The 44,676-nt window shown below is 59.4% G+C and carries 37 protein-coding genes and 3 pseudogenes; 10 read left to right on the forward strand and 30 right to left on the reverse strand.

What is annotated here, in order from left to right:
* From IVB32_RS02815 to IVB32_RS02845, 7 genes are all read right to left on the reverse strand, one after another.
* Positions 1 to 423: IS110 family transposase (locus IVB32_RS02815; protein WP_247409715.1), on the reverse strand; the 423-nt coding region annotated here is incomplete at its 3' end.
* 134 nt (positions 424 to 557) lie between these two features.
* Positions 558 to 1,874: a serine hydrolase gene (locus tag IVB32_RS02820; RefSeq protein WP_247368643.1), complete on the reverse strand. Its 1,317-nt coding sequence runs from the start codon at positions 1,872 to 1,874 to the stop codon at positions 558 to 560.
* An 864-nt stretch (positions 1,875 to 2,738) separates the two neighbouring features.
* Positions 2,739 to 3,422 (reverse strand): SGNH/GDSL hydrolase family protein, encoded by a 684-nt coding sequence (locus tag IVB32_RS02825; RefSeq protein WP_247368641.1) that lies wholly within the window; start codon positions 3,420 to 3,422, stop codon positions 2,739 to 2,741.
* Positions 3,423 to 3,433: 11 nt separating this feature from the next.
* The gene (locus IVB32_RS02830) at positions 3,434 to 4,345 is read right to left on the reverse strand and encodes an ABC transporter permease (protein ID WP_247409716.1); all 912 of its coding nucleotides are present in this window, start codon (positions 4,343 to 4,345) and stop codon (positions 3,434 to 3,436) included.
* Positions 4,346 to 4,382: 37 nt separating this feature from the next.
* Positions 4,383 to 5,333 (reverse strand): ABC transporter permease, encoded by a 951-nt coding sequence (locus tag IVB32_RS02835; RefSeq protein ID WP_247531126.1) that lies wholly within the window; start codon positions 5,331 to 5,333, stop codon positions 4,383 to 4,385.
* Between the two features lie 6 nt (positions 5,334 to 5,339).
* A complete protein-coding gene (locus tag IVB32_RS02840) occupies positions 5,340 to 6,842 on the reverse strand; it encodes a sugar ABC transporter ATP-binding protein (RefSeq protein WP_247368634.1) in 1,503 nt (500 codons plus the stop codon).
* 79 nt (positions 6,843 to 6,921) lie between these two features.
* Complete coding sequence (locus IVB32_RS02845) at positions 6,922 to 7,908, reverse strand: substrate-binding domain-containing protein (RefSeq protein WP_247368632.1); 987 nt, start codon at positions 7,906 to 7,908, stop codon at positions 6,922 to 6,924.
* A gap of 428 nt (positions 7,909 to 8,336) precedes the next feature.
* Between IVB32_RS02845 and IVB32_RS02850 the strand changes: the two genes are divergently transcribed.
* Together IVB32_RS02850 and IVB32_RS02855 are read left to right on the forward strand one after the other, a co-directional pair.
* Entirely contained in the window at positions 8,337 to 9,002 is a 666-nt protein-coding gene (locus IVB32_RS02850) for an SGNH/GDSL hydrolase family protein (RefSeq protein ID WP_247368630.1), read from the forward strand.
* 54 nt (positions 9,003 to 9,056) lie between these two features.
* The gene (locus tag IVB32_RS02855) at positions 9,057 to 10,142 is read left to right on the forward strand and encodes an ROK family transcriptional regulator (protein ID WP_247368649.1); all 1,086 of its coding nucleotides are present in this window, start codon (positions 9,057 to 9,059) and stop codon (positions 10,140 to 10,142) included.
* A gap of 416 nt (positions 10,143 to 10,558) precedes the next feature.
* Here IVB32_RS02855 and IVB32_RS02860 read toward each other — a convergent pair whose 3' ends face one another.
* The 7 genes from IVB32_RS02860 to IVB32_RS02890 form a co-directional block, all read right to left on the reverse strand.
* On the reverse strand, positions 10,559 to 12,115 hold the full coding sequence (locus IVB32_RS02860; RefSeq protein WP_247368628.1) for a class I adenylate-forming enzyme family protein: 1,557 nt from the start codon (positions 12,113 to 12,115) through the stop codon (positions 10,559 to 10,561).
* 10 nt (positions 12,116 to 12,125) lie between these two features.
* A complete protein-coding gene (locus IVB32_RS02865; RefSeq protein ID WP_247368627.1) occupies positions 12,126 to 12,542 on the reverse strand; it encodes a Zn-ribbon domain-containing OB-fold protein in 417 nt (138 codons plus the stop codon).
* Position 12,543: 1 nt separating this feature from the next.
* Positions 12,544 to 13,617 (reverse strand): thiolase family protein, encoded by a 1,074-nt coding sequence (locus IVB32_RS02870; protein WP_247368625.1) that lies wholly within the window; start codon positions 13,615 to 13,617, stop codon positions 12,544 to 12,546.
* Between the two features lie 101 nt (positions 13,618 to 13,718).
* On the reverse strand, positions 13,719 to 14,513 hold the full coding sequence (locus IVB32_RS02875) for an enoyl-CoA hydratase-related protein (RefSeq protein WP_247368623.1): 795 nt from the start codon (positions 14,511 to 14,513) through the stop codon (positions 13,719 to 13,721).
* A 21-nt stretch (positions 14,514 to 14,534) separates the two neighbouring features.
* The gene (locus IVB32_RS02880) at positions 14,535 to 15,296 is read right to left on the reverse strand and encodes an ATP-binding cassette domain-containing protein (RefSeq protein ID WP_247368621.1); all 762 of its coding nucleotides are present in this window, start codon (positions 15,294 to 15,296) and stop codon (positions 14,535 to 14,537) included.
* On the reverse strand, positions 15,293 to 16,150 hold the full coding sequence (locus IVB32_RS02885; RefSeq protein ID WP_247368619.1) for an ABC transporter permease: 858 nt from the start codon (positions 16,148 to 16,150) through the stop codon (positions 15,293 to 15,295). The genes IVB32_RS02880 and IVB32_RS02885 overlap by 4 nt, the downstream gene beginning before the upstream one ends.
* Positions 16,151 to 16,171: 21 nt before the next feature.
* Positions 16,172 to 17,233: an ABC transporter substrate-binding protein gene (locus tag IVB32_RS02890; protein WP_247368617.1), complete on the reverse strand. Its 1,062-nt coding sequence runs from the start codon at positions 17,231 to 17,233 to the stop codon at positions 16,172 to 16,174.
* A 119-nt stretch (positions 17,234 to 17,352) separates the two neighbouring features.
* Here IVB32_RS02890 and IVB32_RS02895 point away from each other — a divergent pair, with 119 nt between their 5' ends.
* The gene (locus IVB32_RS02895) at positions 17,353 to 18,303 is read left to right on the forward strand and encodes a LysR family transcriptional regulator (RefSeq protein ID WP_247368615.1); all 951 of its coding nucleotides are present in this window, start codon (positions 17,353 to 17,355) and stop codon (positions 18,301 to 18,303) included.
* Between the two features lie 31 nt (positions 18,304 to 18,334).
* Here the strand turns inward: IVB32_RS02895 and IVB32_RS02900 are convergent, their stop codons facing one another.
* From IVB32_RS02900 to IVB32_RS02940, 9 genes are all read right to left on the reverse strand, one after another.
* The gene (locus IVB32_RS02900) at positions 18,335 to 19,789 is read right to left on the reverse strand and encodes an aldehyde dehydrogenase family protein (RefSeq protein WP_247409717.1); all 1,455 of its coding nucleotides are present in this window, start codon (positions 19,787 to 19,789) and stop codon (positions 18,335 to 18,337) included.
* A gap of 94 nt (positions 19,790 to 19,883) precedes the next feature.
* Positions 19,884 to 20,690 (reverse strand): enoyl-CoA hydratase-related protein, encoded by an 807-nt coding sequence (locus IVB32_RS02905; RefSeq protein WP_247368611.1) that lies wholly within the window; start codon positions 20,688 to 20,690, stop codon positions 19,884 to 19,886.
* A 29-nt stretch (positions 20,691 to 20,719) separates the two neighbouring features.
* Complete coding sequence (locus tag IVB32_RS02910; RefSeq protein ID WP_247368610.1) at positions 20,720 to 22,273, reverse strand: AMP-binding protein; 1,554 nt, start codon at positions 22,271 to 22,273, stop codon at positions 20,720 to 20,722.
* Entirely contained in the window at positions 22,266 to 22,790 is a 525-nt protein-coding gene (locus IVB32_RS02915) for a (2Fe-2S)-binding protein (RefSeq protein WP_247368608.1), read from the reverse strand. Before IVB32_RS02915 ends, IVB32_RS02910 begins: the two co-directional genes overlap by 8 nt.
* The gene (locus tag IVB32_RS02920; protein WP_247368606.1) at positions 22,787 to 23,602 is read right to left on the reverse strand and encodes an FAD binding domain-containing protein; all 816 of its coding nucleotides are present in this window, start codon (positions 23,600 to 23,602) and stop codon (positions 22,787 to 22,789) included. The genes IVB32_RS02915 and IVB32_RS02920 overlap by 4 nt, the downstream gene beginning before the upstream one ends.
* Positions 23,599 to 26,604, reverse strand: coding sequence for a molybdopterin cofactor-binding domain-containing protein (locus IVB32_RS02925; protein WP_247368604.1), 3,006 nt, complete (start codon positions 26,602 to 26,604; stop codon positions 23,599 to 23,601). Before IVB32_RS02925 ends, IVB32_RS02920 begins: the two co-directional genes overlap by 4 nt.
* A gap of 129 nt (positions 26,605 to 26,733) precedes the next feature.
* Complete coding sequence (locus IVB32_RS02930) at positions 26,734 to 27,573, reverse strand: helix-turn-helix transcriptional regulator (RefSeq protein ID WP_247368602.1); 840 nt, start codon at positions 27,571 to 27,573, stop codon at positions 26,734 to 26,736.
* A 130-nt stretch (positions 27,574 to 27,703) separates the two neighbouring features.
* On the reverse strand, positions 27,704 to 29,125 hold the full coding sequence (locus IVB32_RS02935; protein ID WP_247368600.1) for a UbiD family decarboxylase: 1,422 nt from the start codon (positions 29,123 to 29,125) through the stop codon (positions 27,704 to 27,706).
* Positions 29,126 to 29,157: 32 nt separating this feature from the next.
* Positions 29,158 to 29,775, reverse strand: a complete 618-nt coding sequence (locus tag IVB32_RS02940; RefSeq protein ID WP_247368647.1) for a UbiX family flavin prenyltransferase — start codon at positions 29,773 to 29,775, stop codon at positions 29,158 to 29,160.
* Positions 29,776 to 29,952: 177 nt separating this feature from the next.
* On the opposite strand from IVB32_RS02940, the gene IVB32_RS02945 reads away from it, so the two are divergent.
* From IVB32_RS02945 to IVB32_RS02955, 3 genes are all read left to right on the forward strand, one after another.
* Complete coding sequence (locus IVB32_RS02945; RefSeq protein ID WP_247368645.1) at positions 29,953 to 30,903, forward strand: LysR family transcriptional regulator; 951 nt, start codon at positions 29,953 to 29,955, stop codon at positions 30,901 to 30,903.
* 84 nt (positions 30,904 to 30,987) lie between these two features.
* Positions 30,988 to 31,305, forward strand: a complete 318-nt coding sequence (locus IVB32_RS02950; protein ID WP_247368597.1) for a hypothetical protein — start codon at positions 30,988 to 30,990, stop codon at positions 31,303 to 31,305.
* A complete protein-coding gene (locus tag IVB32_RS02955) occupies positions 31,271 to 32,218 on the forward strand; it encodes a tripartite tricarboxylate transporter substrate binding protein (protein ID WP_346348217.1) in 948 nt (315 codons plus the stop codon). The genes IVB32_RS02950 and IVB32_RS02955 overlap by 35 nt, the downstream gene beginning before the upstream one ends.
* Positions 32,219 to 32,567: 349 nt before the next feature.
* Here IVB32_RS02955 and IVB32_RS02960 read toward each other — a convergent pair whose 3' ends face one another.
* From IVB32_RS02960 to IVB32_RS02985, 6 genes and pseudogenes are all read right to left on the reverse strand, one after another.
* Positions 32,568 to 33,272 (reverse strand): TetR family transcriptional regulator, encoded by a 705-nt coding sequence (locus tag IVB32_RS02960; RefSeq protein WP_247409719.1) that lies wholly within the window; start codon positions 33,270 to 33,272, stop codon positions 32,568 to 32,570.
* 229 nt (positions 33,273 to 33,501) lie between these two features.
* Positions 33,502 to 35,196, reverse strand: a complete 1,695-nt coding sequence (locus IVB32_RS02965) for a long-chain fatty acid--CoA ligase (protein ID WP_247368587.1) — start codon at positions 35,194 to 35,196, stop codon at positions 33,502 to 33,504.
* Between the two features lie 145 nt (positions 35,197 to 35,341).
* Positions 35,342 to 36,556, reverse strand: coding sequence for an ABC transporter substrate-binding protein (locus IVB32_RS02970; protein WP_247409720.1), 1,215 nt, complete (start codon positions 36,554 to 36,556; stop codon positions 35,342 to 35,344).
* 80 nt (positions 36,557 to 36,636) lie between these two features.
* The gene (locus IVB32_RS02975) at positions 36,637 to 38,772 is read right to left on the reverse strand and encodes an alpha/beta hydrolase fold domain-containing protein (RefSeq protein WP_247368583.1); all 2,136 of its coding nucleotides are present in this window, start codon (positions 38,770 to 38,772) and stop codon (positions 36,637 to 36,639) included.
* 1,749 nt (positions 38,773 to 40,521) lie between these two features.
* A pseudogene (locus IVB32_RS02980) lies at positions 40,522 to 40,656 on the reverse strand (daunorubicin C-13 ketoreductase); the annotation flags it as partial.
* 92 nt (positions 40,657 to 40,748) lie between these two features.
* A pseudogene (locus tag IVB32_RS02985) lies at positions 40,749 to 41,671 on the reverse strand (Ku protein).
* A 141-nt stretch (positions 41,672 to 41,812) separates the two neighbouring features.
* Here IVB32_RS02985 and IVB32_RS02990 point away from each other — a divergent pair.
* The 4 genes and pseudogenes from IVB32_RS02990 to IVB32_RS03005 all read left to right on the forward strand — a co-directional run bounded on the left by IVB32_RS02990 (position 41,813) and on the right by IVB32_RS03005 (position 43,802).
* Positions 41,813 to 42,223, forward strand: a complete 411-nt coding sequence (locus IVB32_RS02990; protein WP_247368581.1) for a hypothetical protein — start codon at positions 41,813 to 41,815, stop codon at positions 42,221 to 42,223.
* A gap of 11 nt (positions 42,224 to 42,234) precedes the next feature.
* Complete coding sequence (locus IVB32_RS02995; protein ID WP_247368579.1) at positions 42,235 to 42,684, forward strand: hypothetical protein; 450 nt, start codon at positions 42,235 to 42,237, stop codon at positions 42,682 to 42,684.
* A 1-nt stretch (position 42,685) separates the two neighbouring features.
* On the forward strand, positions 42,686 to 43,408 hold the full coding sequence (locus tag IVB32_RS03000) for an SOS response-associated peptidase family protein (RefSeq protein WP_247368577.1): 723 nt from the start codon (positions 42,686 to 42,688) through the stop codon (positions 43,406 to 43,408).
* Positions 43,409 to 43,533: 125 nt separating this feature from the next.
* Positions 43,534 to 43,802, forward strand: a pseudogene (locus IVB32_RS03005) (hypothetical protein).
* A 92-nt stretch (positions 43,803 to 43,894) separates the two neighbouring features.
* Here IVB32_RS03005 and IVB32_RS03010 read toward each other — a convergent pair.
* Positions 43,895 to 44,200: a hypothetical protein gene (locus tag IVB32_RS03010; RefSeq protein WP_247368575.1), complete on the reverse strand. Its 306-nt coding sequence runs from the start codon at positions 44,198 to 44,200 to the stop codon at positions 43,895 to 43,897.
* Positions 44,201 to 44,676 lie beyond the last annotated feature (476 nt).

Genomic DNA, 44,676 nt, shown 5'->3' on the forward strand with positions numbered 1-44,676 from the left:
GCGGATCGAGTTGATGACGGCAGTCTGCTGGCGAATGAAGAGATGGCGCACGCGATGAAGCATCAGACAGCTCTGTTGTTCGATCGTCTTGGTCGGCACGAACCGCATGTTGGGCCTTGTGACCGCCTCGCAAATAGCCTCCGCGTCAGTGCTGTCGTTCTTCTGCCGTTTAACGTAGGGCTTCACATAGGCGGGAGGCATCAATCGCACCGTATGCCCCAACGCCTGCAGCTCGCGCGACCAATAATGCGAGGACGCGCAAGCCTCGATCCCCACGAGGCACGGCGGCAACTTCTCAAAGAAGGACAGCACGAAACGGCGCTTGAGCTGACGGCGTATGATCACCTGGCCGGCTGCATCGACCCCATGCACTTGAAAGACCGACTTCGCGATATCCAGACCAATCGTTGAAATTGACTGCATAGGCTGCTCCTCCGAATCGTGGGAGCCTTAAACGGCGCCCATTGTTTGGCACTCTCGTGCCCGTGGAGGAGCCGTCCACAGCATCAACAGCGGAAGTAACCGGCCTCTCTGGCGGAACATGCTCCAGCCGGATATTACTCAATCCGTTCGGCAATCTGATCCATGCTATTTTGATGCAAGATCAAGCGGGCGGCTCGTCCGTCTTCTCCGGGTTCGAACGTCACCTGTGCACCCACGCACTTGTAGAAAAAGTGCCATTCCGAAACCGGAAAAACCCGTAGCGCCTGCTGGTCGGCGAGCCGAATGTAGAGCCGGTCGGCGGCTGATGTAACTTCGAAATCCCAATTCGGGCGTAATCTATAGCGTCCTAAGAGACGCGCGAAACACGCTGACTCGACTGCTACCTCGTTGCGGTACCAGTTCAAGCCGCACCGCCCATCCAACAAGTGAACACCTAGGTCGACGACTGCATCAATGCACGTATTGCTGAGCACAGCCACCCCGCGCTTCCACTCTGGAATGCATCTAACGAAGGAGCGGAATCCACCGGTACCGCCTGAGTGTGAAATGGCGATGCCCCCGTCCGGATGAGGAGGCCCCAATTCCAGTCCACCTTGGCTCCGTGGAGTGATCAGCGGTCCCATTATGGACGAAATCGGCGAATCCCGATCGCAAAGCGCGTCCATAAATCGCAATAGATCGGGAACGTTCGAACGGAACGCGCCCGCCGCTGCCAATACGTCAAAATCCCAATTGGACACCGGATCGAAGCTGTCGTCGTGTCCCGATGCAATATTGTCCGCCAATCGGGAAGGGATAGCGATCACTGTGTCGTCCATTCGCAATGGATCAAGAATGCGAGATCGGATCAGGGTCTCATAGTCGCGAGCATTTGCGCGGAGGACCAACGCGTGTCCGAGCAATCCCACTGCAAGATTGGAGTACTCGAAGCTGTCGCCAGGCGTTCGGGCCAATTCGTGGGTTGCTAAAAACTGATAAAGATTCTCCGCCGTGTACCTAGCGTAGGGATTATTCGGACGATCTTCGCGTCCCAGATTCGTCGGTATTCGAGGGAGGCCGGAATAATGCGAGGCAAGATCGCGCAGGGTGATGGCCTTGCCATTGCGGACCGGGACACGTGTTCCAAAGGGCAGAAGTTCAGCGACCGGCTGGTCGAGACACACCTCGCCCTGGTTGGCCATGTCAGCTAATAACAGAGCGGTGAAAAGCTTTGTTATCGACCCAATTTCAAAAACGGTGTCTTCATTCATGGGGGTCTTGCTTTGCGCATCTTGGTAGCCGCGGCTCACCACCCGATGGCTTTGGTTTTCCGTCGTTCCTATCACCATCCCAACGCTCAATCGGCGTTCATCAATACGCTCGACCAACATCCGTCGAATCGAATCGCCCGTAGCAAAGGGAGGTGGCACAAAAATACCATTCTTGCTCATGGAAGTTGACTCTGGCGAGGTTAACGCCAGGTAGTTGAGCAACTTCCGTTCTTTCGGACAACCTCTTTTGGGAAATATCTTAGCGGAATCCAGCAAACAAGAGGGCTACACCGACCAGCTTCGCTGAAGTCTGCTTAGGGTCGAAGGCGGCGATCTGCTCCGGAGGCGCTGAGTTCTGCTCTATCCCCGACTCCAGACCTGCCGATGTACTGCGCCAATCCACCCAATACGCCCCAAGGCGACATACCCACTTCCGAGCATGCTCGCTCCCCATTCGCCGACCGCTGAGCCAACGCCCGGGAAGCAGATCGTGCGTCCTGGACGCGGCCACCTCAATCAACGCCCACCACATAGATTTCATTGCGTGACGAGCGCCTCAAGCATTGTGCTACAACGCGTCAGCCGCCAGGGGGATCAACTTCCAAATATTCGTCAATACCGCGGCCCTGTTGTCGAAGCCCTGAGGGGAGGAATTGGCCGCTGTTCAGAGCTTGTCACGATGCCTGGTACAGGATTGCGGGCGAAGAGCGGGACAATAGCCGTGAGGCTTCGTTGCTGGTCATAGGCGGCTATCGCAGCAGCCCGGTTCTGAATGGAATAGCGTTGAAGCTCGTGGACCTTCAAAGGTACGCGCCGAATAACCGTGCCGATTTGGCGAAGTTCGAACCGGGCGACCGCGTTGTCGTGCATTCGCTTCTGATCGGTATTGGCGGGTGATCCGCCGAGAAGATCCGATGCGTGCAGGTATTGTCCCCGCGCGAAAAACCCGCACCTCAGGAGAAGTGCGGGTTTGGGTCATGGAAGTCCCTGACCAATTCGGGAGGAACGTCCCTTGCAGGCCATCTTGTCTGGTGTAAATTCAGATTACGTTAGCACCCTCTCATGATTGATAGTGGCGGCAAACAAATTCGCTACCTTCGCAGCAAGCGCCATTCCAAGGTCGGCGTTGTTTTTTGCGGTGAAATGAATTCCATCCACCCCATCGGTTGAGATCACGCTTCCGGCGTCGAAGAAATTGACCTTCATGAAAGCGGCAAGCGCTCTATAATGGTTGGCGATCTCGACGGTCTTCTCGTGCCCACCCTCAAACATTGCCTGAAACCAGGGGTCCGGCAATGCTGCGAGTGGGGGCGGCGAAACGACGAGCACTTTTGGCGCGGGATACACGGTTCCTACTCCGCCGCCCGAAGTGAGCACCTGTCCCACAAGCTTCGACATACCGACCGCGATCTCGTAGGGCGTGCGACAGAAATAGCTCTTAGTATCGTTGGTCCCGAGCATGATGATGACGAGATCTAGCGGAAGATGACTTGCAAGAGCTGATGGAAGATAAGCGGATCCATTCAGTCGCGGATCAGCCGGATCGTCGATCGATGTCGTACGTGCGCTCAGCCCCTCCTCGACAATCTCGTATCCTAGTCCTAGCTTCGCTGCCATGGCTCCCGTCCATCGCTCCGCATAGGGAAACCGGGTTGTTGGCGATCCCTCCGGGACCGCAACCCAGCCCCATGTAAGCGAATCTCCAAAACACAAGATACGTTTCGTCATCGGCACCTCTTTTAGTTGGATTTGGAACGTACGCCGTAGAAGATCGCCGCGAGCAGGATGATCAGCCCCTGGACGATGAGCTTACCTGGCTCCTGCACGCCTATCGTCGTCATGACCACGAACAGCAGCGCAAAACAGAGGACACCGAAGAACGGGCCCCACACCTCGGCAGGCCGACCGAACACCACGCCGCCCAGGATCGTTGCGGCTATCGAATTCATGACGAGTTCCGGTCCGAACCGCACGCTTCCAACGGCGATCGAAGATGTCTGAACGAGTGCGGCCACGGCAAACATCAGCCCGGATATCGTGTGCGCAACGACGACTGTTCGTTCCACCGGCACACCCGAGAAATGGGCAGAGGTCGGATTGCTGCCGATCGACCAAACGAAGCGGCCGAACACGGAGCTGCCAAGGAATGCACTCGTGACGCCGGCCAGCATGACCCAGAAGATTACCGGTGCTGGCGCTGTCCAGAAGCGGGTGTTGTAGAGATCGCGGAAGTAAGTCGGAACGTCGCCGGGCGGCTTGCCGTTCGCGAGATATTCGACCAATCCGACCAGGACTATGTTCACGGCCAACGTGACGATAACGGCCGATGCCCGCCGCTTGCCGACAAGAAGACCGTTCAAGAGGCCAACGATCAGTCCAAAACCAAGGCAGAGCAGGACGACAGGCAAGAACGGCCAACCGTAGAGTAATCCCGACGAAATCATGTAATTAACGAGCAGAATGATTCCGCCGGCCGACAGATCGATTGACCGCGAGGAGATCACCAGGATCTGGCCGAGAACGACGATTCCGAGCGGCACGACCTGTCGGGCGAAGGTCCCGAGGATCGCGACATTCATCATGTTCGGTCGCAATACCCAGAGGGTGATGAGCAGCACGACAAAGACAACATAGGAGGGAGGTATACGCATAATGATACGGAACAGAGGCGAGCGCGAGGTCATGGGTCTACAGGCCGATGTTCTTGCGGGGCTGAAGCGAGATGACGACAAGAAGGATCAGGCCCTTCACGACCGTCTGAACGAACGCGGAGACGTTGAGAAGATTCATGCCGTTGGCAATTAGGGCGAGTAGCGTGCAGCCGATGACCGTGCCGTGCACGCTGCCAATGCCGCCAGCGAGCTGCGTTCCGCCGAGCGCCACGGCCGTGATCGAGTCGATCGCGTATTGCGCGCCAATGTTGGGGTCGCCTGATGCGATGCGGCCGGCGAGGAAGATTCCGGCGACCGCGGCGAAGCAGGAGCTCAAAACATAGGCTGCGATGATGTTACGCTGCTCGGCGATGCCGAAGGTGCCAGCGGTTTCACCTCCGCCGATCGCGAAGAGGTGCAATCCCAGGCGAGACCCGTGCACGATTTTCCAAGCGACCAGGACCGCAACGATGGTCCAGAGTACTGGCATGTAGATGCCCAGCACGTGCCCATTCACAAGGGATACGATCTGGGACGGAACCGTGCCCCCAGCAGTTGGACGCATGAGCATGGCTACCCCTTGCGTGATTCCCATGATCGACAGGGTTGCGATGATTGGATGCACCCTGAGCCGTGTTACGGAGAAACCATTAAGAAGACCAACGACAACGGCCATCGCAATCGCGCCCGGCAGCGTGAAGTAAACGGGAGCATTCAGCGACAGAATTCCGGTCGTCAGGCTAACGACAGCTCCGACTGAGAGATCGAGCCCCCTGACCAGGATCACGATCATCTGGCCAATGCTAACGAGAATGAGGGGTGCTGCCTGCGCAACGAGGTTGAGACTATTTTGCCAGCTCGCGAAATCGGCCGTCGAGGCTGTCAAACCCGCACAGCCGGAAATTGCGATCAGCAGCGGGATCGTCCAAAGCCCATGGCGCGAATTGGATCTGAGAATGATGTGACCAAGCTTCGTCATTTCTGCCATTCCCCTTCAACGATACAGCGCAGCTTCGAGAATGGCGTGCTCGGTGGCCGCCGCCGCAGGCATCTCCGCAACGACATGCTTGTCGTGAATCACATAGAGGCGATCGCACAAACCGATCAGCTCCAGCGTCTCTCGTGACAGGACGATAACCGCCCCGCCAGCATTTACGTACTTCCGAAGCAGCTTGTAGATCTCGGCCTTTGCGCCTATATCGACACCACGCGTCGGCTCCTCGATGAGGAGGATGTCGGCGCCAACGGTTAGATAGCGTCCAAGTAGAACCTTTTGCTGGTTGCCACCCGAAAGATTCCCGACGGGCGTCGAAGGCTTTGCGGCCCTGATAGACAGGTTCTTGATTGAATTTGCGATGACTTCGCGATGACTACCCGCCGGCGCCAGTTCGAAGCTCTGGCTATGCAGACCGATCGTGAGGTTGTGCGCCAAAGAGAGGTCGAGAAAAAGACCTTCGAGCTTCCTGTCTTCGGGCACAAAACTCACGCCAAGGGCCTGCAACAGGCGGATGCCAACGTCTTTTGCAAGCGGCAGTGGCAGCTCATTCCCCTTGACGCGGACTTTGCCTTCGTACGCGGCGTATTGCCCGACGATTGACCGGACGATTTCGCGCTGGCCCTGGCCCTCAAGACCTGCAAGCGCGATGATCTCTCCGCGACGTAGGAAAATCGAACAGGGCATGGCGTCCGGTGTCAGCCGAAGGCCTTCGACCGAAAGGACAACCTCACCCTCTGCTCGTTCCGGCTTCGGCGGAAACAGCTCGGTCAGCTCCCGCCCGACCATCATCGCAATCAATTGCTTGGGGGTGATCGCCGAGACCGGAACGGTATCGACGTTCTGTCCATCCTTCAGCACGGTGATCGTATCGCAAATCTTGAATATCTCCTCCATGCGATGAGAGATGTAGACGACCGCCTTCTGTTGCTTCTTGAGCGCCAGGATATGTGCGTTGAGGAGCTCGACGTCGGCCGCATTGAGCGCCGCCGTCGGTTCGTCGAGAATGACGATATCCGCGCGCGCGGAAATCCCACGTGCGATCTCGACAAACTGTCGTTCGGCGATGGAAAGGTTTCCGACAAGCATTGCGGGATCGAACTTCAGGCCGAGGCCGCATAACGTATCCCGCGCGTTTCGCTCCATCAGCGTCGTGTCGACATTGCGGAGCCTCGTGAGCGGCTCCTTGCCGAGATACATGTTCTCGGCAATGGAGAGATTGGAAAGCAGCGAGTGCTCCTGAAAAACGGTTGAGATGCCCGCGTCGAGCGCTTCGCGGGGCGATTGGAAGCGGACGATCTGGTCGCTCTTACGTATCAGACCACTGTCGCCCTGAACGACGCCTGCCAGGATCTTCATTAGGGTAGACTTACCGGCGCCGTTCTCGCCCATGAGGGCATGAACCGATCCAGGCAGCAGTTGAAAATCGACGTTCCTGAGCGCGCCGATGCCCCCAAAGGATTTCGAGATCGATGTCATCTGGACAAGCGGCTGTACCGTCATTGCCTGGGCCCGAACGCAAATTGGAGGAGGGGAGCGCAGCGCCGAAGCTGCATTTCCGTAACCCGGCGCTGCGCTAGGATCACTTCTTGCCGTAGTATTTCTGCAGATCCTGCTCGGTCAGGCTGGTTGGAAACCAGACGTTCGCGCTGAGATCTTTGCGGTAGTTCTTCTTGGCCTTCTCGAGATCCCAACCTTCAGGCTCGTAGATGTAGCGCTTGTGGAGCTGCTTGCCCTCCAGAAGGGCGACGGCGGCGCGTACACCGGCAGCCCCCTGCTCAGGACCGTACTCCGGCGAGATCGAGGGAAATCCGAGTTCGATCCACCTGGCGAAGAAGCCGTTGTTGCCTTCGCCCGTGATCGGCGGAATCTTCGCGCCGTACTGCTGAAAAACGTCAACGCAGGCGCGGGTCATATCGGCACCCGATGACCAGATGCCATCGACCTTCGGATTATTGAGATAGAAGGTCTCGCAGACTTGCTTGCCAACATCGTACTGCCACTTGCCTGCGTCTTCTGCGATGATCTTGATGTCAGTGCCCTTGATCGCTTCCAGGAGTCCTTTGTAGCGGTTGATGTCTTCCGGGTGCGCGGGAAATCCTCTCAGAACCCAGATATTGCCTTTTCCACCGAGCTGTTTGACGAGAAAGTCTCCCATCACCTTTCCGAAATGGACACCACCGCCCTGAATATCGACCGTGTATTTGTCGGTTTCCGTCAGACCCGTATGCACGATGACAGGAATGCCCGCCGCAACAGCTTTTTCAATGCCGGCGTCGGCAGACGTGGGCGTGACGGGCGTCACGATGATTGCGTCGACTTTCTGCGCGATCAGGTCTTCAATGTCTGCAACCTGCTTTGCCTGGCTGAGATTGGCGTCTAGCAGAATGAATTGACCAATTGTCTTGTTCAACTGCGCCGCGGCTTCCGCGTCGTGAGCCATCTGGACGGTCCAGGTGTTGGCGTTCACGCCAAAGTGGCTCATGCCGATCTTCCACGGACCATTCTTCTTGAATTGGTTCGGGGCCGTCATCCGTTCATCGCCCGGGCGCGGTGCGACGCCCTGCATGAGGTTAAGCTCCTGTGCGCTAGCCGCACCCACGCTTAGCCAGACCGCGGCCATGAACCCGAGACCGAGTGTTCTCATCCCTTGGCGCATCAAACTTCCCTCCTCCACCGCACGTACGTGCTGATTCATTTGCCTTGGGAGGAGAAGGGCGCAAGTCACCGCACGCCCGTCGCAGGCCCTGCGACGTTCGTAGCTTGGCGCGATTTCAAATGGTGGATCAGCTCTTCTTGACGAAGACTCCCCGCCCTTGCCGCGCTTAACCTCCCAAAGACTGACAAGCTCTCTCGGCATTGCCAGCGAGCCTAACAAAAACACGCTGTTTTGCCGTCGTCAATAGTTATTCAGAATGAGTGATTAATTCAGGCGTTGCGGTTTGGGTCTTGGGCGAACAATGATGCGCAGCGCAAAAAGCGTGAGGAATCAGAGCCATGGCGATCCGTTCGATACTATGTTTCGGCGACTCTAATACCCATGGCCAAATCCCGGGACAGGGGCCATTGGAGCGCTACGATCGCCATACGCGGTGGCCGGGCGTGCTCCAGTCTGAACTCGGACCGTCCTGGTATGTCATCGAAGAAGGGCTGAGCGGACGAACGACCGTCCACGATGATCCCATCGAAGGAGCACATAAAAACGGGCGGACTTATCTGCGCCCATGCGCGCAAAGTCATACCGTCCTTGATCTCGTGATCATCATGCTCGGGACGAACGATCTCAAGGTGAGGTTCAACAAGCCGGCTTCGGAGGTTGCCATGGGTATCGGCTGCCTCATTTACGATCTGAGAGAACTTTCACCGGGGCCTGGAGGGGGCGTGCCTGAAATCATGATCGTCGCTCCTCCTCCAATTCTTGACGACATCAAGGAGTGGAAGTCCATCTTCGCGGGCGCGCCGGAGAAATCACGGCAATTAGCCCTGGAATTCGAAATCATGGCTGACTCCCTCGGCGTACATTTCTTCAACGCCGGCTCCGTATGTCAGTGCGATGAAGCCGACGGATTCCACCTGAACGCGGAAGCGCATCTAGCGCTTGGAGCCGCGCTTGCGCAGGAAGTTGAGGCAATCGGCTGGCCCGCTGTTGAGCGTACGCGTTGATGGCAACCACGCTCGTCCGTTCTTTTCATATGAGGAGCACTTCCCTTGCCTGACATGCGATTTGCGCCCCCCAACCCGCTGCGGATCGCAGATCGCGCGAGCGGCCTGAATGCGCCGACAGTGCGAAGCTATAATGAACGCTTGGTGCTCTCGTTACTGTTGCAGAACACCGGTATTTCACGACTAGCAATCGGTGAGACGACGGGCCTGTCTGCACAGACCATCTCCGTCATCGTCCGTTCACTCGAGCAGGAAGGTCTCGTTTCTAAAGGCGAGGCGCAGCGCGGCCGTGTCGGCCCACCCGCCATCCCGCTGTCGCTCAATCCAAAGGGAGCGTTTTCGGTCGGCGTGAGCTTTGGAGAGAGTGCCGTCAACGTCGCGCTTATCAATTTTATCGGACAGGTTCAATATCATGCAGCACACCCCTATCCTACTGTTCAGGAGTCCTTAGGTGGGCTTGCTGCCAAGATCGAGCAAGGTCTCCTGACACTTCCTCCGGCCAGCCGAGCCCGGGTTGCTGGAATTGGACTGGCGGTGCCGGATGAAGCGAGCACCAGCAAGCACCTTAAGGCACTGCTGGGCGACGATCTGGCGGAGCTTCAAGCCAGCATCGAAGGCAAGCTGAACCTTTCCGCTTACATCCAGAACGACATAACGGCAGCGGCGGGTGGGGAGAGCCTTTTCGGAGCTGCGCGATCACTCTCAGACTTTCTCTTCTTCTACTTGGGATCTCGCCTACATAGCCGTTTGATCCTGAACTACCAGATTCACAGCGGCAGGACCGACCTAAGCCATGATATCGGACTGTTGCGGCTGCGGAAAAGTCTGGAGGAACACGGCCTTGCGCTGGATGCACTAGGATCCGGCACGTTACACCCAACGGTCGATGACCTCTATAACCGATGGCGAGCCACGTGCTGCCATATGATCATCGGATCGGTTCGATCGCTTCTACGCTTTGTAAGCTTCAAGTCCGTCGTTGTTTCAAGCTACGCGCCAACTGGGCTCGGGCAAGACCTCTGCTCGCATCTCCACGAGGAACTACCTGACGTGGATTTTCTGTTTGGCTCCACCTCGATTGCGCCGAAGGCCGTGGGTGCCGCCAGCTTGCCGTACCACTCGCGTTTCATGGTCCAGTAGAGTCGATCGCCGGGTGGTCAAAGCGGCAGGAGCAGTCCGAACGGTATCGGCACACCCCTATCGCCCGCTTGAATTCGCATACGCAGATGTGGTCCGCGATCGTCCGAATAACCTCCAACGAACTTGGCCAGGAAGTTTGGGGAGAACCACAAGGGGCCAGCTCTCATCGGGACCGGTTGGGCCACCGACCTTCGATGGTGCAAGCCGAAGACGTCAAGCGGATGCTGATCCTTGACTCGCAAGATTTCTGCGAAAAACTTCAACTTGACCAGCGGCTGCAACAACTGCAGCTGGGTGCACCAGAGGAAACATTTGGGCGAGAGTCGCGCCCCTATCCGCGGGTTCTCCCGAAGTACCAAAAACCCCATAACCCGTCGCAGACTTGGGCAGGCCGCGGTTCTTCAGCTACAATGACGCTAGGCGCTCTTCTCAAGGAGCTGGGCGCTTTTAACGAGGTCGATTGCCCGATCGCGGAGTTCGCGCTTGAGAACCTTACCGAGCGAATTTCGCGGCAATGCGTCGATGATGAAGACGTACTTGGGTTTTTTGTAGCCAGCGACCAGGTTGCGGACGTGTTCAACAACCGAACCCGGCGTGGGAGCGGCTCCTTGCTCCCGCTCGATAAAAGCCGCGACGGCCTCTCCGAAAACGGCATCGGGTACCCCGACTACGGCGGCGTCGGCGACTTCGGGATTTTGCTGCAGGGCCTGCTCGACCTCTTTGGTGTAGATGTTGAACCCGCCGCTGAGCACCATGTCCTTCTTGCGATCGACGATATAGAGGTAGCCATCGTCATCAGCCTTGGCGACGTCACCCGTATATATCCACCCGTCCTTGATGGCCTTCGCTGTTTCGTCGGGTCGGTTGTAGTATCCACGCATCACGGAATACCGCCCTGGCTGCCCCACGCGGACGAGCAGTTCGCCTGGCTCGCCCGTCTTCACCTCGATGCCCGTATCGTCGACGATCCGAATCTCGACACCAGGCGTCGGTCGACCGATCGATGAGGCGTGATCGAACTGCTCCTCATGCGAAAGCGAGGTCACGCCCCCTACCTCGGTCATTGCAAAAAACGACACCAGCCTTACGTCTGGAAGCAACGCAAGAAACTGCTGCTTCAGCTCGACCGGAAACGCCTCGCCCGTCACGACGATGCGCCTGAGTGATGCGCAACGCGACGGATCGGCCTTGATCTCGGGAAGCAGCATGCGGCAAACCGTGGGGACCATGCCGACGACGGTAATCTTTTCCCTTGCGATCACGTCGACGGTCTCACGCGGATCGAACTTTTTCATGACGACCAGGGTGCCACCTAGCGTCAACGAGTTGGCGAGCCGGGCGAAGCCGGTGCGATGAGCGAGCGGCGTAGTCACCAGATAGTGGTCTTCGCTCGAAATTCCCCATTCGACAGCGTTTATGAAACAATGCTGAACGACGACGTTCGAGTGGGTTATGATGGCTCCCTTCGGTTTTCCCGTCGTCCCCGAAGTGTACATTATTATTGCGTCATCTGATTCGATCGATAGCCGCGGTGAGCGATCGGGCTCCGTCTTTCTAAGCTCCGCATATTCAACTGCGCCCTCTACGTCCCTTCCGGTGGTGATCCATATGGCGTCCGGATTTGCCTGCAGCACCTCGGAGATAGACGCGCCATTCCCTTCGAAAACAATCGCAAAGGGCTGACTGTCGAAACAGATATGCTGCAGTTCGTGGGGCGTGAGCCGTGTCGTGACCGGGATCACGATGGCGCCAACCGAGAATGCCGCGTAGAATAGTTCGACGATCTCGATGCCATTGGATAGAAACACGACAATCCGATCACCCTGACCAACGCCTTGCGTCCTAAGACCACTTGCGACGCTCCGGATTCTACGGTCGAGATCCCGGTAGGTAAGCCGTTCGTCGCCGCAGACCAGGGCAATCTTGTCCGGGTGACGCAGGGCTTGCGCACGAAATATGGTTTCCAGACGCATGCCGGATGCCTCAGACCACGTTGAATGCTGGATATTGTACGTCGTCAGAAAGACGATCCCACGCCACTTCGACGCGTTGACCGATTGCGACCGTTTCCGCGTCCTTGTTCAGGATGTTGCCAATGATGCGCACCCCTTCGTCGAGTTGAACGGTTGCGATCGAAAGAGGAAGCCGGCCGTCGAGACCGGGGCCGGGAACGCGGATCACGGTGCAGGCGTAGATCGTGCCCTTGCCTGCTACCTCGCGCCATTCCAGATTCCGGCTGCCGGTGAAGATGCTCACCGGGCGCGGGTAATGCTGAAATTGTCCGGTGTCCTTGCAGAACTGCAGCATCAGCTTGCCCGCCTTGGCACCATCCCAAAACGGCTTGGTGTCGACGTAAACCGAAGGTTTGGGGACTGGACGTCCCGCCTTTTCGTCAGCCATTTTATGCCTCCAGGATCATAGCGGCGCTGGTACCCCAGTTCCGCGCGTAGGGAATAACGCCAATGCCGGTCACCAGCGCGTTCTTCGGATTTGCCACCTGACGCCCGCCGCCCTCGCCGAACATCTGACGCACAGCTTCTGCGAGATTCAGTCCTCCGCTCGCCAATCCCGGCTGGCCGGCCGAGATCTGGCCTCCTCCCGTGTTCAACGGCAGCGTTCCTTTGTGTGAGAGATCGGTATCGAGGGTGAAGTCGCTGCCTTGACCACGCTTGCAGAAACCGAAATCCTCAAACTTCATCATCACGGCGATCGTGAAATCATCGTAGGGCTGGAACATCCGGATATCTTTAGGGGTCAGCCCGGATTGCTTGTAGACGCGGGGCGCAACCTGCGAGAAACCGGTCTCAGTGATCTCCGAGAGGGGCTTCGTGCCGTTGAAGTTAGTGACTTCGGCATAGGCCGTCGGATAGACCATTTTGGTGATCCCGAGACTGCGAGCCTTCTCTTCGGTTGTCACCAGGAACGCGTTGGCTCCGTCGCAGAACATGACGCAGTCAAGAAGACGCAATGGATCGGCAATGACGCGGGACTTTTCATAATCCGCCATCGTAATCGGCGTCTTGAACTTGCCGTAGGCATTCTCGTTGTGCAGAGCATGCTCGCGTTGCGTGATGGCGATCTTGCCCAGCGCTTCCGGCTTGATGCCGAACTGATGATTATATCTGCTCATCAGAAGCCCAAAGGTCGCCGGCGGCCCCTGCACGCCGGGCGGATCCTGGAATTCCGACCGGTAAGCCCCATAGTTAGCACGCCACGCCGTGCTTGGAGCGTCGGCGGACAGAACGACGACGACCTCGCAATGTCCGTCGCGAATAGCGGAGGCCGCGCGGGCAACTCCTCCGGTCGCCGAGCAGCCGCCGGTTCCGCCGTAGTTGAGCCAGGTCGGCGTGAGGCCCAACGCCTCGGTCATGTAGACGGCAAAAAACGGATTAGGACATTCGCTCAGCGGAGTCGTGACGGAGAGGCCGTCGATGGTATCCTTTGAAACGCCGGTTGCGGCCAGAAGCTTGGCCAAGGCTTCGCCTCCGAGGTCGAACGCGCTGCGTCCGGTCTTGAAGTCGATCGCCGTCTCCGAATAGCCGGCGATTACGATATCGCGTTTCTTGGCAGTCATTTCTATTCTCCGCGGAATTCTGGAGACCGCTTTTCACGAAAAGCCTTCAGCCCTTCGTCGCGATCCTTGGTGAAGTAGAGCAGGAAGGAAGCGTCACCTTCGGCGTCAAACCCGTCCGCAAGCGACATGTCGATGCCTCGGTCGATCACGGACTTTGTCATCATCACCGGGATCGGCGCGTTGTCGCTGATGCTCTTCGCAATCTCGCGAGCCTTTTCGAGTGCTTTTCCCTGTTCTGTAACGTGATTCAGGATGCGATAGCGCTCCGCTTCCGCGGCGGTGATCCGCCGGCCGGTCCACATCAATTCCTTTGCAAGCGGCTTGCCTATCAGCCTTGGGAGCGTCTGGGTGCCGCCGCCGCCCGGCATCATTCCCAGTTTGATCTCGGGCAGACCGAATTTTGCATTCGCGCCGGCGACGATGATGTCTCCGACCAGTGCAAGCTCAAGTCCGCCGCCCAAAGCGAAACCTTCGATAGCGGCTATCAGCGGCTTGGTGAAGCCTCCGATGTCCTTGAACAGCCGATTCACCTTCCGGGTCCTCTTGCGGAACCGGTAGAAATCAAAATAGCCGTTTTCCTGGATCTGGAATTCGCTGGTGTCGATGCCCGTGCAAAACGCCTTCTCGTTGCCGAGCAGGATCACGGCGCGCACGTCTCTGTCGTGCTCGACTTCGTTGAGAATCCCGAGAATTTCGTCGGCTGTCTGTTCGCGAAGCGAATTCAGCTTGTCGGGCCGGTTGATCGTGATTTCGACCCACCCTTTTTCCCGATTGAGGATAACGTCCTGGTATTTCATATGAACTTGCTCTCCGGTGATTCAGTGTTCGGCTGGGAAGGCACCACCCATGGCGGATGCGATCTGGGCGTGAAGCTCTGCGACCTTGTGCGGATTTGACCTTGCCTCGTCGCTGATCCGGACCTCGAGAGCTACCTTTGCCGGGGCGCTCAAGACCAACGCACGGTCGGCCATCTCGAGTGCATCGTCGATCCGGTGAGTAATCAGCAGACAGGTCTTTTGGTATTCGCGCGCTATTTGAAGGAAGTCCCGACGCAAAGTCTTTGATGTAACATGGTCAAGCTGGCTGAAGGACTCGTCGAGGAACACAATTTCGGGATCGATGGCGAGCGCGCGGGCGAGTGAGACGCGCTGCCGCATGCCACCCGAGAGTTCGTGGACATATTTGTCGTCGGCGCCGTCGAGACGAACCCGCGAAAGCCACTCCCTGGCGCGCGCTCGTGCCTGTGATTTGGTTTTTCCCAGAATGAGAAGTCCAAGTTCGACGTTCTCCACTGCCGTGCGCCAGGGTAAGAGTCTGTCCGTCTGGAAGCTGACCGAAAGTCGTCCCTTAAGCGCTTTGAAAGATGCGTAAGGATCGACTCCTGCTACGCGGATCTGGCCGGAATTCGGACATGTCGTGCCCATGATCAGATTCAGGACGGTACTTTTCCCAGCACCGGTTTGCCCGAGCAGAACCACGATCTCACCGCGCCAAACATTCATGGACAGATTGTCCACTGCCAGATAACTGCCGAACGTCTTCGTGACGTCGCGAACCTCGATAAGATTTTGCTTGGTCATCTTACCGTCGCCTCCGCACGCCATTTCAGTGAAATCTTCTCCAGACCGTTCACGAATGCCTGTAGCAGCAGATTCAAGATCACGAGGAAGAAGGTCCATGCCAGCACCTGATCGATCCGAAACGTCGATTGGGAAAGGTTCATGCGCGCGCCGATACCGACTGCGGATGCGACGAGCTCGGCGAAGATCACCATGCGGATCGCGTAGCCGATCACCGATTTTGTGGTGAGGAAGATGTAGGCCACGATATGCGGGAGAATGAGATAGCGAAGCACCTGCCACCGCGACGGGCGGAAGCTCTCGATCATGTCGACGAGCTCCTTCGGCAACGCCCTTACGCCTTCGTAGACATTGAGAGCGTAGAACGGCAGCAGGATGACGAGCAGAATGAAGAATATCCGGGACTCCGGATTCTTGAACCAGAACACCGCGATCAGCATCCACGACAGCGCCGGAATGCCGGTATCGATAACGACGATGGCCTTCAGGTACGGGCGCACCGAGGGAAACATTCCCATCGCGAGACCGATCAGCACACCCGTGATCAGCGCAATCATGACAGAAATGGCGAGACGTACGAGCGTGACTGCGACGTGGTAGGGGTCCGAAAAGAACAGCTCCCGCGCCGCGTTCCAGACGGTCACGGGCGACGGCATGATGTAGTCCGGCACGAAGCGGCTGGTGATTTCCATCGCCGCAAGAAGGACAACGACGACGACGCACGTCGCAAAGATATCGCGTCTACCCTCGGGGTTCTTCCGAGCCGCGATCACTCCGGTCAGGGGCTTAACCAGTTCCGCAGCGACTGAGCGCTCCGGACCTGACGTTCGTTCGGTATCTACTGTAAGTGACATCGGTCTTTCCGTCATGATCTATCAGACGGCAAAGAAATTTGCATCGACCGGCTTGGTCAGCAGGCCGTTGCGCGCCAGAAAATCGCTCGCGAGCAGTATGGACGATCTGGAAAGTTCGTCGCTCATAGGCCGATAGTTGAAAGTGAGACGCTTCGAACCCATGGCCTCCTTCAGCGTGTCTGGCGCAACGCCAGTCTTGCTGCCAAATAGATCGACCGCCTTGGCGGTATCCGCGTTGATGCCGCTGAGGCAATCTTCGAAGACCTTACTGACCTTCGCTGCGATGCCAGGATTTGCGTCGGCCAATTCCTTCCGGATCGCCACGCCAAAATAGGGCAGTTCCAGCCCTCCCGAGAGTCTCTTGTAGGCGTCGCCCGCCTTCAGAATCACGCGCAGGTCAGGCTTTTTCATCAGACCCGTCGTTATGTTTGGCTCCCATGACAAGGCCGCATCGGCGCGATCGGCCATTAGCAGAGTTACCGACGCGGCGGGATTGTCGACGTTCTGGATCGTCGCGTCCTTTTCGATGTCGAAACCGAAGGCTTCGTTGATGAGGGCCTTGACCATCCGGTAGGTGCCGGTCGACTGCAGGGCAGCGATCGTCTTGCCTTTGAGCTGCGACACATGGTCGACACCGCCCTTGGGCCCCAACAGCGCGATCATGTTGGCGTCGGTAATCGTGCAGAGGTATTTGATGGGCACGCCGGCCTGGTAGCGGGCAGCGAAGGTATCCCAACTGCCGATGCAGACGTCGTAGTTTCCGGCGACGAAATCGTTGTAGTAGGTCGACACCGCCGTATACGGAGCAGGATCAGGAAAAGAGAGACCGTTCTTGCCCCCAAGATCGTTGGCCAGAATGTACTGAACAGGTAGCACCGTAAAACCCGGTTGGAGCGACGCCCAGCGAACGCGAATATTCGCAGCCGCGAATGCATCTCGGATAGCCGATGGCAGCGTGAGAGAACTCGCGGCCGAAGCAAGGAAGTTCCGCCTTGTAAAGTGCGCCATTTTCTCCTCCCAGATCGATGAGTGCCCGTCTTTTCTTGCTTTTTGGGCCCAGTCCGGAAGATCGAAGCCGATCACGATCCGAACCTTGCATTGACCCTAAGCTTGCCAAAGTCGGGACGATAGCGCATTTGTAGACTACCATCGTTCCATAAATGGGACGAGCGGACGAGATCCGAGATCGAGGAGTGCAGTCGATGGCCAGAAAACTGGACCTGAACGCGCTGCTGCTGTTTTTTGAAGTCGTGAACGCTCGCAGCATCAGCAGCGCTTCGAAAAAACTCGATATCCCAAAATCCACGGTCAGCCGTAAGCTGATGTTTCTGGAGGATCAGCTTGGCGCAGTGCTGTTCAAGAAAGGAGGCCGCAAGCTTGCGGTCACCGACATCGGTCAGGCTCTCTACGAGCATTGCGAACGCATCGCCGCCGAAATAGAGGAAGCTGGTCTCGGCACGACGCGAATGCAAACCGAACTGCGGGGAATGCTGCGCGTGAGCATGCCTGTGGATTTTGGCACCGGTTGGCTCAGCAGCGCTATCGCCGCGTTCGCTGTCAGTTATCCCGACATTCATCTTGTGATCGACGCTAACAGCCGCTGGATCGACGTATCGGTCGAACCCTACGACGTCGCAGTACAACTCGGCACTCTTCCGGAGACGCACGGTGGCATCCGCCACCTGGCAAGCATCACGCGAGGCGTTTATGCAAGCCCGTCATTTCTGGAAAGAAAGGGCGTTCCCCTCAGCGTCGACGATTTCGAACGCTTCGATTGCATCGTGACCGAGCATCAACGCGCCGAAGGCGTCTGGAATTTTCGCAGCGAGCTTGGTGTCAAGGTGATCGACGTGGTGGGGCGGATTTCCGTGAATCACATCGGCGTCGCGCGCGAGCTCGTGATCGGCGGGGTCGGACTTGGCATCCTCCCGAACATCATGTGTCAGAACGACGTAAGGGCGAAACGGCTGGTGCGCGTACTCACCGACTGGGAAAGTCCGTCGCTGCAGGTCAGCGCGACATTCCTCGGCAAGCGCAAGGAATCGCGCCGCCTGCGCGCATTTCTCGATTTCATGGAGCGCAAGCTCAAGATCGAAGGCAGCGCCGGCCAACCATTGTCGGCTGCGCAAGGTGTGGAACTGACAAAGACTTGATGGTAGCATTATCGAAGGAGACCGCTCGCCTCTACACCACACCGCAATTCTGATAGACGTGCTTGATCTCGACAAAATCGTTCAGCGCCTCATAGCCGTGGAGGCGGCCAAGACCGCTGCGGCGGTAGCCGCCCGTCTCGGCTTCGGCAAACAGCTTGTTGTGGTCATTGATCCAGACGGTTCCATTGCGCAGCGCACGTGCCACCCGCATCGCGCGTGCGCCGTCGTTGGTCCATACACTGGCTGAGAGGCCATATTCGGTGTGATTGGCGCGGGCGACGGCCTCCTTTTCGTCTTCAAACTTCTCGATCACCACCAACGGGCCGAAGATTTCCTCCTGGACGAAGAATGCAGCGCTGTCCCGGTGCGCGACAAGCGTCGGCGTCAAAAAGAATCCCCGGGAAAGATCGCCGTCCGGCCGTCCCCCGCAAAGGACAACCTCGTCGGCAACGTCAATAGCTTCTGCAATTCGCCTGGAGACGTTTTCCAGAGAGGTCGCGTCGATCAGGGGCCCCATCTCCACTGCGCTTTCTGTGCCTGCTCCAATCTTGACGCGTGCGAGCGCGGACCCGAGTGCACTCTTCATTTCATCGTAACGCGAAGCGTGGACCAGTACGCGGCGGGCTGCGGTGCATTGCTGCCCAGCGATGATCGTGGCCGCCGCAGCAAGCTTCGGCGCAACGTCAGCCACTTCCGCATCTTCGAAAACAAGACAGGACGATTTCCCGCCCAGTTCAAGCGGCAGCTTCTTCATGGTCGGGGCCGCCGCTGCCATAATGCGCTGGCCAGTGGCGTTTGAACCGGTGAAGCTTATGACGTCGACTTCGGGTGAGGTGACGAGATATTGCGCAACCTCATGCCCCTGTTCTGAGAGAAGATTGACGACTCCTTTGGGCAACCCCGCGATTTCGTGGAGGCATTTTACAAGCTCCGCAGTGATCATCGCAGTTTGCGGCGCTGGTTTTATAACGACGGTACAGCCCGCGCAAAGCGCCGGCGTAAGCGCGCGGATCAAAAGCACTGCAGGCGCATTCCACGGGATGATGAGCCCGGCGACACCGGCCGGTTCCTTGAGCAGCGTCGAATATGCTCCGGGTTCGACTTCGAACACGTGACCGGGAATGTAGCGTGTCAAGCCGGCATAGTAGCGGATCTCCGATACGCTGGCGGCGACCTCGCCCCGCGAGTGCGCGAGCGGCTTTCCATTCTCCAGTGTAAGGAGATGCGCCAGTTGCTCGCCGCGGCTCTCCATCAGATCGGCCCATCGCAGCATCACATGTTGGCGGAGTCGTGCATTCTGCGCCCACTCGGGACGGTCAAAGGCGCGGCGTGCCGCGGCAACGGCCGCTTCTGCATCCGCGCGCCCGCTTGCTGCATAACTTCCCAGGAACTGCTGGGTCGACGGGTCAATGCTCGGCACCGTTCGCCCGGATTGAGCGGGTTGCCAAAGACCGTCGACGAGATTGCGAGCCTGCATTGATGTCATGAAATGCTGATCCTGGAGTTTGCTTGCGAAGCGGACACAACGACGTGACCCGGCGAGTGGGGCTCCTTCTGCCGGGTGACGTTCGATGCTGGCCTTAGAGTCCGGTAAAATTCGGAGCGCGTTTGGCGTTGAAGGCCTCGACACCTTCCTTGAAATCCGCCGATTGACGTAGACGGCTGTAGCAATGGCCCTCGAGTTCGATCGCAATCGCCAGCGTCGAATCCTCGGTATCGTTGAGGAGCTTCTTTGCCGTCCGCTGAGCCAACGGCGAGAACGTGCGAAGCTCGTCGACGAACTTGTCGGTCGCCTTTTCCAGTTCACCATCAGGCACGCACTCGGTCGCAATTCCCCATTCCTGCGCCTGCTTTCCCGTAATCCGCTTCGAACGCATCACGATGTCCTTGGTACGGGTGATGCCGATCATCTTCTGCAGGCGTGCGGATCCGCCCGAACCGGGAATTTGTCCGAGTTTCTGCTCCGGCAAGGCGTAAAATGTGGTCTCAGATGCGATCCTGAAGTCGCACGCCAGAGAGAGCTCGAACCCGACCCCGAAACAATATCCCCGGTTGGCGACGATCACCGGCTTGGCGCAGCGCGCCGGCGAGGCGATGTTCCAGGCGAGCTTCGACACGTGCTCCGGCGTTGCTTCCATGAAGCCTCCGATATTTCCGCCGCTCGAGAAATGCTCGCCGATTGATCGCACGACAATCACCCTGACACGAGGATCCTCGTCCAGCGTCTCGAACACCAGCCGAAGCTGGTCGCGCTGCGGCATCGCCACGATGTTGTACGGAGGCCGGTTGAGAATGATGTCGGCCCGTTCATGCGCCTCGTCGATTTCCACCTGAAAGCCGTCGAGTTTACCGAGACGCGGGTCGGTGAAGTTGAAAGGTGATGGCATTTTCGTTTTTCCTCTTTTGATACTTAAAATCAGGCTGTGGTTGATGGCGATCGACTTTCGGCTTCATATTCACCGGCGACGAGCAGTCGCCTCAGCATTTTTCCCACGGGGGACTTCGGGATGGCGTCGACGAAGACGAAGCGGCGCGGACGCTTGAAGTTGGCCAGTCCGGAGTCGCGGCAGAATGCTTCGAGTTCGCCTTCGCTGACCGGAGCACTGCGCTTCACGAAAGCAGCGACGATCTTGCCCCATTTCTCGTCCGCGAGACCGACGACTGCTACCTCGGACACGGCCGGATGCAGCGACAGGCAGCTTTCGATTTCGACGGGAGATACGTTTTCTCCTCCCGTGATGATCATGTCATCGACGCGACCGGTGACGAATAGATCGCCATCCCGATCCGCAAAACCGGTATCGCCGGTGAAATACCAGCCGTCTCGCAGAGATTTGGCGTCCGCATCAGGACGCCTCCAATAGCCCTCGAACGATTCGTCGCCCGCGAGCAGCGCGATGATTTCGCCTTCCTCGTTGAGCCCGGCCATGTCCGCCGCCGACCGGGCCTCGAGTTTGACGACTTTGACGTGCTGGTTGATACCCGCCCTGCCCGCCGATCCTGGTTTGGCAACAGAGTTCGGCTCGATAGTGAAGGTGTAGATTTCGGAGCTGCCGTAATGATTGACGAACAGGTCAGGTTTGAACGTCTGGTCCAACTTTTTCAAAAGGCCATCGGTCATTGGCGCGCCCGCGAATCCGAGCTTGCGCACGCTGGAAATATCGGTGTGCACGAACTCGGGGTGATGGACCAGGTCGTGATAGAGCGTCGGAACCAGATAGAGATTCGTCACCCTCTCTCGCTCAATGGCCGCGAGGGCCTGTCTCGCGTCGTAGCGCGGCAGACACACGAAGGTGCCGCCGATCAACGACATTGAAAGCAGCGATCGCACGCCCATTGTATGATAGAGCGGCATGACGCCGAGGGTACGTTCATCACGACCGTACAGATTTTGCGCCACATGGGCGACGCTTGCGGCGCGCTCCGCCCGGTGGCGGCGCGGAACCCCTTTTGGTTTCGACGTCGTCCCCGACGTGTAGAGCATGATCGACCAGGCGTCCGGACCCACGCGTGGCGTGATCTCAGGCACCGATTTTGCCAGCATCTCTCCGAACGAAACTGAACCTCGGTCCTCTGCGGCGGTGCCGCCGACTGCGATGCGCAGCGTGCTGCGCAGGAACTTCGAGCCCGCCACGGCTTCCGCCGAAACGCCTTCGTAGATCACCGCCCGCGATTCCGAGTTCTCGATGCAGAAATCCAGCTCGTCGGACTTGGCCCGCCAGTTGACCGGAGTGATCACGATACCGGCGAATTGGCAGGCCCAATGGATGGTGGCGGCCTCCCAGCGGTTCTGCAGCGCGGTCGCAATGTGATCGCCCGGCTTCAGCCCAAGCTCGTCGAACAACGCGACCACTGATGATATTCGCGCGTACCACTGCGAATAGGTAAGGCGAAGGTCGCCATCGACGATCGCTACCGCAGCAGGGTCGCGGGCCACGCTCGCAACGAAGCTGGTTCCGAGATCAAGCATGTGTCTTCTCTTCGCTTGTGGAGGAGCTTGCCAGCTCACGCGCGGCATCGAGAGCCGCGCGGACAATGGGCGTATAGCCCGTGCAACGGCACAGATGACCACTCAGCAGGTCGCGGATATCGCCCTCATCGGGCGTCGGATGGTCGCGCAGGAAGTGATCAAGCGACATGAGGATTCCGGCCGTGCAAAAGCCGCACTGCAGCGCGTGATGGCGTTTGAACGCGGACTGCAGCACGCCGAGGCGGTCGGGTAACGGTGCGAGACCCTCCACGGTCCGCACTTCGCTGCCGTCGATCTGGACGGCGAGCGTCAGGCACGCCCGTGTGACCATGCCATCAACGGTGACGGTGCAGGCTCCGCAGACACCGTGCTCGCATCCGACATGGGTTCCGGTGACACCGATATGGTGGCGCAGAAAATCGGTCAACAGCATCCGGGGTTCAGCCTCGCCATGCGCGGTCGAACCGTTCAAAGTGAAGCTGATACGATGCCGCCGCTCCGATTGCAGACGCGTCATTGCAATACCTCCCGCACGAGGTCGCGTCCGATCAAGCGGACCAGATCACGCCGATATCGGGCCGTTGCATGTACGTCGTCCCGCGCGTCCAGTTCGTATGCGAGCGCGTTCAACGCATCGTCGAGGGCGCTGCCGTCGAGGTGCGGCCAATCGCGCAGGACGGCGGTGTCCGCAACGCCGCCGACCGCGAAGCGGACGCCGTTCCGATCGGCGACCGCCGCGCATGCGACGATCGCGAAATCGCCGTGACGCCGCGCCACCTCACGAAACGCGCAACGTGTCGCGTTGCCCGACGGAAAGGAAACCGCTTCGATCAATTCGTCGTCGGCGCGGGCCGTTGACATCATGCCCGTGAAGAATTCGCTGGCCGCAACCCTTCGGCGCTTCCTGGCGGTTCGCAAATGGACCTCACCACCCAGCGCCAGGAGAGCCAGCGGCATTTCCGCACTCGGATCAGCGTGCGCAATCGAACCGCAGATGGTGCCGCGGCTGCGGGTCTGGACGTGGCCTATCCACGGCAGCGCCAACGCCACAAGATTCAATTTATCGGCAAGCGAGGGCCAGGTCAGCAGAGCCGTTTGCCTGACTCCGGCGCCGACCGTTACGGATCCGGCCCTGGTTTCGATGCGGTCGAGTTCCTTTAACCGCATGATGTCGATCAGGACTTTCGGCTTCGCCAGCCGCGTGTTGAGCATCGCCATCAGCGACTGCCCGCCCGCCATGATCCGCGCGTCGCCGCCTTCGGCGGCCAGAACGGCAAGGGCTTCCTCGAGCGTCTCCGCTCGGACATAATCGAACCGAGCCGGCTTCACGACGGCCTCCTGAACAGATACCGCAGCTTGCCGATCAGGGACGCCCCGGTAACTGCAGCCGCCGCGCCGCCCGCCTGGCGGGCCAAGGCCGAAAAGAACTGTCCAATGATGACGCGTGCCGCTCCATCCAACAGACGGCCGCCGATACTTGCGACCTTGCCGCCGATGACTGCGCCGTATTCATAACGCACCAACGTACCGCCGTTCTCAGGCGTCAGCGTGATGCGGCCTTCGCCGCTGCCGAACCCGAGAGCGCCTTCAGCGGAGCCCCCCAGCGTCACGGCGCGGGGCGCGTCGAAATCGGACAATGTCACCTCGGCGCGGTAGCGGCCCTTGACCGGCCCGATTCCGATCGTGACGTCGGCATGAAAATGCGTGTCGGAGATCTTCTCTACCCCGTGACACCCCGGAATGACGGCCTGCAATGTTGCGGGGTCGAGCAGCATCTCCCAGACCGCCTCGGGCGAAGCATTGACCTTCGCACTGCCTTCGCCATTGAGCTGACGACCGCTCCTGCCGGATTTCGGCGTTTCGGCACGGCGCCCAGCCGGAGGGATCGGCTCGGCCCCGCGAACGATCTCGGTCAATCTGGCGGGTACGATCGGCAGCTCCACGTCTTTGGTGCCAAGCGCATCGGCTACCGCGTTGGCGATGCAGACCGGCGTCGACATGCAATTCCCCTCCCCGACGCCCTTCGATCCGAGCGGAGTGAAAGGCGACCGTGTCTCCATATGAAGGATGACGGGATCGGGGACTTCGGCCGTGGTCGGCAGCAGGTAGTCGGCAAATGTGCCCGTCAGGAAACTGCCGTCCGGCGCGTAAGCGTACTCTTCGTAGAGGGCGGCGCCCAACGCCTGCGCGAACCCGCCGCGGATCTGCCCGTCGACCATTGCGGGATGCAGGATCCTGCCGCAATCGTGCATGGTCACATAGCGGTCGATGCGCGTCATCAGGGTCGTGCGGTCGATTTCAACGCCGCAGAAATCGAAGATGAAGCCGTAGCAAAGCGACGAGTTGATCCTGTCCTCGTCGTCCGGCGGCGTGAGTTCGGGCGGCGTCCAGAACACAGTCTCGCGAATGGTCTGTTGGACGTCATCGGGCAAGGTGCCGGGCGCCCAATGGCTCAGTGCGGCGAGCCGCGAGAACGCTATTCTGTTGTCCGGGTTCCGCTTCGAGTTCACGCTGCCGTTTGCGAACATGATGTCGTCCGCATCGGTATTGAACTGGCACGCGGCGACGCGCGCCAGACGTGCTGCAATGCGTTCGGCAGCAAGCTTGGCGGTACCGGCGACCGCCGCAGCGAAGCGGCTCGCATAGTTGCCGGACGCGATCGACCATGCATCTTTCGCGGTATCGATTTCGGTATTGACCCGTACGTCAGCAGGAGTGAGGCCGAAGACGTCGGCCACCACCTGAGACAAAACGGTTCGGTGCCCCTGTCCCTGGGGGACCGATGCGACGTGAACGGTGATGCTACCGACGGGGTCGAGGGTCACGGTGGCCGTGGCTTGCGCGCCGTTTTTCGGTCCGGCCTTGCGGCGCTCGGCCGCGGTCAACACGGTGGTGATATACCCCATGTTTGAGACGCTTGGCTCGACTACAGCCGCATATCCGATTCCGTAGAGCCTGCCTTCGGCCCGAGCGGCGTCTCGGCGGGCTTTCAGCTCATCGAGCGCCCCACCCGCGGTGCCGCGCGCGATCGCTTCCTGATAGTCGCCGGAATCGAGCAAGGCGCCTGTCGCGCTCCGGTAGGGAAAAGCATCAGCCGGAACCAGATTTCGCTTGATGACATCCAACGGATCGAGATTTAGCTCGACAGCGATCCGCTGCACCAACCGTTCCAGCGCAAAATAGACCTGCGGTCCGCCGAAGCCGCGATTCAAGCCAGTCGGCGTCTTGTTGGTAACGACGACCCGGTTCCGCACCGCGACGTGACGAACGTCATATGCGCCCGTCAGGTTGCCGTGCATGCGGTAGAGCGTGGCGGGTTCGGGCGCCCGCAAATGCGCACCGCAATCCTCCACCTGATCCCAGTCGAGCGCCAAAATCCTGCCATCGGATGCGACTGCCGCCGAAAGCGTGGTGGCACGGTTTGTCGCGGACACGGAGGCCGTCAGATGCTCCAGGCGGTCTTCGATCCACTTGACGGGACGACCGACCGCGCGCGATGCAGCGCAGAGAAGCACGATGTAGGGAAACACGCCCTGCTTGACGCCGAAACTGCCGCCGGAATCCGGAGGGGTACGCAGCCGCACGCGGTTGCCGGGCACTTTCAAGGCACGCGAGATCACCGCATGGATGCTGAAAGGTCCCTGGAAGTTTGCGAGTATGTCGAAGGCATCTTCTGACGCGTCATAATCAGCGATGACGCCATAGGTTTCGATCGGCGTGCATGAATTGCGGGGATATCTGATGTCGACCGAGATACGGTGGGCAGCTTCGACGAATGCGCGATCGGGATCGCCGTAGCGGAAGGCCCGGTCGCTCGCGACGTTCCCACGAAATCCATCATGAAGAACGGGGGATTCGGGCGACAACGCCTTGAGCGGGTCAATGTTGGCGGAAAGCGCCCGGTACTGCACGACGATCAAATCGACCGCGTCCTCCGCCTTATATCTGTCAGACGCGATCACAACGGCGACCGGCTCCCCGACATAGCGGACCCGTCCGACCGCGATCGGCCAGCATTCGACCGGAGCCTTCACGCCGACGACAAGGCTGGCGGTCAGTGCCTTGATGTCGTCACCGGTCAAGACCGCGACAACCCCGTCCGCATGCCGCGCGATTTCGCTATCGATCCCAGCTATCTCAGCGTGAGCGTGGGGCGAACGCAGGATGGCGGCGTACAGCGTGCCGGGGCGGACGCCGAGGTCGTCGATAAAACGGCCGCGACCGGTTAGCAGCCCAGCATCCTCGACGCGTTCGATCGAACGCCCGACCCACGGCCGGTCGGCGCCTCCGCTCTCGATCAATGTTGCGGTTCGGGCCGCGTCCTGCACCATGTCTTCGCCTGCTTCCCGACGCATTATTCGATGCGACGCAGACACTTGTCAGGACTGAGGGTGCAGGGCCATACCGCCCGCTCTCAGGACTTACCAAATCGTCTCATTTGAAGGAGCAGCCGCCGCAAATCAGCTCGCAAGACGCGAGACGTTGCGGAATTCGCGCGGGCTAACGCCGGCATGATCACGGAAGAAGCGCGTGAAGTGCGCGGGCTCGGGAAACCCGAAGCGCTCGCTGAGCTCACCGAGCGGGGTGTCCTCGCGCATCACCGCGTCCAGTGCCCGTTCCATCCGCACGACATTGAGATAGAGTTTTGGCGAGACTCCGAGCGAGGTCTCGAACAGGCGGAAGAACTGCGCACGCGAGAGGCCTGCTCCCCTCACGAACTGATCGACGCTCGCGTAGGAATCCCTGCTACGCATGGCATCCATCGCGCGTCGGATCCGCCAGTCGCAGCTCACCGCGCTCATGCCCCGGATCGAGTTTGAAAAACTGCGCCAGGGCGTGAACCGCTCGATCACCGCAATCATGAGATCCGACAACGTCTGCTCATGGGCGCACAGGGCGTCCGGATGCGCCATCATATCGGCCGCGAGGCGCAGCGTAAGCTGGCGAATGCGCGGAGAAATCTCGCCCGACGGTTGCTCGAAGAACCCGGGCGCGCCGCTGGCGGCCCATCCCGGCCGGAACTCCTTTAGCCATTCAGGCTCTATATAGAGCGCCAGGATAAGGGTTCGCGGCCGGTTGACGTCATGCACGTAGGCGTGCGGCTTCCACCCGTCGACGAGCACGGCGGCCGTGTCCGTAAGCGGATAGACCCGGTCGCCAACCAGGAACTGCGTGTCGGCGCCTTCGACCTTGAGCAGGACATGGCAGTGATGATGGGCGTGACGGACCAGCGAACGGTCCATGTCGAGCAGAGCGACCCTGCCGAAAGCACCGTGAGCGATGCGCAGGGCCGTAGACATCAGGAGGACTTCCCTTGAGGCATTGCGATCCGGAATGATCTGGTTTCGGAAGCGCCAGTATAACTGGGATCTGGAACCGACGCTATTCGTGCGGATAGATTCAAGATGCAGTCATGCTGCGGCAATTGGATCACGACCGGACCTCTGCCAGAATTCGCGCGAAGGCGGCGTTCGGATCGGCTTGCAGAGCCGCGGCCAGATCGACCTGGTCCTCACCCTTCACACGTATCCGCTTGAAGGCGAGCTCGGGCGCATCGATGGGCGCTGTCGCGTCGAGGCCCATTTTTGCGCTAATACCATCGTTCGATGTCGGATCCAGCTTGGAGCCGAGGGCGCCGGCAACGACCAGCAAATCCCGGTCTGCCTGGAAGCGCGTGGCGACCGCCCATTCGATCTCGTCGGTGCTGCTGATGTCGACGTCCTTGTCCACCACGACCACCTGTTTGACGTCGTAATGGGCCCCGAACGCCGACATCATGACGTTCTTCGGCTCGCCATCATTGGTCTTGTCAATCTTGATCGCGAGATGGTAGCGGCACGTGCCACCGCGCGTGAGGCGGACATCGAGCACATTGGGAAAGCTGCGCCGCAGATGCTGGAGCAGGGTCGCCTCTCGTGGAACGCCGCCGAGGATGAGGTGCTCGTAGCCACCGCCGACGATGGTGTGGAAGATGGGCTGCGCTCGATGCGTGATCGCGTCCACCTCGATCACCTCGCGATTGGCACGGGGACCGTAATATTGAGGAAATTCGCCGAATGGTCCCTCCGGCTCGCGCACACCGGGCAGGATTCGTCCTTCGATCACGATTTCCGCGTGCGCGGGAACGCGCACCGAATTGGTCCGGCATTTCACGACGTCCACGGGTTTGCCCAGCAGCGCACCGGCAATCGCCATTTCGTCCTCGTCCAACGCCGCAATCGCCTGCGAGGCAAGCAGCAGGACCGGATGAGCGCCGATGACGATCGCGATTTCAAGCGCCTCCCCCTTCTTTTCAGCGATGCGATAGTAGGAGAGCGTGTGGCGCGGAAGCAGCAGGACGCCGATACGGTTCGGGCCGCTAATCTGGCAGCGGTGTATCGAGACGTTCTGGACGCCGGTTTCGGGATTGCGTGCGATCAGCAAGCCGGCCGTGATATACGGCCCGCTGTCGCGCTCGTTGTGCTTGGGAATCGGAAGCTGGCGGAGCAAATCGACGTTGCCATGGACGACCTCCTGCACTAGCCCGCTTGCCACTTCATGGGTCGGCAGCGGCTCGCGCGCGGCCGCTAGAAATCGCGACAGCAATTGATCCTCGCTGACCCCGATGGCGTCAGCGACCCAGTCACGACCGGTAAACAGATTGGCGACGATTGGAATCTCGTGTCCGCCGGGACGCGGAAACAACACGGCACGGTCGCGCTCAAGGCGCTTGGCGACCGCGGCCAGTTCGTCGACGAGGCCAATGCCTTCGCGAGCAATCGCGAGCCTGCCACGTCCGATAAGATGGGTAAGCCATGCTCGCAGATCGGAAGGAGGATTAGCCTCTTGCCTTACCATGTGTTCAGTTCGCATATGACTGGTCTTTCCTCAAGTCGTCACAATCGTCAGGGAACGATCTTGCGCACCGCTCGCGGACGATGCTTCAGCGCATCGTCCTCGCCCCAGCGGCGCACGATGCCGACATCCACGTCGAACAGGTCGAGCACGCGGCCAACGGTATGATCGACCATCTCTTCCAGGTTCTCAGGCTTGGCATAGAACGCGGGCACCGGCGGCGCGACGATTGCGCCCATCTCGGACAATGCCGTCATCGTGCGCAGATGGCCGGTGTGCAGCGGGGTTTCGCGCACCATGAGCACCAGGCGTCGACGCTCCTTGAGCACGACGTCGGCGGCGCGGGTCAGCAGCGTAGTGGTCACGCCAGATGCAATTTCGGACATCGAACGCATCGAGCAAGGTGCTACGATCATGCCGGCGGTGCGGAACGAGCCGCTCGATATCGGGGCAGCCATGTCATCGATCGCATGGCTGACATTGGCAAGCCCCCTCACCTCCGCGATCTTCAGGTCCGTCTCATAGGCGAAAGTCAGTTCGGCGGTCTTCGACATCACCAGATGTGTCTCGACGCCGGCGTTGCGCAACAATTGCAGCATGCGCACGCCATAAGTGACGCCCGATGCACCCGAAACACCGATGATGAGCCGCTTGGGCGTGGCCTGCATGTTTGTCATTCCGCTCCCATGATTGGCGTTCGGGGGGCCCATGACCGAGCCGCGCAACCGATGGACAAGACTAGGCAGTGGCCATCATCAGCACAAATAATGATTGATTATGGTATCGATCACCTGAAATGATTGCTTCATCCGCCGAACGAGGAGAACGCCGTGGAAATCAGGCAGATGCAATATTTCCTGTGCCTGGCCGAAGAAAAGAGCGTCACCCGCGCGGCACGCCAGCTCAACATCGTGCAACCCGCGCTGAGCATGCAGATCGCCAAGCTCGAGGCCGAGCTTGGCCAGAAGCTGTTCGACCGCAGCGTTCAGGGGATGACGCTGACCAGCGCGGGCGAGACGCTGCTGCGTTTGACGGCGCCGATCGTGCGCGATGCCGAGCACGCGCAGCAGGAGATGGCGCAACTCGGCGGACGCATCTCGGGCCGGGTGTCTGTCGGCCTCATCACCTCGGTCGCGCAAAGCATCATGGCAAGGTCATCGGCAACCGTTGCCAGCCGATACCCCGAGATCACTCTGTCCGCCTGTGAAGGCTACACCGAAACGCTGGTCGATTGGGTCAACACCGGCCAACTCGATTTCGCGCTCATCAACGTACCGCGCCGGCGGACTTCCCTCGCCGCGCATCACGTGATGGACGAGGAAATGGTCTTGGCCTGCCGGAAAGAGGGACCGATCAAGCCACCGGCAAGACTGCGCTTCGATCGCATCGCTGATTTCGATCTGGTGTTGCCCTCGAAACGGCATGGCTTGAGACTGATCCTCGACGAGCACGCTGCCGCGCTCGGCATCGACCTGAGACCGCGGCTGGAGCTCGACACCCTGCCAGCTCTGTGCGACGTGCTCGCGACCACCGATTTTGCAACGGTTTTGCCGACCATCGCGCTGCGGCAGTCCCTTTCGGCCGGGACCATCCGAGCCCATCGCTTCGACGAACAAAAAATCGTTCGCTCGATTGCCTGGGTTCATCATCCGCGAAGGGCGGTATCCGTCGCTGCAAGGGCCGTGCTTGACATTATCAGCCATGATCTGGCGGAGGCTGCGGCTTCGGTACGGACGCTCGTGGGGTCGCCTTCTAGCGGCTCGCGCCAACAGCTTCGCAGACGAACTACCTCCTAGACTTGGATTCGCCGAACCCACTCGGAAGGATGTCGCGCCGTAGCTCAGAATGAGACCGGTTGGTAAGTTTCGAGACGAACCGGCATGACGGTTATATTCCCGCCTGATTACGTTTTCGCCGCAAGCGCAGAATTCGTGGCGGGACAAGTTTTCCAGGCGAACGTCGAGGCCGCGGCCGCGGTGCCTCGCGCCATCCTAGCTCCCGGATATCTGGGCGAATTCCAACAGACTGCAATTCAAGAAGGCAGTCGAAAGATGGAGTCCGAACATGGGAAGGCTTGGTTGCAGCAGGACCACAAGGTGTTCGGCGCGGCATGCAGAAGGCTTCAGGAGCGCCCGGAGATCGCTCCTGTCCATATGCGCGGCTGTGATCCTTGCGGTCGCGCGGGCGCCCTCCGCTGAAGCGCAACCCACCGATTATCCCAGTCGACCGATCCAGGTGTACGTGCCTTTTGCCGGAGGCAGCGCCAGCGACGTGATCACGCGTATCCTGCTCAACAGGATGGCCACATCGCTGGGGCAGACTTTCGTGGTCGACAATCGCCCCGGCGCCGGCGGAAATATCGGCACTGCGGCAGCCGCGCATGCCGCACCGGACGGCTATACGCTGTTGATGAGCACCTCCGGGCCTCTGGCCGCGAATAAGTCGTTGTTCAGGGACCTCGGCTACGATCCACTGAAGGATCTCGCGCCGATTGGCCTGTTCGCGGTCCTGCCGAACGTCGTGGTCATCAATTCGAAACTTCCGCCGAAATCGCTTCGCGAATTGATCGAATACGCAAAGACACATCCCAAGGAACTGAACTATGGCACGGTCGGGGTCGGTTCGTCACAGCATCTGGCCGGCGCCTATTTCGAGCAACTCACCGGCACCGAACTCACACACGTCTCCTATCGCAACATTTCCAACTACACGCCGGACTTCCTCTCCGGCCAGGTGCCGCTCGGATTCCAGCTTCTGCCCAACGTGATCGGCCTGATCAGGAACGGCGATGCGCGGGCGCTCGCGGTTGCCAGCAGCAAGCGCATGACTGCGCTACCCGGCATCCCGACGGCTGCCGAGGCAGGCCTTCCGGACTACGAAAGCTCTGCCTGGCTTGCCCTGCTCGCGCCGGCCAACACTAACAAGACCGTGATCGACAAGCTTTATGCCGCTGTGGTGGAGGCCATGAATGATCCCAAGGTGCGCACCCTCTTCGTCGAGCAAGGCGCCGAACCGCTTGTCCTCGGCCCGGAAGAACTCAGAAACTTCATGGCGTCGGAAAGTGCCAAATGGGCCGCGATCATCAGAAAGATCGGAATTGAACCAATGTGAACGCGGCAGTTGATAGCGGCCTGGGGCGGCGGCGCTACCCACCGCCGGCTGAGCGACCTTTGCCTTGGTGCCGCCCTGCTGACGCTTTTCTCTTCATGAACGAGCATGAACTAAGTGATCTGCCGAACATCCATGAGATTGGTATCTCTGGGTTATCTAACAACAAGTGATCGGTGGCTCTGCAGGAATTCCTCCGGCGGAGCTTCCAACCATGCTGATCTCAACTAAGGTATCCGCGCAGGACAATTATCGGCACTAGGCTGCGCGCTTCATCAGCAGCCTGCGTTCTCGCGAATAGCTGTGTTATTCGTGAGCGAAAAGCGCATCAATCTATTCCCGTTGATCGGGGTCAACGTTGGCGCTTGGATTTAGGGAGGCCCTTGCTTTGTCCATCGAGATCTACATTCAAAAGACGGCGTGTCAATATCAATATCTGCTCCAGCGTTTCCGCATGTGATAGCCTTCCCTCAGGGTTGTACCAATAGGCCGAACGATCCCATTGGTTCATAATGGAAAGCGTGACGAACATTGGATCGACTGGATCGTTTTCACCGACGAAGTCCGTAACCAAACCGTGTATCTTGTATCTGTAATCGTCGAGACGCCTGCCAAAGTGTTTTCGCTCATCTTCGGAAAGAAACAGCTTCCCAAATTGAGGATCAATGAGCCGATCATTGGCCCGAGCGATCACCTGATGACGTAACTTATAACCCACATGACGCCGAGCGATTTCGAACAAGCGTTGGCCTCGCCCTATTTGATCGATATCTTTGAGGACGCATGAGAAGAAATTATCGATACCGAAATCAATCGCTGCTACGAGCAAAGCCTCCTTTGAAGGGTAGTAATTGTAAAGCGTCGGCGCACGCAGATCGACAGCGCTGGCAATTGTGCGCATACTGCAGGTCTCGTAACCTCGTTCAGCAAACAACGCTATGGCGGCCAGGAGAATGCGAATACGTGCCCGGCCAGCAGAAGATTCCGGCAGCTGAACAATGGCTGCCTCGTCGATTGCCTCGCCAAGATAACTGAGGGCTGCTCCGTCAGTTGGCACTAGCGCTCCTGTTCGAGTCCGCTTCATTACTGTCCGGCTCATCTACGTCTTGCTCCACACGACCAATCGACCTCAGCAAAAGAGTTGGCCGAACCATGCCGAACTGCCAAGCGCATCGATCCTCCAGGCGGATAGTAGATACAGCCTAGACGCGCCGCACCTGCAACGACGATTCAGAAGTACATAATTCAACCCCGGTGATCATCTCCGGGCGAACTGTTAGAGACGATTATCTATTCGCGGATTCGGCTTCCTGCAGAAAGCGCCACATCACCTTGCCCGAGGCGTTCTTTGGCAACCCAACTACAAACTCGACAATCCGAGGAACTTTGTACGCGCTGACTTGGGTGCGGCACCATTCAATCAGGCTTTGCGCGGTGAGATCCCCATGCGACGGCTTGCGCACGACAAGGGCTTTCACTGTTTCGCCCCGGTAAGTGTCCGTTGAACTGATGATGCAAACTTCCTGAACTCCCGGATGTCGGAACATGAGCGCCTCGATCTCGGCAGGCCATATCTTGTACCCCGACGCGTTGATCATGCGCTTGAGGCGATCCGTGATGAAGAAATAGCCATCCTGATCCTTATATCCGATATCTCCCGTACGCAGAAACCGCTTCCCGCCGATTGTCGTAAACGCCTCTTTGGTGGCGTCTTCGCGCTTCCAGTACCCTCGAAAAATCTGCGGACCATGTACGACGATTTCGCCTTGCTCCCCGTCGGCTACCTCAAGCCCGCTATCGAGATCTATGATTCGCGCGTCGACGCTCATAAAGGGGATACCCAGGCATTGCAGCTTTGGCGTGTCGCACGGGTTCATCAGCGTAACCGCTGATGACTCGGTGAGACCATACCCTTCAACGAATTGCAGCCCAAATTGATCAAGCAGGCGTTCGGCGATGGTCTGAGGCATCGCCGCACCGCCGCCCCCGATATAGACGAGGCTGGATAGGTCGTAGCTATCGAGACGGGGACTGGCCAACAGATCGATGATCATGGTGGGAATCGACGTCCAGTGGCTCACACCGTACTGCGAAATGAGTTGGCCGGCCACTTCGCGATCCCACCGCGGCATGATGACCATCGTTCCGCCCGAGAAGATCGAGGCGTGCATTACGCACACGATGCCCGTAATATGAAACAAGGGCAAAACCGCGAGACTCACCATTTCCGGCGTGCCGTTGGTCCAGAACGACATCGTTATGGCGTTGTGCATGACGTTCGAATGAGGCAGCATACACCCCTTCGGCAGACCGGTGGTCCCGCTGGTATACGGAAGAAGCGCGAGGTCATCGCAATTGATGAGCAGTTCGCCGGGCGCGTCATCTGTCTGCACTGCATCACGCCATTGGACGACGTTGCCGCGAGCGAGGTTCGGCGAAGGATGCCGCGCCGTTAGCCAGTCCCGCCACCCTTGCGGTATCGCCAATTGCTCGTCTTCACTGAACACATCGGCGAAGTGACTGAGGATCAGATGCTCCAGATGACTGCCGGATTCGATGCCATTGCTCGCAGCGGCTAGCTCCCCGGCCAAATCCGCTGTCGTAATCGCCACCTTTGCTTGCGCATCCGTGATGTAGTGACGCAGTTCTTCCGCTCGATTCATCGGATTGACAGGCACAACAACGGCGTTTGCTCGGGCAATTGCAAAGTGCGCGATCACGAGTTGAGGGCAGTTCTGCATCACCACGAGGACGCGGTCTCCCCGCCGAACGCCAAGCGCATGCAAACGGCCAGCCAATCGCTCAGAGGTCTGCTTCAGCTGCTGATAGCTGATGTTACCGCCCAGGAAAGCCAATGCTGTCCGATCCGGATATCGGCGCGCATTGACGGCCAGATTGTCCCACAACGAGGTGGCGGGAGGCTCAACTGCCGCCGGCAGCCGCTTTGGCCAGGCCGTTAACGATCGCTTATCACGCTGCATTTTGCCAACCTTTAGTCCAGACGAGAATTCGAACAGTCGCTCAACAGCGGCGCGGTTTCCGGGGTGTAGCTATCACAGCATCGTTGGCGAGAATCCTCTTAGCTACATCCGTAGCCTTCCGGTCAGCCCACGCCGCCAACTCTGGTCATTTGTGCACCAGCGGGCACTTTGACTCGGAAAGCGGCTGATAGACGTCCGCCCCGGATACTGTTTCGCGAACGTTGAGATCGTCCCATTCGCCGTTGGATGCCGCGGGTTTCTTCACGTCCAGGACGTACATGTCGTAGACCATGCGACCGTCCTCACGAATCCGCCCTCCCTTAGCGAAAACATCATTGATCGCCATTGTCTTCATGTGATTAAGCACCGTCTTCGCTTCGTCTGTCCCGGTCTCCTTGACCGCCTTCAGGTAAGTCGTGATGGCGGAATAGAGGCCGGCCTGGAGCATGATCGGCATTCTATTGCGCTCCTTGAAGAAACGCTGACTCCACGCCCGCGACTCATCGTTACGATTCCAATAGAATCCCTCCACGAGAACCATGCCTTGCGCGGCTTCCAATCCGATCGCATGCACGTCCATCAGCGTCGCGGCCATCGGGGCAAGTGTCTGGGAAACCCCGAACTCGCGCGCCGCCTTAACCGCGTTGATCAGATCGCCGCCCGCATTTGCCAATCCGATCACATCCGCTCCCGAGCTTTGAGCGCTCAGCACGAATGACGAAAAATCAGAGGTTCCGGTCGAATGCTTCCGCGACCCGATGACCTTGCCACCCGCAGCGATGATCGCTTTGGTCGCATCCTTCTCGATCGCCTGACCCAGCGCATAGTCAACGGACAGGAAATACCAGTTCTTGTTACCTGAGCGCGTGATGGACCCGGCCAGAGCGCGGGAGATTCCGTAGGTGTCCCAGGTATAAAGCACAGTATTTGGCGAGCATTGCTCGTTGATCAAACTGACGGTTCCTGCACCAGTGACCATCAGGACGCGATTTTTTTCGCGCGTAAGTCCCGATACCGCCAAAGCAACTGCTGAATTGATCGAATCCGTGACCATATCGACACCGTCGACATCATACCACTCGCGAACGCGGGTCATCGCGATATCCGGCTTGTTCTGATGATCGGATACGACCAGTTCGACCCTGAATGGAGGTTCTTCATTCTTGACGAAATCATCAATGGCCATGCGCGCCGCGACTACCGAGCTTGCCCCGCTGAGATCCTGAAAGACACCAGACATATCGCCGAGGATGCCGATCTTCACGACGTCGTTTGAAATACCCAGTCGCTGCGCTTGCAGGCCTCCCGTGAACATCACTCCGAGAGCGGACGCGAGCATTAATCCCCTGGCAATCCCCATAGAATTCTCCTCCTCATTTCGTGATTGGTCTTTCAACGAGGTGAGGCCACACCGAAGCGAGCCTGACTTCGCATCCAGGCTTATCGATTAAAACTTCCTTCGATCCATTCCCCAATCGCCTTCATTGTCGAGGCGGTCTCCGGCAGGAACGGAAAGATTGTGTAGACATGCACGGAATCATCCACGATCCGCGACGTCACATCGACTCCGGCCTTCTGTGCACGCTCGATCAAGCGAGTTGTATCGCTCAGCAGCACCTCCCCTTCGCTCGCGGTCAGGAACAGCGGCGGAAGCCCGGCGAGATCGCCGTAAAGAGGAGAGACCATAGGGTCTGTGGGCTCATGCCCCTGGAAATAGGAAGCGCCGAGATATGTGAGCATGTCGCGATTTGCGGCGGGATCATCTCCGGCGAACTGGGATACGCTCGGTCCGCGCAAAGTAAGATCGACGAAGGGGCACACGCCGATGATGCCGGCCGGCAACGGAGTTCCTGCGGTCTTCAGCGCCAGCGCCAACGCAAGCGCGAGTCCGCCGCCGGACGATTCTCCGCTGAGGATGATGGAAGACGCCGGAACGCCGCTATTAACAAGGCCGCGATATGCGTCGAGCGCATCGTCTATCGCAGCTGGGTACGGATGATCCGGCGCCAGCCGATAATCCACGGCAATGGACGTACCACCGACGGCTTCCGCGAGCCGATGCGCATATTCAAGCGATCCGCGCGCTGAACCGAGCACGTAGCCCCCACCATGAAAATGCAGAACGGTCGGCGCGTTTGCGCGCTTCCTCAACGCATGCACACGCAGCGACGGGACGCCATGCAACTCAAGGGACTCGACCCCAACCTCCTTACTGAGGGGAAAATTCGTCGCCAGAAATTCCTCGTATCCTTCTCGAAGCCCGTCATGCCCACGCGCAACTTGCTCCGGCGAGAACGCATTTTTCCAAAGAGAAAACGCGCGCTGGCTCTCCGGCCGCTTCAGGCTCTTGCCTTCCTTGGTGGCCGACAATCCCAAAACTTCGCCGGCAGGCAGCTTGACGGCCTTCAACACATCATATCCCCAGACAAATCCCCATGTTGTCTCCGTCATGGGATCGATGTGCTGCATACCCTTCCAGCGTCCATTCCTTGCTCGAATGCGATCAGGCTCCGTTTCGTGGGTGAGTTTCACCATCGCACGAGCGCCTGCTTGCACACGCGTTGTCCGTGGACGGCGGCGTTGCTCGTATTCCTGAAGCGCAGTTGGAACGTCTTTCTTCGAGGCCTTTTCCAGCACCGTCGCCATAGTCCAGGCGTCCTCGATGCCTTGCGCAGCACCTTGCGCCAGGAAAGGCACCATAGGATGCGCGGCATCCCCCATCAGCGTCACGCGCCCATACGTCCAACGGTCGATTGGATCGCGGTAGTACATGCCCGTGATAAAGCCAGATTCGATCTGCTCCATCATCTTCCGCGCCCTCGGCTCGATGTCGGAAAAGGATCGTCGCAGGTCTTCAATGTCGCCGCTTTCGGTCCAAGATTCGCGTTGGACCTCCGCAGCGGGTACCGAGGCCAGAATGCTGTAGAGATTGTTCGGCCGCACCCAGTAGGTGATCAGCGTGCGCCCCGGCCCAAGCCAGTAATTTCCCTTCTCTTCGAGATGAACATCACGCAACTTTTCCGCGGGGATCAGCGCTCGCCACATCAAGATGTTCGAAAACTGCGTCGGCTCCGCGCCCCGCAACTGTTTTCGGATTACGGAATGGATACCGTCCGCACCGATCAGAATATCGCCGCGCACTTGCTCGCCCGAAGCGAGGCGAACGGTCACACCGTCGTCGTCTTGCTCAAAGCCAGCGACTTGCGCACCGAATCTCAATGTTCCCGATGGAACGGCGCTCGCTAATAGATCAAGAAGGTCGGCGCGATGAATATTGTACAGCGGCGCGCCCCAATGCCTGGTTCCGAGATCGCCAAGCGGTGACAAGTTTAACAGCTTACCGGTGCTGATATCCCGCATCTCGTACGACTGCGGAATCACGCTGACGTTTGCAACGTCTTTTTCAAGGCCTAGCTCGCGGAGGACCAGCGTAGCATTGGCGGCAATCTGAATACCGGCGCCGATCTCCTTGAGCGCTGTCGCCTGCTCCAGGACGAGGACGTCGTGCCCCTTCTGATGAAGCGCAATGGCTGCAGTCATGCCGGCAATTCCGGCTCCCACGATAATCATCCGCATCGGTCGTCTCCCTCCAACTGCTGGCCGTTGATCGGTTACTAACGAATGTTCGTAAGTACCGTCAGTCCGGCAACTGCGTCAAGCGGGATCCGCTGAATCACCGTTTGACCAATCCGGACGCACGATATCGTCTCTGTCGATCCAACTAATTGTTCTTGCTAAGAAAACGTGCGGATCAGAGGTTCACGCGCCATACAGTGATGCTGGCAATCGGAGACAGCGCCTACCATCCGGGGGCGCAACGGATCTTCCCCGGTATCGCGGTGATACCCGCCACGAGGCCAATCTGCCCCCTCAAGCCCCGCTCAGAGGCGCGCTGCATTCACAAACTGCAAAGGCTTGGGGCAACGTCTCATGCGATGACGAGAGAGGTTGGTGACCCGCCCGAGAACACCACCGAAATCGCGCTCATAGGTCGCGACTCTTAAACGGAGCGTTTGCAAGACCGAACTTAGCGGTGAGTTCCTCGCGAAATTTCTTGATGGCCGCGACGGCGTTGGCCTCAGATGACCGCGCACGCCATGACGGGTACACGGTGAATGCTGCATTCAAGGTGTGGCCATGCTGCTGGACGAAGAATGGTGCTCTGTTGACGATCTCACGAACATGCGGCGGTTCGAGATAATGATCGCGAATAGCGGCGAGGCCAGTGGCCGGTGCGCCGGTTATCATTTCGACTGAGGCAGAATGGCCGGCCGCGCACCGGGCAATGAACCGAGCTTAAATCGAGCACGCACGTCACGGCAAGAAAAACCGTCAGCTTGAACCGGCGGGGTTGCCGCTCCGTCAAGATGCTAGTCCTGATGAACCTGATTTGGCGACGGCTTGCCTACACAATGCTGATCGGTATGCACTCGAGGCTCGTCCGCCATTGAGGCCAAAGGCGACCACCACGGCGCAGAGATCGCCATAGCACTTTCGTCCTGGCAGCTCTTTGCGTCGTGGGATTCAGCATGGCAGCTGGTGGCGCCTCACTAGAAGAGAGGAAGACCCGCGCGCGTGAACCTCGGCAGAAGGCCGCCATCTGGGGCCGCGCACTCCCGATCTCCACAACCGTGTGCTGCCGCCGGAGCACCGAAAGATAGCAAGCAGTCCGTCCGACGAACCAATTGCGTCCATAACGACCACGGGCTTGTTGCATGCCCACAGATCGGCAGCTGCTTGGTTTCTTGTTTCAGCCATTCCGCTGAAAGCGGGAGCAGCGGACGAGATTCATATTGTTCTGGAAGCTCAGGGTGCCAGATATTCGGACCTTGTGCTGAAGCAGTGTCTTCGCCGCCGCGATCTGCTCCCGAGCACGGCGGAGTTTCTCTCGGGTCATTTGGCTTGCGTCGTTAACGTGGCCTGTGCACTGCTTGCGAGTGCACCGAAAAGACTGTTGCGATTTAGGAGCCGAATTTAGTGGGTTGGATCGCGAATTTGCTCCGCCGGCCGGATGTCGGCCTGCGGCCTCGGAACGGCGTACACGTAGACCTACAACCGCTATCCGAGCGGGGCGGCCGATGGCTGAAGCACAACCTGTTTCGCTTCCCGGGGGCGGTGTGGTCTCGCAAGCGCGATTGCGTGGAGCTGGCAGAGGGCGACGTGATCGCACTGCATCTCGTGGTCGAGCGGCTGAAAGTGGCCGGGGTTCGGGTGCGTTTCTACGGGCGGCTTCGGCGCTGGGACGGCACGTCACCAGTTTGGACCTTGCTGGCACGCGGGAAGCAATAGTCCGGCGGCTGTCGAAACCACACCGGCTCGCGCGACACCGCGGCTTCCCTCGGTGTAGACCCCGGCGTTGTGAATTATCGCATCCATGCGACCGATCCCGTTGACCTGGTCCGCGATACTCCTGGTCTGGTCGGCACTACGGACGTCACCGATCACGATCCCGGCGGCGCGCAGCGCTAATGAATACGGTCGCCATGCGCTGCTCCTGCCGACGTTCTCTGATGCAATCTGAAGAACACCCCTGTTCTGCCGGGCGCGATGACCTACGCGGACTTTCGCTGCGGCTTGGCGACCGTCTTCTTCGCCGCCGCTTGCTTCGGCTTCTTGGCGGTAATCGACATCAGCATCTCCTTCTGGCCCGCAGCAGCCTTCCGCGGCTTCTTGGCCGGCTGGCCTGCCTTCGCAGGCGCGGCCTCCTTGCCGACTGATCGGCGAAGCGCCTCCATCAGGTCGACCACGTTTGTGGCTGCCGGCTTCTCCTTCGGCGTGATCGGCGTGCCGGCGCGCTTCTGGTTGATGAGCTCGATTAGCGCGGTCTCATAATGGTCCACAAACTTTCCCGGCTCGAAGTTGCCCCCCTTCTGGTTCACAATGTGCCGGGCGAGATCCAGCATATCCTTGGTGACCTTGACGTCCTGGATCTCGTCGAAATACTCCTGCTCGCTGCGCACCTCGTAAGGGTAGCGCAGCAGCGTGCCGACCAGGCCCCTGTCCATTGGCTCGAGCGCGATGATGTGCTCGCGGTTGGTCAGCACCACCCGCCCGATCGCGACCTTGTTCATCTCGCGAATGGTCTCGCGGATCACGGCAAAGGCGTCGTGGCCGACCTTGCCGTCAGGCCTTATGTAGTAGGGCCGGATCAGGTAGCGGGGATCAATGTCGGCCTGTCGACGAACTCATCGATCTCGATGGTCCTGGTGGACTCCAGCGCGAGCTCCTCCAACTCCTCCTTCGTGACCTCAATGAATTGGTCCTTATCGAGCTGGTAGCCCTTGACGATGTCCTCGCTGGGCACCTCGTCGCCGGTGTCGGCGTCGACCTTGAGGTACTTGATCCGATGACCGGTCTGCCGATTGAGCTGGTTGAATGAGATCTTCTCGCTCTCCGACGTCGCCGGGTACAGCGCGACCGGACAGGTGACGAGCGAAAGACGCAGGAAGCCTTTCCAGTTGGCGCGCGGGGCCATGAACGCGGTACTCCAAAAAATGCAGGTGGGTGGATTCAAGACGATCGGCCGACCATGGTTCCGACACCGCGGGTCGTCCATCGGCGTGATTTTTCAAGCGCCGGACTCGACTCTTGTGTTCTGGTTATGTTCTAGTGAAGCATGACCGATCGCCCCGCGAGCTGGCGCATGCCGACACCCAAGCAAATGGAAAAAATGGCCGCTGCCATCGGCAGGAAGGTCCCCGCCGGCCACGGACCGGACCCCGGGGACGATCTGCCGCCGGAATACTGGCAGGCACTGCTGGAGGACCCTCGCGTCGATGCGATCAGCCCGGAACCCAGCGCGTCCGGACCGCTGCTGCGGCTAAGCCGAATTCGCGGACACCTCCCGAGGGTGGTTTGCCGGCGCTGCGGCAGGATCGTCGAGATCCAGAAGGCGGATGCCACTCGGCTCTACGGTCCGGAAGCCATCTGGAGGGATGTCGGTCAGCGGCTGCTCGACAATACCTGCACGCAACGGACCGGGCGCCATGAGGAAGACGGCTGTTGGCCGACCTTCGACCTGTCATAGCCGCTAGGCGAATGGCTCCGAAGTACCACGGCACGCCGCTGTCCGGAGGAGACCGCAAGGCTCTCGCCAAGGAGCTCGGCCGCGCGCGTGCGATGACGAGCATCCTGGCCTCGCAGTCCGCCGAAGCCAGGGCCAAAGGCGAGGCCCTGATCCGCGCGGCCGACAAGCTGTCGTGCGAGTCCTGGAACGAGAGGATGTGGGCCGATGGTGGCCCGATCGATCCGTCGCCATCCGTGGACCAGGCCATCAACGGCGGTTATCCATGTCTCGAGATCGAGTGCTCGCGCTGCAGGACAAAGCGGGACGTCGATCTCGCCGCGCTGCGCCACCCGCCAACCACGCTCGTCCACGACCTGGCCCGCCGTCTGCGCTGCAGCAAATGTGCTAAGGCCGGGCGCCGATCGCCCGCCACGCTGCTGCAGTTGAGGCCACACCCGCGCCAGGGCGATCCGGAGACCTGAGATGTGCAACCTCTACTCCATGACAAAGAATGTCGATGCGATCCGGCGGCTGTTCGGCGCGCTTAACAGCCACGTCGGCAATCTGCCCTCGATGCCTGGCATCTTTCCCGATTACCCGGCGCCGATCGTCCGCAACGGTGGTGAGGGACGGGAAATCGTCATGGCGCGCTGGGGCATGCCATCCTCCTCGAAAGCGCTGATGGATGCCACCAAGAAGCGGGCCGAGAAACTCGAGGCCAAAGGCAAGCCGATCGATTTCAAGGAACTCCTTCGGATGGAGCCCGACAGCGGCACCACTAACATCCGCAACGTCAACAGCGCTCACTGGAAGCGCTGGCTCGGACCAGAGCACCGCTGCCTAGTGCCGTTCAGCAGCTTCAGCGAGTACGACACCATTGACGGCAAAAAGGTGCCGGTGTGGTTCGCGCCGGACAAGAGCCGGCCGCTGCTCGCGTTCGCTGGTCTCTGGACCAACTGGACATCCGTGCGCAAGGCAAAGGAAGGCGTGGTGACCACCGACATTTTCGGCTTCCTCACCTGCGAGCCGAACGCGGAGGTGAAGCGCGTTCACCCCAAGGCGATGCCTGTAATCCTGACTACGATCGAGGAGTACGATGCCTGGCTGCGCGCCCCCTGGGACGAAGCCAAGGCCCTGCAGCGCCCCCTTCAGGACGGCGCCTTGAAGATCGTCGCGACGGGCGAGAGGGAAGATCCGGACGCATAGCCTTGTGCATAGTGAGGCGGAACGGGCGGACAAGCCGCAGCCCTGCCGATTTCGAATCCCGGCCCCGTGCTAACCGCCGGGAACGAGCGCGGGGCAGAAGGATTCGTCCCGTAGGAGCGATCTCTATGCTGACGACGAAAGAGAAGCAGCCGGCCATGCGGGCGCTCCGCGGCTGGGCGATCTCGGTGCTGCAGGAAACCGGTGCCATCCGCGAGTGCGAGGAGCACGGCTGGGTGCAGGACCGTACCGATCCTCATGCCCGCGAGCGCGCATTGGATATCGCCAGGCACGATCCGCCGGTTGGCTTGTCTTCGTTGGAAGCCCTCGCGGGGCTTCGGGATGGCTGGATTCGATCGGGGATACCTGTCCGGATTGTCCGCCCGAGGACCTCTGACGTTGCGACGCGCCGACGTCGGCGTGGGGGTTAGACGTAGAGGAAGCCTGCCAGCGGGGTTGGTCGGGGCAACCTTTGGCGCAGATCTCGGGTCAAACCGCACGCCGAATCTCGACCTCGCCACTATCGGACATAATGACGTCGACAGCTCCGACGCCGGCCACCGGATCGGCAAGGGATTGCGCGCCACCATGGAGCTGTGAAGCCGAGCCCAAGTTAGCCACAACTCGCGTATCGGTTGTGCTGCCCCCATGAATGGAACTTGCAGCCGTGTTCGTGCCGCCGACTGCCCTCTCTTGGAGAGCTTGTCCGGGCGTGGCCTCCAGGCGATCTCGATCAGTCAGATCGGATTCCTGCAAGGCGTTGATAGTATTGAAGAATGAGTCGAAGTCGGCCATAACGGCTCCTGTTATAGGGGCCTTGGCGCGCTCCTGCGCTGTTCGCCCTTACAATATAGGGGATTCCGACCGCCAAAATTGGAATCTCGCGGTTCCATCACGAGATTGTGATCGCCGGCATGAGGTGAGGGGGCCCGGCCGAGTGGAAGCTCGCTGGCTCAAATTGGCTTCAATCAACTCAAGATTGCGCTCTTGAGCACAGCTTGCAGGTACTATGCGGGGCGACTTGGCCTCAAGATCGTGGGCTATCCTGCACAGTGGCGGAGCCGCAAACGGCCACAACACAACACCTCAAATTTCGTCCAGCTGCGACCTCGCCGACTTTCTGCCCATCCGACAAATCGCGCAGCGACCAATGAAATGATCTGCGGTGTTCATTTATATCGCCCATCGCCCATCCTGCCTGCCCTGCACCTGCCTTCCTTCCCCTTCCCCTTCCCCTTCCCCTTCCCCTTCCCCTTCCCAGGACATGAGAA

It is taken from the genome of Bradyrhizobium sp. 23, from assembly GCF_023073295.1.
GTDB lineage: Bacteria > Pseudomonadota > Alphaproteobacteria > Rhizobiales > Xanthobacteraceae > Bradyrhizobium > Bradyrhizobium canariense_D.

Coding starts and splice junctions, on each gene's coding strand:
- IVB32_RS02945 (WP_247368645.1), top strand. CDS start 29,953: ATGCAATATTTCCTGTGCCTGGCCGAAGAAAAGAGCGTCACCCGCGCG.
- IVB32_RS02940 (WP_247368647.1), bottom strand. CDS start 29,775: ATGCAGGCCACGCCCAAGCGGCTCATCATCGGTGTTTCGGGTGCATCG.
- IVB32_RS02915 (WP_247368608.1), bottom strand. CDS start 22,790: ATGACGCGTCTGCAATCGGAGCGGCGGCATCGTATCAGCTTCACTTTG.
- IVB32_RS02820 (WP_247368643.1), bottom strand. CDS start 1,874: ATGAGCAAGAATGGTATTTTTGTGCCACCTCCCTTTGCTACGGGCGAT.
- IVB32_RS02995 (WP_247368579.1), top strand. CDS start 42,235: ATGGCTCCGAAGTACCACGGCACGCCGCTGTCCGGAGGAGACCGCAAG.
- IVB32_RS02835 (WP_247531126.1), bottom strand. CDS start 5,333: ATGGCAGAAATGACGAAGCTTGGTCACATCATTCTCAGATCCAATTCG.
- IVB32_RS02880 (WP_247368621.1), bottom strand. CDS start 15,296: ATGACCAAGCAAAATCTTATCGAGGTTCGCGACGTCACGAAGACGTTC.
- IVB32_RS02910 (WP_247368610.1), bottom strand. CDS start 22,273: ATGCTTGATCTCGGAACCAGCTTCGTTGCGAGCGTGGCCCGCGACCCT.
- IVB32_RS02850 (WP_247368630.1), top strand. CDS start 8,337: ATGGCGATCCGTTCGATACTATGTTTCGGCGACTCTAATACCCATGGC.
- IVB32_RS02860 (WP_247368628.1), bottom strand. CDS start 12,115: ATGCGTCTGGAAACCATATTTCGTGCGCAAGCCCTGCGTCACCCGGAC.
- IVB32_RS02875 (WP_247368623.1), bottom strand. CDS start 14,513: ATGAAATACCAGGACGTTATCCTCAATCGGGAAAAAGGGTGGGTCGAA.
- IVB32_RS02935 (WP_247368600.1), bottom strand. CDS start 29,125: ATGCGAACTGAACACATGGTAAGGCAAGAGGCTAATCCTCCTTCCGAT.
- IVB32_RS02900 (WP_247409717.1), bottom strand. CDS start 19,789: ATGACATCAATGCAGGCTCGCAATCTCGTCGACGGTCTTTGGCAACCC.
- IVB32_RS02865 (WP_247368627.1), bottom strand. CDS start 12,542: ATGGCTGACGAAAAGGCGGGACGTCCAGTCCCCAAACCTTCGGTTTAC.
- IVB32_RS02840 (WP_247368634.1), bottom strand. CDS start 6,842: ATGACGGTACAGCCGCTTGTCCAGATGACATCGATCTCGAAATCCTTT.
- IVB32_RS02970 (WP_247409720.1), bottom strand. CDS start 36,556: ATGGGGATTGCCAGGGGATTAATGCTCGCGTCCGCTCTCGGAGTGATG.
- IVB32_RS02965 (WP_247368587.1), bottom strand. CDS start 35,196: ATGCAGCGTGATAAGCGATCGTTAACGGCCTGGCCAAAGCGGCTGCCG.
- IVB32_RS02830 (WP_247409716.1), bottom strand. CDS start 4,345: ATGCGTATACCTCCCTCCTATGTTGTCTTTGTCGTGCTGCTCATCACC.
- IVB32_RS02930 (WP_247368602.1), bottom strand. CDS start 27,573: ATGTCTACGGCCCTGCGCATCGCTCACGGTGCTTTCGGCAGGGTCGCT.
- IVB32_RS03010 (WP_247368575.1), bottom strand. CDS start 44,200: ATGGCCGACTTCGACTCATTCTTCAATACTATCAACGCCTTGCAGGAA.
- IVB32_RS02845 (WP_247368632.1), bottom strand. CDS start 7,908: ATGCAGGGCGTCGCACCGCGCCCGGGCGATGAACGGATGACGGCCCCG.
- IVB32_RS03000 (WP_247368577.1), top strand. CDS start 42,686: ATGTGCAACCTCTACTCCATGACAAAGAATGTCGATGCGATCCGGCGG.
- IVB32_RS02895 (WP_247368615.1), top strand. CDS start 17,353: ATGGCCAGAAAACTGGACCTGAACGCGCTGCTGCTGTTTTTTGAAGTC.
- IVB32_RS02825 (WP_247368641.1), bottom strand. CDS start 3,422: ATGACGAAACGTATCTTGTGTTTTGGAGATTCGCTTACATGGGGCTGG.
- IVB32_RS02885 (WP_247368619.1), bottom strand. CDS start 16,150: ATGTCACTTACAGTAGATACCGAACGAACGTCAGGTCCGGAGCGCTCA.
- IVB32_RS02975 (WP_247368583.1), bottom strand. CDS start 38,772: ATGCGGATGATTATCGTGGGAGCCGGAATTGCCGGCATGACTGCAGCC.
- IVB32_RS02950 (WP_247368597.1), top strand. CDS start 30,988: ATGACGGTTATATTCCCGCCTGATTACGTTTTCGCCGCAAGCGCAGAA.
- IVB32_RS02855 (WP_247368649.1), top strand. CDS start 9,057: ATGCGATTTGCGCCCCCCAACCCGCTGCGGATCGCAGATCGCGCGAGC.
- IVB32_RS02925 (WP_247368604.1), bottom strand. CDS start 26,604: ATGGTGCAGGACGCGGCCCGAACCGCAACATTGATCGAGAGCGGAGGC.
- IVB32_RS02990 (WP_247368581.1), top strand. CDS start 41,813: ATGACCGATCGCCCCGCGAGCTGGCGCATGCCGACACCCAAGCAAATG.
- IVB32_RS02905 (WP_247368611.1), bottom strand. CDS start 20,690: ATGCCATCACCTTTCAACTTCACCGACCCGCGTCTCGGTAAACTCGAC.